The organism is Xanthomonas sp. 3058, assembly GCF_014199765.1.
Taxonomy (GTDB): Bacteria; Pseudomonadota; Gammaproteobacteria; order Xanthomonadales; family Xanthomonadaceae; genus Xanthomonas; species Xanthomonas campestris_B.
Genome location: NZ_JACHOF010000010.1, coordinates 1 through 57,671 on the forward strand (window position 1 = coordinate 1; position 57,671 = coordinate 57,671).

A 57,671-nucleotide genomic window follows, 5' to 3' on the forward strand; every position below is an offset into this window, starting at 1 on the left:
AATTGTCGAAGCCAAGACCCACCGTTTTGCCGGCGCTCGGCCCGCTCATCGGCCACGCAAGCCGAGCGCCGTCGATTGATAAGTGAACCTGACCCCGTTATTCGCATTCCGGAATAAGCTGTTATTCCGGAATAATGAGCCGATCTGATTCCATCACCCTGCTTCGCGCACCCTCATCAAGGCCAGCCTCCTCTAATTTCTTCGCAGTGAAAGATATTCGGAATGATGAAGTGATTCCAGATGGCATACGATCTCTAGGCTGAGAATGAATACCAGCACTCGCACGCCAGACGGACACATCTCTATATATACATCCTACCACCATACAGGCGAACGCAAAAACTTTGGGACCTAGTGGCATTAACATGCACCTAAACTCCCCCCTAACGGAATCCACAAGGGAGAGCAACTTAGCGAGCACGACATCGCCTTGCATTACCGGATAACCAATAATATTGGAATCAGAAACGCTGCTAATTAGAAGCCTGTTGGCCGACAGAACCTCATCGTCGTAACTTTTAATTGGTGATGAAGGAGAAAATAGCCACAGATCGTATGGATCGATATGTTCAATAATACCTAGCGCCATCATCTGTTCATAACCTAAACCCGACAGAAGAACGACGGCCTTTTCCGCATCTCCTGTCCAACCTGAGAGATACTCCGTGACTGGGCAAAGATACTCATTTTGTGGCTCTTCAATTGGCGGCTTAGAGAATGACGCAAGCGAGTAAAAAACTTCCAATTCGAAAGGACCTGACTCGAACAATGCTTCGACAGTCTGCGCAAGGCGCAACCGCGTGAAGCATGAGATATCAATTAAAACCTTTATAGCCTCCGCATTACTATTTCTAACAGATCTTACAAGAGATTCTATGTAAGTCTCATAGGCATAATCAGGGACTGACTCGAATGAAAAACCAGCAGCACAAAAGGCAGCCTGATTCTCCTCGAAGGCTGCCTCCTCCCCAGCCGCATACCCAACGGCGACTTTTCGTGAACTAACGTCTCTCCTAACATCAAGCATGTGCCTCGAGCGCGATTCATATCCGCAGACAGCAAGGATTAGATCGAAGCCCCCCCGCTTGCTCGGCTCAAAAAACGTCAGGTTCATTTCTGGAGTCTCAATGAAAGCTGAAGTTCAACATCCCGTGAATCACGTGGACGGAAATTCATGATGTTCGATAGGTTCGCAACCTTTCCTGCAACAAGTGGCAGCTTGAACATTGGCGCTAACCAGTTAGACAGCCTAAAGCGATGTCCACTTAACCCGCGAGTGAAAACATCGAATATATCACCATGCATTGGTATAACAGCCCCGATATATAGCGCCTGCTGCAGACACTCGATAGTGCCCTCATCCACCGCAGAATCAACTCTAAAGCTCAAATAAGGATCAGCACTGAACTCTTGACCAAGAACCTGCTCTTGAAAATAAATACCAAGTTTATCAATGAAATTTTTTGTGGATACACCCTGAGCCGGCAAAGCCTTAATACGCGCATCAATTCTATAAACAGAATTATCTATTTCCCTTCCCTGATCAGAAACTTTAATCTGACCATTAGGGGTTATGTTGGCAAGCATCGCGGCAAGCGTATACTTCAACCACCGTGGATGACCCTCTGAAACTGCGAACACTCGCTTTGCGCCGCAGTATGGTGCAGGTGCTTTGCGTGAGAGCCGCCTTACGGCACCATTAGGCTCGAATGCGAGATAGTAATTCCTTATCTCAGCTAATGGACGAACCTTCCTAATGACAGAATCCTTGACGGCCTGGCTACATTGATTTAGATCTGAAATTTCCACACCTTTCTTCTGAAGGTATTTCAAGAAGCTTCTATCCTTTGCGGCAAGCTCCCTAAATACTGCACCAAACCTCTCCTCCAAACTTGGCTTTCCTTCTGCAAACCGATCGCGCCGAGCTAGTCCTGTATCCGCATCAACAAGTATAGGATCGTCAAAGGTTTTAAATGGATTTAGAAAAAGATCTTCATTGCCTGGCGCCATTTCCCTAACAACACTGTGCCATAGCGCAATACAGAACGCCTCCCTTTCTCGCTCAGGCACCCCCTCCTCCCGGGTTGCATAACTGAGCGAAATAACTTCGTAGTCATTTGCAGGCAAGGGTTGATCGAGACCACTTCCGAAGGGTATCTGTTGCCGCGGTGTGATGGAGTATTTTAGTAGAAGTGGTTGCGGTGCTGCCCGAAGCGCGCCAAATAGTACTCGCTGAATCGCCAGAGGCGCAATCTCCAGCTCATCGCATAATAGTGCCCACTTTCGCCCATCCTCACCTACAAAAACATTGAAGACATCACATGTGATAGCAATTAGATCTAGAGGATTTGCATAGTTCTCAGCCATCTTTGATCTACTAGATTCATCCGATCTAGACCATCGCCGCGGAAATTGAGCGATCTCCATCGCTATCTTCACGCGAAGCTCGAGAAGACTTCTGGCTCGCACGTGATTAGGTAGCCAGGCTTCAGATAGAGCGCTCGCTAGGTCAATCTCTGTTTCCGGAACAATATCAACATAGAAATCGGTTCCGCGCCCCCCTTCGCTACTCCGCCAGCGCATGACATCCACGATTGCACGAGCGGCAGACAACGCGTAAACCGCGAGATAGGCACCGGAATCGCGTTCTTCGCATGTAGATTTAAGCGCGTTCGTGAGTGAGCTAATCCACGCAGCATCAATGGGAACGAAGACACCAATGTAGCTGCCGGTCGTAGATCTTTGATTCAGGGGCGCCCACTTGAGTAGCGCACGTGGGTCAAGCATTCGCAAGAGAGTGGTCTTGCCACTACCTCGAGGACCAACGAGGACGCAGTTACCAGCAGACAAAACGGGCTCAAACTGAGCCGGAGCAACAAAGGACTGCGCAATAGCCTCTGGAGTTAATCCTCGCGCATTGTAGTGATCATTTTGAAATTGAGATCCTTTCACGGCTGACTCCTCAGCAACTCATGCGGAAAGAGAGCTGCTCCATCTTTCACTCCGTCTAGATAATGATAAGATTTTAATCGAGCGAGAATTCTGCCGAGATCTCGTGGTGAGAGATAGGTAACCCAGGGGTGCATATCCACCACCTCCCGCCACTTGATATTTGCCCTTCCAGAGAAAGTTGAAGCTATATCGGATGCATCCCGGTTCACGTTGCACTTGTGGCCAAACCCAGTACCGTTAACAATTCGAGAACCAAACCGTGATTCGGGCGAGGCGGGCATCCACCCCTGACCTTCCCGCCAATCCCATGCATATACAACACCAGCAGCACCGTTTGCGGAAACATAGTCTAGATCAAGTTCGATTATGTAAAATTGATTAGATGCTCCAGGAAAATACTGAGGCGCCAGCACGGCACTGAAACTTCCTGCCGAGAAGATGGTGACTTCGTCGCTTGATGAACCCTCAGCATTGCTGAGTCTGGGGCTGTGTTTGTGTCCATGAACAACAACCCAAGGCTCGTCTCGCTCACCCAACATTGAAAGTAGCTTTAATCCCTGCTTCATCTCACTATAATCAGGGAAGAATTGATTCATATCCGGATGCTTAGAGGGGTGGTGATGACAAAGAAGTACGTTAATCAGTCCAGGGAGAGTGTCATTTAGCCGTTTTTCGATCTCAGCAATTGTATGATCGGTAACTCTTCCATTCGCCCACTCACTTACACCGCGCGCATGACAATTGCAGGAGTTTAGTACCACAAGCCTCAAGCCATCGAGTTCGACGATCATGAAGTGTTCTGACCAGTAGTGCAGCCGCTGCTCAGTGGTCGCCCCGGGAAATGGATACGTCGGACTCAGCTGCTTTAGATATTCCCAAATCTCCGGGCTGGAAGTGGAATCCCGCGAAGAAATGTCATGATTTCCTGTGGCAGCGATTAGGTGACTAGCACCCAATTTTGCAGTAACTTCATTAAGAGCGGCCCATGCCGACCGTAAGGCGCTTTGGTCCGCCTGATAGGTAATATCCCCAGGACATAAGACGATGTCAGCGGAAAGATTCTCTCGAGCGATCAAATCCAACACGTCTCCGTATGGATCCTGCTTTGGTATAGACTGACGACTCAAAATCACATGAGTGTCAGAGCTACCATCTTCGTCTGAAGCGAAATGAAGGTCACTTAAAACGGCTATCCTTACCTGAGTTGCCATCAGATCAGTCCGGTCTAATAATTTCTGGAAGTGTATTCATTTATGGCAGCGCGCTGCGCAGGATCCGCAGAGATCATGTGCCGTCCGCTCAAAATCTCATGCCTCCAGGCAGGAAATTCTTTTTCGAGGCAGGCGTTATACGACAAAAGTATTTTTACTCCTCTAGCGGACGCCTTACTCAAGGCGTTTATTAATTCTGCCATATCAGAGTCAACCATTGCCCCTGGCCCGTATTCTCCTCGATTTCTGGCGGAGCCCCGTCTGTACGGAGGATCGACATAGATGAAGTCTCCTTCTTCCGCAGAACCCACTACAGCCCGGTAGTCAGAACACAGTAGGCTAGCTTTCTTTAGGTGCTTTACGCACTCGAGAACTTGTTGGCGTGCGGGCATCTGCGGCAATTTCTTTCCGAAGGGAACATTAAAAATTCCGTCTCTATTGGTTCGATAGAGACCGTTGAAACACGTTCTATTCAGATACCAGAAATACAAGGCGCGAAGGTGAGGGTCAGTCTCTGCCACCAAGCTTCTACGAACTTCTTGGTAATTCTCCACGTCAACTTTCATTCTGATTAGCTGATCGTGCATCAGATCGGGAGATTTCTTCACAATCCTGTAGAAATTTATTAAATCTTTATTTATGTCAGAAAGAAGCGCTTTGCGGGGACGAATCTCGAAGAAGAGTGAGGCTGAGCCGGCAAATGGTTCGATATAGCGTTGATAGCTCGTGGGCAAGCGACAGCAAAGCTCCGGAATGAGCCTTTGTTTGCTTCCTGCCCAGCGCAGGAGCGGCCTTTTACGCAGTCCCTCGCGTAGGCCAGCCCTCGGCAGAGCTTTGCCCAGAAGATCCACCAAATTTTGTGTCAAGTTAGTGGCTCTCTCGAAACAAGGGCGGTCTCTCGACCGCCCCTCATCAATACCGTGAATTACCTAGGAGTCAAACCCCAACAGGATTCGCCTTCTCAGGATCAATCTTGTACTGCTTGATCGCCCGCGCCACATCCTTACCGGTCATCTTGCCATCCTTAGCCAACGCGGCAATCGCCGCATGCGCGATGTAGTACCTATCGACCTCAAAGAACCGACGCAGGTTCGCACGCGTGTCCGAACGACCGAACCCATCGGTGCCGAGCACGCTGTAGGTCATCGGGATGAAGGCGCGGATCTGGTCGGCAAACAGGCGCACGTAATCCGTGGCGGCAATCGCCGGGCCCTGGCGGCCTTCCAGCAGCTGGGTGACGTAGGGCTTGCGCTGTTCGGCTTCCGGGTGCAGGCGGTTCCAGCGTTCGGCGTCGAAGCCGTCGCGGCGCAGTTCGTTGAAGCTGGGGCAGGACCAGATGTCGGCGGTAACACCGAAGTCCTTGTCCAGCAGCTCGGCCGCGGCAATGGCCTCGCGCAGGATGGTGCCGCTGCCCAGCAGCTGCACGCGCAACTCGCCCTTCTTGGGCTTGCCGGCGTCCTTGAGCAGGTACATGCCCTTGATGATGCCTTCCTGCGCACCGTCCGGCATGCCGGGGTGTGCGTAGTTTTCGTTCATCAGGGTGATGTAGTAGTACTCATCGATCTGGTCTTCCATCATCGCCTTCATGCCGTGCTGCATGATGACGGTGACTTCGAAACCGAAGGTCGGGTCATAGCTACGCACATTCGGGATGGAGCCGGCGATGACCTGGCTGAAGCCGTCTTCGTGCTGCAGGCCTTCACCGTTCAAGGTGGTGCGGCCGGCGGTGCCGCCGAGCAGGAAGCCACGCGTACGCATGTCCGCTGCCTGCCAGGCGATGTCGCCCACGCGCTGGAAGCCGAACATGGAGTAGTAGATGTAGAACGGCAGCATCGGCACGTCGGAGACCGAGTAGCTGGTGCCGGCGGCCATCCACGATGCAATCGCGCCCGGCTCGCTGATGCCCTGCTGCAGCACTTGGCCGGTCTGGTCTTCGCGGTAGTACATCAGCTGGTCGGCATCGACCGGCTTGTACTTCTGGCCGAACGGGGCATAGATGCCGATCTGGCGGAACATGCCTTCCATCCCGAAGGTGCGCGCTTCATCGGCCACGATCGGCACGATGCGAGGGCCCAGTTCCTTGTCGCGCAGGGCGATGTTGAGGCTCTGCACGAACGACATGGTGGTGGAATAGCTGCGCTCGCCGCTGTCCTTGAGCAGGCGCTCGAACTTGTCGAGCGTGGGCGCCACAAACGATTTGCTGGCCTTGGGACGGCGCGAGGGCAGGAAGCCGCCCAGCACGTTGCGGCGCTCTTTGAGGTACTGCACTTCCGGGGAGTCTTCGCCGGGGTGGTAGAACGGCACCTTGCCGTCTTCCAGCTGGGCGTCGGTGACCGGAATGTTGAAGCGGTCGCGGAAGTGCTTGACCGCCGCGTCGTCCAGCTTCTTGGTCTGGTGGGTGGGGTTGAGCGCCTCACCGGCCGAGCCCATGCCGTAGCCCTTGACGGTCTTGGCCAGGATCACGGTGGGCATGCCGGTGGTGTTCACGGCCTGGTTGTAGGCGGCGTACACCTTGTGCGGGTCGTGGCCGCCACGGTTCAGCCGCCAGATGTCGTCGTCGGACAGGCCGGCGACCATGGCTGCGGTCTCCGGGTACTTGCCGAAGAAGTTGGCGCGCGTGTAGGCGCCGCCGAAGGCTTTGCAGTTCTGGTATTCGCCGTCGACGGTTTCCATCATCAGCTTGCGCAGAACGCCGTCGGTGTCCTTGGCCAGCAGGGCATCCCAGTAACCGCCCCACAGCAGCTTGATGACGTTCCAGCCGCCGCCACGGAACACGCCTTCCAGTTCCTGGATGATCTTGCCGTTGCCGCGCACCGGGCCGTCCAGGCGCTGCAGGTTGCAGTTGACCACGAAGATGAGGTTGTCCAGGCCTTCGCGGCCGGCCAGGGCGATGGCGCCGAGGGTTTCCGGCTCATCCGACTCGCCGTCGCCGATGAAGCACCACACCTTGCGGTCGGACTTCTCAATGAGGCCGCGGTTTTCCAGGTAGCGCATGAACTGCGCTTGGTAGATGGCGGCCAGCGGGCCCAGGCCCATCGACACGGTGGGGGTCTGCCAGAACTCGGGCATCAGCCACGGGTGCGGGTAGGACGAGATGCCCTGGCCGTCCACTTCCATGCGGAAGTTGTCCAGCTGGGCTTCGCTGATGCGGCCTTCGAGGAAGGCGCGGGCGTAGATGCCCGGGGCGCTGTGGCCCTGGATGAACAGCAGGTCGCCCGGGTGGTTGTCCGAGGGCGCGCGCCAGAAGTGGTTGAAGCCCACGTCGTAGAGCGTGGCGCTGGAGGCGAACGAGGCAATGTGGCCGCCCAGGTCGCCCGGCTTGCGGTTGGCCCGCACGACGGTGGCCATGGCGTTCCAGCGGATGATCGAGCGGATCTTCCACTCCAGCGCGGAGTCGCCGGGGTTCTTGGCCTCGTTGGCCGGTGCGATGGTGTTGACGTACTCGGTGGTGGGCGAGAACGGCAGGTAAGCGCCGGCGCGACGGGTCTGTTCGACCATGCCTTCCAGCAGCTGATGGGCGCGCTCAGGACCTTCTACATCGATGACGGCCTTGATCGATTCGAGCCACTCCTGCGTCTCAAGCGGGTTCGGATCGTTGTGCAGCACTTCGTTCAACCAGTTCATTAGCGCTCCCGGGGGGACACACCCCGCGGGTGTGTCGACATCGTGAATTCGTGAACCCCCAAGTGTACCGCACGCACCTGTTTCCATTCCTCGCTACGGGTGCGTATGGAACGGGACGGTGTCGTGCAGTGAGTGGGCTCTGGTGATTGCTGGAATGGGGGGCCGAGGATGGCGAATCCATCGTGTTGTCCAGATGCAACGGGGTGACAGGCAGGCGGCAGCGCTACGGCGTACAGGACGGGCTGAGGCTGGTGACGTTGACCGGGCGTGTCGACAGGAGCAACGCGTGTGCCGATGACCGCTACTGGCATACGACCAAAGGATGAGGCCGGCGCAGCTGAGCAGGGGGCCGCTGCACCATAGCGTTCTCCCGCTCGCGTCTCTTCCTCCCTGAGGAAAAGGGAGCCTGCAAGCGTGGATGAGGATGCAAGCAAAGCCACACGCAGTTGGAACGCCACAAGGGCTTCGCCCCGAACCCTCACCCCAAGCCCTTCTCTCGGGGAGAGAGGAGCTTGCCATGCCGAAGCTGTCAGCCAACGGTGGTGGCCGCTCCCTTCTCCCGCCTGCGGGAGAAGGTGCCCCGCAGGGGCGGATGAGGGCGCAAGCGAAGCCACATGCCGTTGGAACACCACGAGGGCTTCGCCCCGTACCCTTGCCCCAACCCCTCTCCCGAGAGAGAGAGAGGGGCTTGCGGTGCAGAAGCTGTCAGCCAACGGTGGCTGGCAGTTCCCTTCTACCGCCTGCGGGAGAAGGTGCCCCGCAGGGGCGGATGAGGGCGTATGAGGGCGCAAGCAAACCCGATCAGAACGCCTGCAACGCTTCGGTCAATTGGCCGTTGTTGTTGACCGCGCCCATGGTGTAGCCCTGCCAGCCGGGGTAGGCGTCGGGTTCCCAATAGAACACGCCGAGCACGCGCGCGCCGATGGCGTTGCTGCGGCTGAGCAGGTTGCTGAGCATGGCGCGGGTGGTGGCGGCCTGCTGCCAGTCCATGCCGACCTCGGCCACCACCACGTCGCTGCCGTAGCGGGAGATCATGTCGCGCATATTGGTATCCAGCCGGCTGTTGTAATCCTGCCAGCTGCCGACCGGTGGGTAGTGCGACATGCCGATGACGTCCCACTTGCCGCCGGCCGAGCGCAGGTTGTCGAAGAACCAGCGGAAGTTGGCGTTGTCGTCGCCGTTGGCCAGGTGCACGATGACCTTGGCGTTGGGGTACACGGCCTTGGTGGCGTTGTAGCCGCTGTTGATGAACTGGCCCAGGTTGGCGAAGTTGGGCGTCTTGCCCTCGTTCCACAACATGCCGCTGTTGATCTCGTTGCCCACCTGCACCCAGCTGACATTGATGCCGTTGTCCTTGAGGTACTTGAGGATGCCCTGGGTGTGGCTGTAGACATCGGTATTGAGCTGAGCGACGGAGTGGCCCGCCCAGGCGGCCGGCTTGGTCTGCTTGCCGGGGTCGGCCCAGCTATCGCTGTAGTGGAAGTCGATCATGATGCGCATGCCCTGCGCGGCGGCACGCTTGGCCTTGTCGAGCGTGTCGCGGCCATCGTTCCAGCCGCCGGACGGGTTGACCCACACGCGCAGGCGGACCGCATTACCGCCAACGTCCTTGAGCAATTTGATGAAATCGGTGGTGTTGCCCGATGCATCGCGAAACACCTGCGACGGATTCGCTGCAGCCTGCTGGTTGAGCCAGCTGACATCGGCCCCCTTGGCAATGCCTTGCGCGCCTGCGCCGGCACTGACGAGACATGCAAGCACTACCAGCAGCAGGCGACTGTAACCCGTACGAAAAACGCGCATGAAACCTCTCCCTTGATCGATGGATATCACGCCACACGACGCCTTGCCTGATCCCCTGCACTCGATGCATGGCGTGTGGCGATACGGTGCTCGCGATGGCGGCGACTGCAGCCAAGCGCTGGCGATTCAAGCACGGCGCCGCAAGCAGTCGCGCTCGCTATAGCTGCGGCGTCGTTGCGGCATAGCTCAGCCGCAGAAAGCGTTGAACTGGCGAACTGGCACTTTTTTGACCAGCGCAATGTTGTGCGGGTGCAGCAAGAAGCCGGCGGGGCATTGCGCGACAGCATAAAAAACGCCGGGCAAGCCGGCGTTTTGTGCAACGTGCGATGGACCTGGCTGCTTATTCAAGCCGCGCCGCGTCATGGCTGCCGGCAACGCGTGTGCACGCCCTACCCGCCCATGCATGCGCGCACTCAACCCATCGCGCGTGCGCCCTGCTGTTGTTGCTGGGTCTGCGCTTGCTGCTGCTCCATCGCCACCGATTGGCGTGCAGCATTTTCGGCAACGCGCTGGCTGCTCTGCTCCAACGGGGTGTTCATCGCGGTCATCGTCTCCACGCTGACGCGCAGCTGCGCGGGATCGTCCACGCGGCCCTGCACGGCGAAGGTGCGTGCGGCATCGGGACTCAGCATCACCGCGTCGATGCGCTGACCACCGGCGGCATGCATTTCCGACGCCAGCGAGCCGGACAACTGCGCACTGTGCTGGTCGGGTGTGCGCCCCGCACGCGCGTCCTGCGCATGCACGCCCCGCTGTGCATCCTGGAACAAGGTATTGCCTACGTGCCCTGGCTGATCGATCCGCAGCGAGGTGTGGTCGTTCCCGTGTTCGCGCGCATCGCGCTTGGCGGGTTCGCCCGGCGCGAGCGGACCACGGATGGCGTCGATGGCGTCCTGGCCCAGGCCACGTGCGCTACGCGTCAGGATGGTCGTGCCGGTGCGGAGCCCATCCACATCGCTGCGGTATTCGTCGATCATGCGCGCGTTCTTTTCCGCGAGCGGACGCGCATTGGGATCGGTGAGCGCCGAGTGCTCGCCCAGGAAGTTGCCCAGCTTGTGCGCGCCCAGCGAGCCACCGGCCGCCACCAGCGGGTAGTCGGGAATCAGGAAGTTGGCCTTGCTGTTGCTGTAGCCGGCGCCACTCAACGTGGCGATCTCGTTCGGCTTGGCGTAGATGCGCACCTGCCCGAAATGCGGCGAGGCCGCGCTGACCGGGTCGGACGCCATGACGTGGTTGACCACGCTGTTGCCGCCTTCCGGAATCCGGTAACTCAGGCTGGCTGCGCCATACGAATTGAAGGTCTCGCCCTTGAGGTCGTAATGGTGCGCGGAGACTTGCGCGAGCGCACCACCGAGGGAGTGACCGGTGACGGTGACTTCGGGGGTGTGACCGGTTCGCTTTCCAACATCCTTGGCAATGATCAGCGCGTCCTGGGTCAGCGCCAACGCATCGGCGGCTTGTGGATTGGTCCGCGAGGTAACCATGGACGCGTCGGTAAGAATGTCCTTGGCGGCTCCTTCCGTGCCACGATGCGCGACCACGATCTCGCCACTGCCTTCGCGCCGATAAATCGTGCCTTGATAGCCAGTGGCCTTGTTGTTGACGTGATCGAGAACCGCGTAACGCTGCCCCTCGACCACGACGATTTCCTCCTGACCCGGCGCACGTCGACCGACGGCGCGATCCTTGTAGGCATCTTCAGACAAGCCCGCATATTGCGGTGATGGGATACTCATGGCGCAACTTCCTTGGCAGCCAATGTGATGGTGAAGAGATTGTCGCGGATCTCAGGCTTGAACTTCTCGGGGCTCAGTTCACCGGTGTCCGGGAAGCTCTTGGACTCCGAGCGCGGATAACCTTCCTTCCAGTAATACTTCGTCTGCGGCTGCTGCGCCGTCACCGTCGTGCCTTCGATAAACGACAGGAAACGCGTTTCTTCTTCGGCACCGGTCGCCTTGAGCAGCACGCTGGCGCCGCTGAATTCCCAATGGCAGACGCCGCGACCGTAATAGTCTTCGTCCTGCATCAGATCCAGATAGACGGTGCCGCGATACTCGGTGTCGGAGATCTTCTTGAGCGCGAAATCTTCCTGGCTGGTGATGCGCCCGGCGGTGCCGGTTTCGGACTGGATCTTGCCGCATTCCTGCTCATTGGCCACGTCGTACTGCGCTGCGCCTTGCACCAGACCAAACGCGCCCGGCGCTTTGTCCAGCGTCAAGGTGACCTCGAAGGCCTTGCGCGGGCTGGGGTTCAACTTGGCAAGGCCGCGTCCGCCTGCCTCGACGTCGGCTTCTGCAACGGCCTCGGCGGCGGGGGATTGAGTCTGGGTCATGCTTGTCTCCGGGCCGCTACAGGCCGTCAGCAAAAGGGCCAGCAGGCTCGGTGTCAGAATCTGGCGCAAGGCCGGCCTCCATGGCGTTAGGGGGGATCAATCTAGTTGGCTGCTACACGTCGGGTCAATCTAGCGCGCCCCAGGATGAGGCCGCTGTGAGCAGTTTGTGAATGATCGCAAAGCTGCCATGATCGGATGCATCCGCCGCCATGGAGCGCGTGACATCGCCGCTCGCGCTCGACCACTCGCACAGCAGCTACCGGTCACCCCGCGCGTGCACTGGCGCAACAGCTTGCGCATGCGCGTGCTGCTGGCCGCCACGGCCGTGTTGGTGGCGTTGCTGACGGTGCTGGGAACGGTGTTTTACCTGGGCGCGCGTGCCGAGTTGGTGGAAGCGGCGCGGGTGGAGGTGGACGGCTTGACCGAGCAGACCGCGCGCAGCCTGGCGGCGATGCTGGATTCGGTGCAGGTAAGCGGCCGCACGCTGGCCGCCAGCAGCAGTGGCGTGGGACTGCAGCCATTCAATCTGCGTGCCTTGCTGCTGGCCACGCTCGTCGGCGACCCGGATATCGGTGCGGCGCGCCTGATCATCGAGCCACGCACGCAGAAAGCCGGCGACGCGGGGTTTGTCTGGTCGGTGTCTCGCAACGGCACGCGGACGGTCGAAAAATCGGCGCTGGAGCTGGGCTACGACTACCGTGCGATGCCGTGGTATCTGCGCACCCGGCAGCAAGGGCGTGCCTGGTGGTCCGAGCCGTCCCTCGATGCCGATGGCGGCAGCCTGCACACCAGCTACAACCTGCCGCTGCGGCGGCCCGGCGACGCGCTGGATGCGCCGCCGGTGGGCATGGTGGCGGTGGATCTGCCGCTGCAACACCTGCACGACATCATCGACCAGTTGCCGCGCGACATCAGCATCCGGCCGATGTTGTTGTCGCCCGAAGGCATGCTGGTCTTCAGCCCCGATCCTGCGCTCAATCTGCGTTACACGCTTGACGCCTACGTGGCGCGTTCGCGGCCGGACCTGGCGCCCTTGCAACATGCGTTGGCGGCAGGCCAGCCAATTTCGTTCTCGCATACCGCCCCCGATGGCGAGCGCTTTCTGACCCACAGCGCGGCGGTGGGGAGCAGCGGCTGGACCTTCGTGTTGTCCGCATCCGAAGGCTATGTCCTGGCCGGCCTGAACTGGCTGGCCGCCTGGGTGGCGCTGGCGGCGCTGCTGGGCGCGGTGGTGTGGTGGTGGCTGATGGGCCGCATCACGCGCAAGTTGACGCGGCCGTTCGAGGAACTGACCGATACCGCCGAACACTTCCGTCGTGGCGAATTCGAATACCCGCTGCAACACATCGAACGCAACGACGAAGTGGGGGTGATGGCGCGTGCGTTCGATAGCGCACGCGATGCGCTGCGCCGCCACATCGCCGAGATCAGCGAGATGACAGCGGCGCGCGAGCGCATGCAAAGCGAATTGCAGATTGCGCGTGAGATCCAGCAGGCGATGCTGCCTTCCGGGCGTACCTTCGACCGCGCCAGTTCGCATCTGGAAACCTGTGCGTGGCTGGAACCAGCCAAGGCGGTAGGCGGCGATTTTTACCACTTCGTGGAGACCGAACCGGGCGTGTTGTGGTTCGTGGTGGGCGATGTGTCCGACAAGGGCGTGCCGGCGGCCTTGTTCATGGCACGCGCGCTGAGCGTGCTGGAAATCGCCGCACGCCGGCATACGGGTCCGGACAGCATCCTGATTGCCGCCTCCACGCGGCTGGCGGAAAACAACGACACCTGCATGTTCGCCACCGTGCTGTGCGGGGTGATCAATGTGGTCAGCGGCGACTACTGGCTGGCCAGCGCCGGCCACGAGCCGCCGCTGTTGATCGATATCGATGGCAGCGCACGTGTGTTGCCGCTGGAAACCGGCCCACCGCTGGGGATCGAGCCGCAAGCGTCCTACCCGGTATTGCGCGGCCGCATGAGCGCCGGGCAGACCTTGCTGGGGTTCACCGACGGCGTGACCGAGGCAATGAATGAGCAGGGCGCCAGCTACGGCCTGGAGCGGCTGCTGGGCGCACTGCGCCCGCGCCGTAGTGCTGCAGCGCAATGCAAAGCGGTGATCGCCAACATCGCCCGCTTCACCGGCAAGGCCGATCCGTACGACGACATCACGCTGCTGGCGATCCGGCTACGTCAGGAGCATGCTGGACGGGACACCGACGCTGCCCGGGGCATTCCCGGCAAGGCAACCGACCGATGATGCTCGAACTGGCAATCGCCCCGTCGCTGGACGACCTGGCCTATGTCAACGACACGCTGCAAGATTCGCTCATGCGCGAAGGTCTGGGTGCCGAGCGCATCGACCAGGTCCGGCTGATCGTGGAAGAGCTCGGTTGCAACGCACTCATCCACGGCCGGCCCGTGGAGCGTCCGTTGCGGTTGCAACTGCAACTGGACCCGCAGGCGCTGGTCCTTGAGTTGCACGATCCAGGAATCGCCTTCGATCCGCGCGACATTGCTGTACCAGACCTGGCTGCAGAGCTCGATCAACGCCCGATCGGCGGACTGGGGTTGTTTTTAGTACATCAGTTCGCCGATCACATCGACTATCACCACGACGGTGCATACAACGTCGTACGCGTCACCCTGCTCCACCCGTACGCTCCTGTCCCTGAGGTACTGTCATGACTACGCTCGCGATCCAGATCGATCCGCCGCAAGGCACCCGTCAACGCGTCATCCTCACCGGACGCCTGGACACCCATACCTATCAGGATCTGGACGCGGCATTGTCGCCGCTGCTGGGCACCCTGATCACTACCCTGGTGCTGGATCTTTCCGCGCTGGAATACATTTCCAGCGCCGGCATCCGCTGCATCTTCAAGGCCCGCAAGGCGCTGGCAACGCGCAACGGCAAGGTGCTGGTTGCCAACCCGCAACCGCAGATCCGCAAGGTGTTCGACATGGTCAAGGCGGTGCCGCTGAGCGATGTGTTCGCCTCCACCGACGAGCTGGATGCGTATCTGGCCGCAATGCAGCGCAAGGTCATCGAACAGCACGCGCAGGGTGATACGCCGATCGTGCCGCACTTCGCCGAGGCGTAACGCACAGCACCTGTGCGCACACGCGCGGGCGTGCCTGCATGCGATGCGTGCGCGACAATGGCGGGGCGATGACGCCTGCCAGCCGTGTTGCGATGCCCAAGCTGATGATCTTCGACTTCGACGGCACCCTGGCCGATTCGTTCGGCTTCTTTCTAAGCGTGCAGCGTACCTTGGCCGAGCGGCACGGCTTTCGCGCAGTGCAAGCCGATGAAGTGGACGCCGCACGTCGCCTGAGCACGCGTGCACTGCTCAAGGCCTCGGGCCTGCGCAGCTGGCGCGTCCCGCTGGTCGCCGCCGACTTCATCGGCCTGATGCACGCAGCACCGCCGGTGGCGTTGTTTCCCGGGATTGCCGAGGTGTTGAAGACGCTGCACGCAGGCGGCACGCGCCTGGCTGTGGTGTCGTCCAACTCGGTCGAGAATGTGCAGCGCGCCTTGGGCCCGGAGTTGAGCGCGAGGTTTGCACGGATCGACGGTGGCGCGCATCTGCTGGGCAAGCAACGCGCCTTGCGTGGTGTGCTGCGTGGCACCGGGCACGCGGCATCGCACGCGGTGTATGTGGGCGACCAGGTTGCCGACTGGGAAGCAGCGCGCGTGGTGGGATTGCCATTTGCTGCGGTTCCTTGGGGCTATGCGCATCCGGAAGTATTTGCCGGGTTGACCGGGGCACAGCTGATCGAACACGTGGGCGGCCTGCTTGCGTTGGATGCGCACTAGCACTGCGGCGGCCCTCATCCGCCCTTCGGGCACCTTCTCCCACTAGCGGGAGAAGGGAAGCATGTCTGGGTGCAAGACTGTGCGCAGCGCCGCCAGCAGCGACGCACCACCTTCTACACGCCGCCCACCCGCGGCAACGGCGCCGGCACGTTCAACATGCCACCCGCCGCCACGTATGCCGCCAACGCCTGGCCCTGGCTCAACAGATGCGTGTGCATCGTCCGCTCCGCGCCTTCCGCATCGCCGCGCCGCACGCAATCCATCAATTCGCGGTGCTCGGCCAACGACTGCGCCATGCGTCCTGGCGTCAACAACTGACGGCCGCGATGCATCTTGAGAATGCGGTGCAGATCGTGAGTGACCCGGATCAACCACGGATTGCCCGCGTAATGCTGCACGGTCTCGTGGATCAGATAATTGTTGCGGTAGTACTCGGCCAGATCGCCAACCTCGGCTGCCGCTTCCATCGCCGCATGCAACGCTTCCAGGCGCTGCACACCGTCTGCATCGATGCGCTTGACCGCATCGTGGGCGCAGCGGCCTTCCAACATGGCCATCACCGGGAACAGCTGATTGAGATCTTCCAGCGTCAGCCGCGTGACCCGGCTGCCGCGGCCCGCATCCAGTTGCACCAGCCCCTCGGCCGCGAGCAGCTTGAGGCTCTCGCGTAACGGGGTGCGGCTGATGCCGAGCTCTTCGGCCAGGGCCGGCTCGTCGATCCACTCGCCGGGTGGCAGCGCGTAGTCGTAGATCTTCTGGCGCAGGCGCTCGGCCACTTCCTCGTACAGCGGTACGCGCTTCTTGGCAGCGCGCGAATCGGGAGCGAGGGTCATGGCGGAAGGATCGTGGACGTCGGCGCGGGGGCGCCTATTCTACGGGCACGCCCCCAACCCCTGCCGCGCGCGGGATGGTTCATAGCCAACCCGGCACCACAAATATCAGCCATGCCGTCAGCGGCCCCAACAGCACCACCAGCCCGCTGTAGATCAGGAAGCGACGGAACAGCGCGTCCCGTTCGTCCTTGGCGGCCGAGGCCACCACCAGGGCACCATTGGTGGAAAACGGGCTGACGTCGACGATGGTGGACGACACCGCAAGCGCACAGATCACCCCGGCCGCTCCCAACTGGCCCTGCATCAGGAACGGCACCGCCAGCGGGATGGTGGCGCCAAGCACCGCCGCCGACGAGGCGAACGCGGACACGATGCCGCCCACGTAGCACACCAGCAACGCGCCAAATAGCGGCATGCCGATATGCGAGACACCGGTGCCGATGTAGTCCACCGCGCCGGCCTTTTCCAGCACCGCCACGTACGTCACCACGCCGCTGATCAGCAGCACCGTGGACCAACTGATGCCATCCACCGCGCCCTTTTGCGCATTCGGCGAGATCAACGCCAGCGCAACGGCGACCGTGATCGAGACCAGGCCGACATTGAGGTTGTAGACCAGCGCTGCCACGCCCAACCCAAGCAGGCCCACCAGCGTGATCAAGCGATCGCGGGTGATGGCGACGGCCTCCAGTGCCAGCGGATTGGTCGACAGCGTCCCGCCACCGGCGGCCACCAACGAGCCATGCCCTTCGATCGCGAACGGGCGCTTGGACGCTTGATCTTCGGCCACCGGCACGTATTGCGCATCGGTCAGCGAGACTTCCTGCCGACGCATCAGCTTGAGCCCGCCGAACGCGCAGAAACAGATGATCGCCATCATCAGGTTGAACCCCAGGCTGGTCAGGAACACCGCCATCTCGGTGACGTCCAGCCCGGCCTTTTCGACCACCTTGTTGGTGATGCCGCCATACACGCTGATCGGCGAAAACCCACCGCCCTGCGCGCCATGGATCACCAGCAGGCCCATCATCAACGGGTTGATGCGGTACTGTTTGGCAAAGCGCAGCGCCACCGGGCCGATGATGGCCACTGCTGCCGGCCCGAGCGCACCGAATGCAGTGAGCAAGCCGGTGATGACGAACATCACCCACGGGATCGCCACGATGCGTCCGCGCACCGCGCGCACCGCCCAATGCACCAACAGATCGATGGTGCCGTTCTTCTGCGCAATGGCGAACAGATAGGTGATGCCGACCAGGGTCAGGAACAGGTCGCCCGGAAAGCCGGCCAGCACCTCCTTGCCGTCCAATCCCACCCACACGCCACCGACGATGAACGCCAGCGCGAAGGCCACCGCACCCATGTTGATGGGCAATGCGGTGGCAACGATGAACATGATCACCAAGCCAAGAATCGTTGCGATTTGCGGAGTCATGCGCCCTCCCAGACACCTGAGTCATCTACAGCACGGATGGCCACCCGCCATCCAAGGGTCACGCCATGTACGGCGCCGGCCTCACGGTCATGCCGCGCGCTCGCACGCAGCAGTGACCCACTCCACCACGCCTTGCATGCTGTGGAATTCATCCACCGAACGCGCCTCGCAGTCAGGGACCACGTCACGGGCCATGCGCGCCAATGCGCTGCCTGGCCCAAGTTCGAGAAATACGCGCGCACCGCGTTCGGCGGCCTGCACCAGCACAGCGTTCCAGCGCACGGTCTGCGCGATCTGCGCGGACAATGTCTGGATCACCGATGCCTGTGTAGTGACCGCACGCGCATCGATGCCGGCCAGCACACGCAACGTAGGGGCTTGCAGATCGGCGTCATTGAGTTCGACCGCGAATGCATCGGCGGCCGCACGCAACCACGGCGTATGTGCCGGCACGCTGACCGGCAACAGCGTGGTCCGTGCGCCCCGCGCCTGCACGTCAGCGGCAAGCACTTGCAGCGCATCATGCGGACCGCCGAGCACGGCGTGATCGTCGCCATTGAGGATGGCCAGCGCCGTCCCGTGGGTTCGACAAAGCGTTTCGAGCACGCGCAGCGGCAGACCGACCACGGCCATCAATCCGGCGTTTTCGGGACTGGCGGCATCCATCACGCGCGCGCGGGTGGCCGCCAGCTGCAAACACGTCTCGATGCCCATGCTGCCAGCCACTGCATGGGCGGCAAGCTCGCCAACGCTGTAACCGAGCACCAGCAGCGGCGTGGGCAGCTGGTCGTGCAGCACCTGCCAGTGCGCCAACGTACCGGCACACACCAGCGGTTGCGCGGTGGCGTTGGCGTAGCGGTGCGGGTCTTCGGCAAGTGTCTGTGGTGCGCTGCCGAGCACCTTGGCCGCGGCGGCCAGCACGTCGATGGCGGCGGGCGCGTCGGCAACATGCGCGAACATCCGCGCGTGCTGACCGCCTTGACCTGGACATAGCAGGGCCAGACTCATGGGCTGGCCTGCTTGCGTGCTGCCGAAGGCCTTGTGCGGGAGCTGCCCTCATCCCCCCTGCGGGCACCTTCTCCCGGAACCAGGAGAAGGATAACGGTGCCGCTGATGCGGGGCGGGTTTGCATGCGCCACAGTTGGCAACACCGGGCGAAGGAGAACGCAGCGGCGCACGCGCGATGAGGTGACGCGCCGCGTGACGCATTGCCTGAGCTGCTTGCTCATGCAGTCTCCTGGCAATGCAGAAACCATGCGCAGGCCAGCAGATCGGCGCTGCCGCCCGGGCTCAGACGGCGGGCGACGAAGTGCGTGCCGATCTCCGCAAGACGCCCACGCCATTGCGGCTGCGCGATGCCGCCATCGGCAAGGAACGCGCGTGCCTGTGCTTGCGCGTAGATCAGGCCTTGGTGGCCGCCGCGATGCAGCAGGTTGAGATCATCCACTTCGGCGACCAACTGCATCAGCGTCTGCGCCAATGCCGCTTCGCGTGTTGCGCCGCTATTCAATGCAGTACGCAGACACGGCAGCGCGGTCTCGCGCAGCAGTGGATAACCCGCTGCCGCCTGCTCGCGCACGCCTCCGATCCTGTACTGCGCGCGCACGCGCTGACCATTGCTGCGCGGATCCAGCGGCGCGGCCTCCAACGCGGCACGCCATTCCTGCACTCCGTGGCACACGGCTTCGGCCGAAGGGCGTTGTCTGCACCTCACGTGCAGACGCGCCGCCTGGGCAGTGAGCAGGCCCAGGCTGAAGATCGCACCGCGATGGGTGTTGACCCCGCCAGTGGCGCGCAACATCGCAGCTTCGGCATCGATGCCCAGCTGACGCAGTCGCGCAAAGGGTGCGTTGTCGATCGCGGCCTGGGCAATGGCGACAAAATAGCCACGCAATGCAAACAGGCTGCGCAGGAAGGTGGACGCCTCCATGTCGGTATGACTGCCGTTGTCGAACGGCGTTACCAGGCCGGGTTTGGGCGCGCAGGCCAGTTCTGCATGCAACGCGCCGACGGCCAGCCGCCCCAACCGGTACGCCAGCGGGCTGGCTGTGGCGCGCTCGGGATGCGATGCGCTGTGCAACGCGGCGTTCTGTTGCACGGAGCCATGCGCCCGTGCGTCAGTCGTTATCGCAGGCAGCTGGCGCGATTGGCCGGTTGCACTGCCGCCATGCAGCGCAGTGGACGACATTGAGCCAGGCGGTACCGATTGCGCCGGCGTCGATATGCCCGCTCCACATGCCGCGCGCCGCGCCGCGTCGACGGACATCGCGACCGCATGCAGGCCGGCGATACCGCCACGCGCACCTGCAGGCTCGACATCGGCGGCACGTTTCAGCAGCGCACTCATGCCGCGCTCCACACCGGAAACAGCGCTGCACGCGGCAACAGACGGCAGCCGTGATCGGACTTCACCAATACCTGTTGCGCGCTACCTGCGTATTCGCGCCAGTTCACTGCGCTGCCGTCCGGCAGCAACAATTCGCCGTCTGCACGCAGGCCGTGGCGGTGTTGCCAGCATTGCAACAGCACGACCACCGCATGCGCCTGTTCGGGCGTGGCGATGGACCACAGCAGATCCAGGTCCGACTGCGCGTGTACATACGCAAGCCCCGTCAGAGCCTGCCAGGCAAAGCTGCCGAACACACGCGGCTGCAATGCATGGGCACGGGTCTGGGTGAGCAGGGCCTGCAAGGCCGGCTGCATCGGGCCGGGTGCGTGCGCGGTCACCGCCTGCAGCTGCAGGGGCGCAGCGCGACGGACGATATCGGCCGCCTTGGCGGTCAATGACAGGCGTTGTTTGTCTTCACTGGGTGGCAACGGCACGCCAAGCCTTAGCGTACCGAGTGCTTCGCTGCCATCGCGGCGGGCCACCACTGCCGGCAACCCGGCAGCAAACCAGTGCTGCAGACGCCGCTGCGCGCCCGGCGTGAGCGCTTGCCATGGCGCGCTCGGGCGCAACCACACCAGTGCGTGGCGGCCGGTCATGTCAGGCCTCGCCCGCTGCCACCGCGGCGGCGACATCGCGCGCCAGGGTCCGCCCGCCGCGTTGCGCGCCGAGCGCACGACGTCGATCGCCCTCGCTGGGTGCGGCCAACGCATCGAGCAGCGCCTGCGCCAGGTCGCCATCCCACAACGATTCCACCGCGCCCATGCGCACGTAGTTTTCCACGCCTGGCGCGAACACCGGCGAGCGCTCGCTCAACGCCTGCAAGGTCTCCACCGATTGCTTGGTGACGCGCGCCATCGCACGCAGGTCCATCACGCGGATCTGCGCATCCGGCAGCGCGTGAATGTGGTCGGCCATCAAGCCGAACGACAGAAAGCCGCCGCTGACCGATTCGCCATAGACCAGCGTGGCCAGCCGTGCGCCGCGCTTGCGCGCAAGATCCAGCGACCGTGCCAGATGCGCGAAATAGCCATTGATGCCGAGCAGTTCGTCGCGCCGTGCGAGCCGCTGGCCGGCGGTGTCGGCCAGCATCACGATCGGTCGCTTCGGATGCGCGCGCGTACTCGCCAGCACCGTGGCGGCCAATGCCAGCGCGTGGTCCACACCGACTTCCAGCTTGTTGGCGGTACCGATGATGGTGACCTCGCCTGCAGCCGTGGTTGCGCTGCCGGTGAGGACGTCATCGTTGCGCGTGATGCGATGGCCGAGCGGGAACAGGCGATCCAGCAGCTGGCTCAGTTCCATGGGGTGCTCCGATCGGCGGTGGCGGCAAGAAAGTCGTCGGTATCCAGCAGCGGCAGGCGTGGCGCATCGACGATGCCCTGCCGCGCCCAGATGTCCAGGCCGTCGCGGCAGTCGCCGTACGCATCGATGCGCGCGGCCAAGTGCTGATGCGCGTGCTCCAGCGCCTGCAGGGCGTCGTCGCCTGCAGGCTCGGCCGACGTCGCAAGTGTGGTGACGGCGGCATCGGCGAACGCGGCGATGCGATCGGCGACCAAGGTCTGCGCCTCGCCAAGCAGATACCGATGCTTGCCGCCGGTGACGCGCCACACCAGTGCGCGGTCGCGGGCGTCGAACTCTTCCACCCCGCGCACGGTCTCGATCACGTCCGGGCCGGACAGCGACAGGCGTCCTTCTTCGGACATGATCACCGCGCTGCAGCAGCGCGCCACGATGCCCATGCCGCCGAACGCGCCATTGCCGCTGCCGATCAAGGCCAGCACCGGCACGCCGGCCGCGCGCGTGTCGAGCGTGGCGCGCATGATCTCGGAAATGGCGATCAACCCGGCATTGGCTTCGTGCAGGCGCACGCCACCGGTGTCGAGCAGCAACAGCACCGCCTCCGGCTGCGTGGCGGCGGCGCGTTCGAGCAGGCCGGTGAGCTTGGCGCCATGGACTTCGCCGACGCCGCCGCCCATGAAGGCGCCCTGCTGGGCGGCGATCAGGACGGTGCGCCCGCGCAACCTGCCTTCGCCCACCACGATGCCGTCATCGAAGGCGCCGGGCGTATCGAGCTGAGCGAGATGCGGACTGACCAGACGGCGACGCGGGCCGACGAACTCGTGAAAACTGCCGGCATCCAGCAGCCCCTCGATGCGCTCGCGTGCGTCGGCTTCGTAGTAGCTGCGCTCGGCCAGGGGGATGGTGGTGCTCATGCGTGGCTCCCGTTGGCCCATGCAGCAGCGCAGGCATGCGCAACCAACACGTTGTCCAGGACGCGCTTCGTACGCTGCAGCGTCTCTGTGGCGAGACCAGGCTGTGCGAAATGAAGATGGCTCATGCGGCGTCTCCTTGCAGCACGTCCATCGCCTGCTCCAGGCGCAAGCTCACGACCGCAGGCGTGGCGCCGACATCATTGATGCTGATGCGCACGTCACGCAGCGGATGGCGCGCGACGAAATCGTCCAGCACCGCCTGCCAGATCGTGCCGAAGCCGCGTGCGGCGGTCAGGATGTCGATCTCCATCGCGCCGTCGAGCGGCACGCGCTCGACCAGCACTTCCAGGTTGCCGGAGGCGACCACGCCCACCAGCGCATGTTCCAGACCGGCGCGTGCGCCGTGCTGACCATCGAAGCGATACCGCAGGGTTTCCATGCTGTGCCCCTACCAATTGCGAAAACGTTTCGGCGGGTCGTACAACCCACCGGACCAGCGCACCAGCTCCTTGACCGTGCGCGCGGCGAGCAGGTCGCGCGTGGCATCGCGCGGACGAATACCCAAGTCTTCCGGTCGCTTGATGACGCCGCGATCGCGCAGGTTTTCGACCATTCGCTTGTCGCGGCCCAGGCCAACGGCGGTATAGCCGGACACACCACGAATCGCCTGTTCGCGCTCTTCGGGACTGCGGCACAACAGCAGGTTGGCGATGCCTTCTTCGGTCAGCACATGGCTGACGTCGTCACCGTAGATCATCACCGGCGGCAACGGCATGTTGGCCCGCTCCGCCAGCTCCCAGGCATCGAGCTTGTCGACAAAGGCCGGCGCCATGTGCTCGCGGAAGGTTTCCACCATCTGCACCACCAACTTGCGCCCGCGCGGCATCTCGCCCGGTCGTGCAGCTTCGCGTCCGGCCTTGAGCCACGCGGCGCTGGCATGACGGCGGCCGCGCGCATCCGAGCCCATGTTGGGTGCGCCACCGAAGCCGGCAATGCGGTCGCGCGTGGCGGTGGAACTGTTGCCCTGCAGATCGATCTGCAAGGTGGAGCCGATGAACATGTCGCAGGCATACAGGCCGGCGGTCTGCGACAGCGCGCGATTGGAACGCATGCTGCCGTCGGCGCCGGTGAAGAACACATCCCCGCGCGCGGCGATGTACGTCTCCATGCCCAGTTCCGAACCGAACGAATGCACCGACTGCACAAAGCCCGACTCGATCGCAGGGATCAATGCAGGATGCGGATTGAGCGCCCAATGCCGGCAGATCTTGCCCTTCAACCCCAGCGATTCGGCGTAGGTGGGCAGCAACAATTCGATCGCTGCGGTATCGAAACCGATGCCGTGATTGAGCCGGTCCACACCGTATTCGGCGTAGATGCCCTTGATCGCCATCATCGCCATCAGCACCTGGATCTCGGAGATCTGCGCCGGGTCGCGGGTGAACAGCGGTTCGATGTAGTTGGGCTTGGGCGCCTGGGTGACGAAGTCCACCCAATCGGCCGGGATGTCCACGCGTGGCAGGGTGTCGAGGATCTCGTTGACCTGCGCGATGACGATGCCGCCCTTGAACGCGGTGGCCTCCACGATGACCGGGGTGTCTTCGGTGTTCGGGCCGGTGTAGAGATTGCCGTGACGATCGGCCGCCTGTGCAGTGACCAGCGCGATGCGCGGGGTCAGGTCGATGAAGTAGCGACCGAACAATTCCAGATAAGTGTGGATGGCGCCGATTTCGATGCGCCCCTCGCTGACCAGCCCGGCCAGGCGTGCGGCCTGCGGGCCGGAGAACGAAAAATCCAGGCGCTTGGCAATGCCGCGCTCGAACACGTCCAGATGCGACGCCAGCGACAGCACCGACTGCACCATGTGCAGGTCGTGCACGCGGGCCGGGTCCACCTCGGTGAGGCAGCGCGCCAGGAAATCGGCCTGCTTCTGGTTGTTGCCCTCCAGGCAGACGCGATCGCCGGGTTCGATCACCGCCTCCAGCAGCGCCACCACATCGTTGGCGGCCACCACGCGGCCTTGCGGCGCCAGCGCGGCGGCACGCTGCAGGCGCTTGCGCCGGCCTTCGGCCTGGGTGTCCCACTGTCGACTCATGCCTTGCCTCACCGGGACGCGCCCGTAATGTCGAAGTAATTACATCGTAATTATGGAGATGGGCCGCGTCTAGACGCGTTGCAGCATCGGCGGATGACGTGACGGCTGCGGGTCAGCGCTGCGACAGCCACATGCTTGCGGTCGCCTCAACTTCGATATATCTTTTTCGCATGCTTCGATATATCGAATGAAACCGAACACCCGCCACCATGAGGTCCTGGCCGACCTGGACGCAGCCGACGGCAACGTCTCCGGGCGCGGCAGTGCGCGCATCCGGCCGCTGGGCCATGGCGACCTGCGACTGCTGCTGCTGGCCCTGATCGAACAACACCCACGCCACGGCTATGAGCTGATGCGGCAGATCACGGCGCTGTTCAAAGGCCTTTACACGCCAAGCGCCGGCGCGATCTACCCGGCGCTGGCGCAGCTGGACGCCGACGGTTGGGTGCAAACCGATCTGGAGCAGGGCCGCAAGCAGTATCGAATCACCGACGCCGGCCGCAGCTACGCCGCCGATCAACGCGACGCCCTGGATGCCGCACTGGCGCGCACCCATCGCCGCGCCCGCGAGCTGATCAGGGCGCAGACGCCCGCCCCCATCCGCGAGGCGATCCACCGCATCAAGCACGGCCTGTTCGCACGCCACGGTCAATGGAGCGACGCAGAAACCGAACGGATTGCCGCACTGCTCAACGCCGCCGCCGACGGCATGGAGCAGGGCGAACGCTGAGTCGTGTCGAAGCATCGACGCCAGCCGATCGCCACCGGGTGCTGTGTCACAACACCACCGCATCCGCTCTCCCCACCAACGCCGCGCCTGTGCGCGCGACACCATCAGGAATCGCACCACCATGGCTGCACACACCAATACCCAAGTTCGCCGCGACGCGCGCCTGCGCTCCGTGTACGTGGTCCGTTGCGAATCGATCACGCCGCAGATGCGCCGCATCGTCTTTGGCGGAAGCGAGCTGGCCGGCTTTCAAAGCGAAGCGCCGGACGACCACGTCAAACTATTTTTCCCCAATGCCGATGGCGCCTTCGTGCTGCCGACCATGACCCCGGAAGGACCGCGTTACGCCGAGGGTGCACTGCCCTCGCCCGGCCGCGACTACACACCGCGCGCGTTCGACCCGCAAAACAACGAGCTGAGTATCGATTTCGTACTGCATGGCGACGGCGTGGCATCCAGCTGGGCCGCACAGGCGCAGCCCGGCGACGCGCTGAAGATCGGCGGACCGCGCGGCTCCTTTCTGGTGGCCGACGACTTCGACCATTACGTGTTGATCGGCGATGAAACCGCTCTGCCGGCGATCGGCCGCTGGCTGGAGTCGATGCCGGCCGACCTGCACGCGGAGGTCTTCATCGAAGTGGCCGATGCCCACGAGCGGCAGGAACTGATCAGCGCCGCCGATGTCGATGTGTACTGGCTGGAGCGCAATGGCTTCGATGCCGCCAGCAGCACCTTGCTGGAAGACAGCCTGCGCGATTACGAGCCGCACGACGGCGACACGTTCTACTGGATCGGTGCCGAATCGATGCGCACGCGGGCCATGCGCAAGTTTGTGGAAGAGCACATGGGCGTGGACAAGGAGTGGATCCGCGCAAAGGGGTATTGGAAGGAGGATCCGGATGGGGAATAAGGCCAAACGCTCCGGTCTCTGGTGATCCACCGAGAGTAGCCAACAAACGTCTGTCGCATCCGGCGATGCTTCCGGCGGCCGGAATCGGAAACCTCCATCCATAAAGCCACTGGACCGGCTGGCGAGATCCGCCTGTGCCGCCGCTTCTGTCGTACCAGCGCGTTCAAGGCGTGGTACGGCGCATGCACATCGATGATGACTAGAGAGGGTGCTGACCCGGATTTGCAACATGACCCCGACACGGATGCTGCGATTGTCCCCGCGCATCGTCGGTTAGAAGCGCGCGACTACGACGCGGTCAGCGCAAGCCGCGCTTGATCACCTGGCCAGCCCGATCGTCAAACGTGCGGAGCTGCGTTCGAATTACAGCGTCGATCAAGCGAACACAACAAGTGTTGACACTTAGAGCAGCTAACAAAACCTGGCGAGCGAGCACCTGTCAGTGAGTGCAGTGGTTTTGTCGGCCGTATCTTGGTGGATGCCGTCAGAAGTCCAGATCAAACACTGAGTGGGTCGAATGCGCGGTGCCCTCACCGCTGGCGGGACACGCCGCAAGTACGTCCATGTAGGCTCGGTGGCGGCATCCATGCCGCCACACGATCCCGCAAGCGGCGAGGACACCGCACCAGAGACTCCGCTGGTTGCTTGGTTTAAACCCATGCATGCCGACCATCTCGACTGGTCCTTGCCCGCCCAGCGTCGCGGGACCTTACGCCGCATGGATGCCGCGTAAGAGCTACATGGACGTCCTTGCAGCGTGTCCCGCGATGGTGGGCGGGAAAGGGCCCTGCAGCCAGGCCGCAGATAGCCGGCCTGCAGTAGGCTGACGCGAAGTCGTTTTGTTAGCCGCTCTTAATCAGTGCCGTTGCTGGAACGCAAACACGAGGATCCCGTAAATCTTTATCTGATCGGTGTGTTGCCACCTGATGGACCTACTCGATCGAGAGGCGTCCCATGAAAGATATGAAGGCAGATGAACGTCGCCGCTTTTTATCAGGAGCCGTTGCCATTGCGCTTTTGGCAGCATCGCCCATCGCTGCTTACTCGGCTGAGCAAGCAGACACCACCACTCTTCCTCGGGCAATACCGAAGAAACAGATAGTTAGAGGTGAAGGTTCGAGGTGATCTGGGCGGAAGAGACGTTGACCTTCAACTAAGCCCTGGCGAAATTTCGCCCGTCCTGGTTCTACCGGACAACAGAAAATACCGCGTAAGCGCATCCATTATCCGTACCGACGCACGATTTGGGGACATCTACGCACTTGTTCTGGCAGACGCAAAAGGGAAAACCCTTGCGGCAACGAATATTGCGGAAAACACGACCGCGACGTTCGGCGATCACGGCGTTCAGATCTATCTACTTCCAATCGAGCAAACCACCTGATCAGAAGCGACTCCATCAAGGGCTTAGACGCTTGAAACTTGCCCAAAAAATTAGGGCCCGCCAATGGCGGGCCCTAACGCGAGCAATTGCCTGATTACTTCGCAGCAGCGTCGCCGGCCTTGGCCTGCAGGGCTTCGGTGGTGATGCGGATCTTGACCTCGTCGCTGACGTTCGGGGCGTACTGGCCCACGCCGAAATCGCTGCGCTTGATCGTGGTGGTGGCGTCGAAACCGGCAGCCGGCACCTTCTTCATCGGGTGCTCGCCGCCACCGTTGATGGTGACGTCCAGCACGACCGGCTTGGTCTGATCCTTGATGGTCAGATCGCCGGTGACGGTCAGCTTGTTGGTACCGGCCGCTTCGACCTTGGTGCTCTTGAAGGTGGCAGACGGGAACTTGGCCGCGTCGAAGAACTCGCCACTCTTCAGGTGCTCGTCGAACTTGGCGGTGAAGCTGTTCAGGCCGGACAACGGCAGGGTGACCTGCACGGTCGACTTGGTCACGTCGGCGGCGTCGTACACCAGCGTGCCGTCAACGTTGCCGAAGTGCGCGGTCGGGTTGGAGAAGCCGAAGTGGCTCCACTGCACCAGCACGTCGGTGTGGCTCGGGTCCAGGGTGTAGGTGCCCGAGGCCACTTCCACTGCCGGTGCGGTCGAGGCAGCTGGCGCAGCGGCCGGAGTAGCGCTGGCATCGGCCGGCGCGGTGGCAGCCGGGGTTTCGGCAGCAGGCGCGGCAGCGTTGTCGGCCGGCTTGGAGCAGGCAGCAATGGCAAGGGTCAGGGCAAGCGGCAGCAGCAGTTTGTGGGTGGTCTTCATTGAAACTCCATGTGATGAGAGACGCGTTGGAACAACGCGGATGGAACAGACGCAGACGGACGAGGACTGCAGGAAAGCGTGTGGGCAGCCGCTTATTCGATGCGTGCGGCTTCGTCAAAACTCAGACGCGGCAGGCGCGGAAACAGTCCGGCCGAGTCACCGTAGCCGAGATTGACCAGGAAATTGGATTTGATCGACGTGCCGGCAAAGAACGCGGCGTCCACCTTGGCATTGTCGAAACCGGACATCGGGCCGGCATCCAGACCCAGCGCACGTGCGGCCAGGATCAGATACGCACCCTGCAGCGAGCTGTTGCGGAACGCCGATTCGACGCGCCCCTCGCGCGGGCCATCGAACCAGCTTTTTGCGTCGGCATGCGGGAACAGGTACGGCAGTTTTTCGTGGAAATCCTCATCCGACCCGATGATCACCGTGACCGGCGCGGCCAGCGTCTTGGCGGCATTGCCCTCGGACAGCGCCGGGGCGAGTTTCTGCTTGGCCTGCGGGGTGGTCACGAACACAAACCGCGCTGGCGAGCCGTTGGCCGCAGTGGGCCCCCATTTCACCAGGTCATAGAGCTGACGCAACTGTTCGTCGCTGACGGGCTTGTCGAGAAAGGCATTTTGCGTGCGGGCAGTGCGAAACAGCTGATCCAGCGCGGTGGCGTTGAGCAGGTCGGACATGAAGGCTCCGGGAGGCAAGGAATGGACGACAGTAAGATGCAGCAACGACGCCGGCGTGAAGACCGCAGTGTAAAGTGGCGCGATTGCTGCGGCACACGCTTAATCTGAAACAAACCTATGTCGGATCTGAAACGATGGTGCTGACCTGGGCGCTGAGCGACGGCCGCGCCGGCAATGCACGCCAGGCCGAAGCGCTTGCGCGTGCGCTGCAGCCTGAGTCGATGACGGCCATGCATCTGCACACGCGCGCTCCCTGGCGCTGGGCGGCGCCGCGTTGGTTGCCTGGGGCGCACGCGGCCTTCGGCGTGGCGTTTGCCCGGCACCTGCAGCAACCACCGGCAGTGGCCATTGGCTGCGGACGCCAGGCTGCGCTGGCCACCCGACTGCTGGGCGCACGCGGCAGCCGCGCGGTGCAGATCCTTGACCCGCGCATGGACCCGGCCCGGTGGGACCTGCTGATCGTGCCCGTGCACGACCGTCTGCGTGGCGAGAACGTGCTCACCTTGCATGGCAGCCTGCATCCGGTGGACGACGCCTGGCTGGCCGCCGGGCGCGCCGCCTTCGCCACGCTCGGCACGTTGCCCTGCCCGCGTGTGGCAGTGTTGATCGGCGGCCCCACTGCGCAGGTGCCGTGGTCGCCCCAGGCGCTGGCGGCGCTGTGTGCGCAATTGCGCGAGCAGGTGCGCGCGGACGGCGGCAGCCTGTTGGTCACCGCCTCCAGACGCACCCCGGCCGAGGCGATCGCCACGCTACGCGCGGTGTGCGCAGGCTTGCCCGGTGTGTTGTGGTGCGATGCGCGCGATGGGCGCAATCCATATGCCGGCTTGCTGGGCTGGGCCGATGCGATCGTGGCCAGCGCCGACTCGGTCAACCTGCTGTCCGAAGCCTGCGCCACGCGGGTTCCGGTGGTGGCCGCGTTTGCCGAACAGGCACAGGGACGGGTTGGGCAGTACCTTCGGTCGCTGCACGCGCAGAGTCGGTTATGCGATGCGGGCGACATGCTCGCTGCGCAGCCGAACCTCGCGCCGCTGCGCGAAACCCAACGTATCGCCGCATTGGTCCGCGCGCGCCTGCACGTATGATGGTGCGGCGTGAGTGACACGCAGACACAAGGACGTCGCATCTGCATGCGAACCGTATCCACCACGCGCACGCGGTGCGTCATCGCACTGGCGCTGGCAAGCCTGCTTGCCGCCTCGCCCGCAGCGGCCGCGCCGGTCTGCACGCCGCATTACCCAACACCGGCGACGCTGGCGGCGATGTTCGACATGGCACGCTCCACACGCCAGGCGCTGGATGCACTGGAGGGCGCGCAGGTGGTGCTACTGGCACGCGGCGGCCAGGACCTGAGCCGCTATGGGCTCAAACACAGCCATCTGGCATTCGCGCTGCGCGAGGACGACGGCAGCTGGCGCGTCAGGCACCTGCTCAATCAATGCAAGTCGGACACGTCAGAGCTATATCGCGAAGGCTTGAGCAACTTCATCGGCGAGAGCGCCCTCAACGCAGACCTGCGCGTCGGCGTGCCCACGCCTGCACTGCAACGGCAGCTGCGCACGCTGTTGCAGGACCCCGGCGTGCTGGCGCACACACTGCACCAGGCGCGCTACAGCATCATTGCCTACCCTTTCTCCACCGAGTATCAAAATTCCAATCAATGGGTGCTTGAAGTAGTGGCGGCTGCACTCGCGGCAACCGACGCAAGCGCCACGGCATCTGCAGCGGTGCATGATCGCCGTAGCGCGCAGGCCTGGCTCAAGACCAACGGCTACCAGCCCACCCGCCTGCATCTCGATCTGGGCAAACGCATCGGCGCGCGTTTCTTCGTTGCCAATGCGGCCGTGACCGACCATCCTGCGGGCGAGCGGATTTCCGGCAACTATTCGGTGATCACGGTCGAGTCGGTGTTCGATTTCCTGCAGCAAGCGCATGTGCTGCAGCAGGATTTTCCCATCCCACGCCGCATCTCTACACACGGAGCGTCCCCATGAACCTCACTCTTCGCTCTGCCGGACTTGGCCTGCTGCTGGCCGTTGCATGCGGCCAGCCCCTGCGAGCCAACGCCGGCCTGCCGACGATCACGCGTGGGGATGCGTCGGTGATGTCCGCGATCCTGGTGATCTCTGCGCCGTACTTCGTGTCGTTGGCGGTTGGCCACAGTGCGATCGCGGGCTCGGAAGCGATCAGCGATGCATCGAACAAGGTGTCCGCCGGGCCGTTGCCGCCGATGCGGGTCAAGTCAGTGGAAAAAACCACCGATGGCGGCTGCGAAGTGCAGTTGCAGGACCCGCAGCAAACCGAGAACACCGCACTGCTGCGCTGGCCGGCGCGCCAGGACGACCCAACCGCCGGCTTCCGCGTCGGCGACACCGTGACCTTCCAGCCCAGCCCTGCCGGCGCCGGGTGGACGGTGCAATCGCCACAGGGCCAGGCGCTGGCCTTTGTGCCGACCGCCGAATCGGCCGCGCAAAACACCACCCAGACCTGGTGATGCCGGCAGGCGCAGCGACAACACGCTAGCCCGCTTCGGGCACACGGAGCGGACGAACGTCACCTTCTGCAACGAAGGGTCGTGTCTGCCCGGTCGCCGCGCCAGCGGACTGCTGGTCGCTCTACGCGATGTGCAGGCGACCACGGCGCACATCGCCACACAGGCGCTGTGACGTTGCATGATCGTTCCACCCCCTTGATCGGACAGCGCATGGATCACACGCCGCGATCGCCCACCCGCCTGTTGCCGGCTGCGCTTTTCGCAGGTGCGGCGCTGTGGCTTGGGGTTGGCCTGCAACCGCCGTGGTGGTGGGTGTGGCTGGCGCCGGCACCAGTGCTGTGGCTGGCCTACACCATCGAGCGCAAGGCGCACGCACGCATCGCGGTGTTGCTGGCCACCACGGTGGCGGCCACGCACTATGTGCCTTACTTCGGTCTGGTGATGCCGCTGCCGGCGGTGGTGCTGGCCACCTGCGCAATCGCACTGCTGTGGTCTGCGGTGGTGATGGGTGCGCGTGGCGTGGTGCGACGTCTGCGCAATGGATGGAGCGTGTTGGCTTATCCGCTGCTGTGGGTATGCGCCGACCTGTTGATGGCGCGGCTGCTGCCGGACGGCAATTGGGGCAGCCCCGCGTACACGCAGGCCGATGTCCTACCGCTGCTGCAGCTGACCGCGTTGACCGGGGTGTCCGGGCTGCTGTTCGTGCTGTGCCTGGTGCCCTCGGCGCTGGCGCTGCTGGTGTGGCGTGGCCATGCGGTGCGCCGGCCGGTACTGGTCCTTGCTGCCGTCACGCTGACGCTGGCGGCAAGCGCCGGCTACGGCATGTGGCGTCTGCAGACGCCGGCCACAGGCAGCCCATTGCGCATCGGTCTGGCCGCCATCGACGACTCGATTGGTCCATCGGCCACGCCGGTGTACTGGCAACCGGTCCGCAATCGCTACGCCGCCCTGATCGCTACGTTGGCGGCGCAGGGCGCGCAGCTGGTGGTGTTGCCGGAGAAAATCGCGGTGTTGCCGCCGCAGCAACTGGCGCAGTGGCAACAGCACTACAGCGCGCTCGCCCGGAAGCACCGGTTGTGGGTATTGATCGGCATTGCCGAACACGGCGCACAGCCGCGCAACCTTGCGTGGCTGTTCGACCCGCAAGGCGTGCGCGTGGAGCGCTACGAAAAGCAGTTTCTGGCCCCGCCGGAACGCGCGCAGCAGTATGCGCATGGAACCGACTACGCCATCCATCGTGTCGATGACATGCGCTGGCGGCTGGCGATCTGCAAGGACATGCTGTTCGCGCAGCTGGCACGGGCCAACGGCCAGCGCAACGCGGCGCTGATGCTGGTGCCGGCCTGGGATTTCGCCTATCGCGATGCGTGGATGTCGGCGCAGATGACGGCGCTGCGTGGCGTGGAAAATGGCTATACCGTGGTGCGCAACGCGCGCGAAGGCTTCCTGAGCGTCACCGATGGCTACGGCCGCGTGCAGCTGCAAACCCGTAGCGCGCCGATGCCCGGAACCAGCGCGATCGTCGACGTACGGATCGGCCCGCACGTAACCACGCTCTATACCCGCATCGGCGATGTGTTCGGTGGCGTGTGCGCGCTTGCGTTGTTGGTGCTGGCACTGTTGACGCGCCGGCAGGCAACCAGCAACCAGCGCGGCGACACAGCCGATCGATGCACGCATCCGGCGATTGCGCAACCACCCTGAGGTGCACCAGCAAAGCTGGCGCCAGCACACCGTTTCACCCGATCGCATGCCGCGCCCGCGTCTGCGCCCGGCCCCGCGCACTGGCCCACACCCACCCAGACGCAGATAATCCGCGCTGACTTATGCGTGCCGCACCGCCATGCCCACCACTTCGCCCACCTTGTTTACCCCCCTCACGGCACGCGCGTTGGCGTGGTCGGTACTGGCCATGGGCGCGGTGGTGCTGTTGTCCAACATCCTGGTGCAGTACCCGATCAACGATTGGCTGACCTGGGGTGCGTTCTCGTATCCGTTGGCGTTTCTGGTCAGCAACCTGATCAACCGGCGCTTCGGGCCGCGTGCGGCGCGCAAGGTCGCTTGGTGCGGTTTTGCGCTGGCGGTGATGTTGTCGTTGTGGCTGGCCACGCCTCGCATCGCGGTGGCGTCGTGCACTGCCTTCATCGCTGCGCAGTTGCTGGATATCACCGTGTTCGATCGGCTGCGCCGTGGCAGCTGGTGGCGCGCGCCGATCGTGGCGACCACCTGCAGCGCCACGCTGGATACGGCGATCTTCTGGAGCATTGCCTTTGCCGGCATGGCGTTGCCATGGGTCAGCTGGGCGGCTGGCGATCTGGCGGTGAAGCTGGGGATGGGCGTGTTTTTGCTGGGGCCGTTCCGCGCCTTGCTATGGCGGACGACGCCACCACCGAGACCCTGAGCGCGCCAGGCTGGCGCGCACGTTACAAGCAGGGATTGCGTGCAGAGTCCGATACGACCAGCCATCCACCAGGCCGGTCTGCAGGCACGACTGATCGCAGCGCAACGCGCAGACGCATCGGCCGGCTACAACGGCGCGGCATCCTTGCCGGCCGGAAACTCCAGCCCCTGCATCCGCGCAGTGTTGAAAATCTGTTGCCGTGCCTGCTGGACCGGAGGCGTTGGCGCGATCAACCGTGGCCTGCGGTCCAGCGTGCAACTCAGGCCCGCCTCCACCAGCGTGGCGTGGGCCTGATGCAACGCTGCTGCGCTCTCCGGCGGGAGCCATTGCACCTGTACCAGCGCATCGATCAGCGTGGGTGTATCGCAGGCCAGCAGCAACTGCGGCTGCTGTGCGGCCTGGCCGAGCACGCCGGCCTGCAGCACGAATTCCAGATCGACCAGACCGCCGGCGCCTTGTTTGAGATCCAACCGCCCCGCATCGCTGCGATCCAGTTCGCTGCGCATGCGGGTGCGCATCTTGCGCACATCCTCATGCAGCAGTGCAGGGTCGCGCGCGCGTGCGAGCGTCTCGCTGCGCACCTGCGCGAAGGCATCGCACAGCGCGGCATCGCCTGCCACCGCACGCGCACGCACCAGCGCCTGATGCTCCCAGGTCCAGGCGCGCTCGCGTTGATACTCGCGGTAGCTGGCCAGCGACGACACCAGTGCACCGGTGCCGCCGTCCGGGCGTAGCCGCACATCGATTTCATACAGGCTGCCTGCGCCGGTTTCGGCAGCGAGCAATGCCATCACCTTCTGCGCAAGCCGGGCAAACCAGCGCCCGGCGTCCAGCGGCCGCGCACCATCGGAGGCCTCGCTGTCGCGCGGGTGATCGTAGAGAAACACCAGATCCAGATCCGACCCGAAGCCCAGTTCCAGCCCGCCCAGACTGCCGTAACCGATGATGGCGAAGTGGCCGCCTGGCACCTGCCCATGCGCTGCGATCAGTTCGCGGTGTGCCAGCTCCAGCACCGTCTGCACTACCGCCTCGGCAAGCCAGGCCAATTGCCGCGCGCTTTGCACTGCCGCCTGGCGACCGTCGAGCGTGGCCAATGCAATACGGAAACTCAGCGCAAGCCGGCGCTCGTTGAGTTCGCGCAACGCCGCCTCGGTGTCGTGGATCTGTAAGGTGTCGACACATGCAACGTGCAAGGCTTCACGATCGGGCAACGGCCCGCTGATGCGGGTGTCGAGCAATTCGTCCAGCAGCAACGGATGCGCGGCCAGGCGTTCGGCCAGCAAGGCACTGCGCGAGAGCACATCGACCAGCCGCGCGAGCGCGCTGGGCTGTTCGTCCAGCAGCGCCAGATAGCTGGTGCGGCGCAAGGTAGCCTGCAGCAGCCCGAGCATACGGCGTACCGCAGCATCGGGCTGGCTGGCGCGGGTGGCCGCGTGCAGCAGCGCCGGCATGACGCGGTCGAGCCGTGCACGCGCACTGTCGGAGAGCGCGCGCACGCCGGAGCCGTGGGCGAACTCGGCCAGCACCTGATGCGCGCCGCCTGGATCGTGCAGGCCGATGCCCGACAACGGCGCCGCATCGCCTTCCGGCAACGCACGCCAGTAATCGGCTAGCGCATCCGGGGCGGTGGTGCGCACGCGCGGCGCCAGCAGTTCAGCGAATTCGGCGGCCACGCGAGTGCGGTGCGGCGTCAGTGCCTGCAGCAACGCCGCCCACTCCGCATAGCCCAGGCCCAGCGCGATGCGTTCGCGGTCCAGCGGCGCCTGCGGCAAGGCATGCGTCTGCGCATCGCGCAGCATCTGCAGGCGATTTTCGAGCCGGCGCAAAAAGCGATACGCCTCGGTCAATGCGTGCCCGTTGTCGGCGTCGATCTGGCCTGCGTCCACCAGCGCCTGCAGCGCTGGCAGCAGGCGACGCTCGCGCAGGGCCGGCTCACGGCCACCGCGAATCAATTGCAACGACTGCGCCAGGAACTCGATCTCACGAATGCCGCCCGGCCCGCGTTTGATATCGTCCAGCCGATCGTGGCGTGCGACTTCGGCCGTGATCGCGGCCTTCATCTCACGCAGGCCGTCCAGCGCGGTGAAATCAAGATAGCGCCGGTAGACGAACGGCCGCAGCGTTTCCAGCCATGCTTCGCCGGCATCGATATCGCCGGCCACCGCGCGCGCCTTGAGCCAGGCGTAGCGCTCCCAATCGCGGCCTTCGCGCTGGAAATACTGGTCCATGCCGGTGAACGACAACGCCACCCGCCCGGCGGTGCCGAACGGGCGCAGACGCAGATCCACGCGGTGACTGAAACCATCGGCGGTGGTTTCATCCAGCAACTTGGCCAACTGCTGGCCCAGGCGTGCGAAATATTCCTCGGCCGCCAGCACACGCGCGCCGTCGGACTGGCCGCCTTGGGGATAGGCGTAGACCAGATCCACATCCGACGAGAAATTCAGTTCGCCACCGCCCAGCTTGCCCAGCCCGAACACCACCAGCCGCTGCACGCTGCCGTCCTCGGCAATGACCTGCCCATGGCGGCTCTCGAATTGCTGTTCGAGCGCCTGCAGCCCGCACTGCAGGCAGGTCTCGGCCAGCCGCGTGGCACCCGCCAGGGTGTCGTCCACACAGTCCAGGCCGAGCACGTCGCGCCACACCAGACGCGTGGATTCGGCACTGCGATACCGTCGCAGCTGCGCCGGCCAATCCTGCGGCTGGGCCGGATCGAGCACCGGCACTGGCAAGGGCGGTGGGTCGGGCTGCGCCAGGTGATGCAGCACCGCCGGCTGGCGCGCCAAGGTGTCGAGCGCACATTCGCTGGCGAGCGCCACCTGCTCCAGGTGCCGGTCGACATCGGCGCCCGGCCAGGGCTGATCGGCCGAAGCGGCCTGACGGACACGCGCGACAGCCCGCTCGATCAGAGCGGTGAGCGCAGGAGATGCGGATGAGGAGGGCAGCGACATGCGCGGATTCTGGCATTCCCGCGCGGCAGCGGCACGTGTGGGTGATCGATCACCGCAGTGGGATGGCGCTGCGCGCTGCAGGCAACACACCGCCGATGCGAACTCCCCAGATCAACGTGTCACCCCGTGCCTTGAAGCCCGGGCTCACCTGAGGACTCCTGCACCGCCTTGGCGACAAACGCACGCAGTGCGCCGCCGTCACTACAGGCGCTGCCGGCCGCTTGCCAGGCAAGCCATGCCTCCCAGGACCACCGCCAGGCATGCGCCGGGACGCAGCGCATAGGCCAGCCCGGGCGCACCCCCCAGCGCAGCCAGACTCAGCAACCCCGGCCACAACGCCGTTCCCACCGCAGCGCCCCAACCGCCAACGAACTTCATCCGGACTCGACCGGCCAGGTGACGGGCAATAAAAAAGCCCGCTTGCAGCGAACTGCCAGCGGGCTTTGCTCCCTCCCCCACGTCGGGATGCAGGAGCATAGTGCGCGCCCCAAACGCGACTTGCACGCTGCACTGCAAAACAACACCAGACAGTACAGAACTGGCGCTTATGCCCGCACGCACGTTGGCCCAATTCCGGGGTTATCGCAGCAAATCCGGCTGAGCCTGGTACCACTGCGCCGCACGCAGCACATGCCACTCCGGCGTGCCGTTGCGCAAGCCCACCGCCGCGCTCGCTACGCCCCAGCGCGCGAGCAGGCTGCCACTGCGCTGGCTGCCCTGCAGACGCAGACGCGCATCGACCTGAAAGCGCGCGTTGCGCGCCTGCAGGCGATCGACGATGACCGTCTCGCCCTGCCAATGCACCCGGCCGGTCACCTGCGCCTGGCCGGCATCCACCAGCCGCAGCATCCAGTCCGGGATCGAGCGGTCGCGCGTATACAGCGCCATCAGAAATGCCAGATCACGCATCTGGATCCGCACGCGTCCATCCACACCGACCGGCGGACGCCATTGCATGCGCGTGTCTTCCAGGACGATGCGCGCCCACCAGCCATCACGGCGTTGTCCATCCGGGCCGGTAAAGCCGACATTGCGCAGCTGGATGTTGCTGGCATCGAGGCTGAAGTTCTCTGCGCGTAGATCGCCGCGCCGCAAACGCAAATCCGCATCCACATCGCCACGCAATGCCAGGCCGGCAAACTGCAGCCGCGCCGCGCGGGCGCCGATGCGCAAGCCGCCCTTGCCGATACGCCCGCCGGGTTCGATCTGCAGATCGCCGCTGAGTACGCCGCTGCCGCCATCGAAGCGCAGTTGCTGCTGCGGCAGATAGCGGTTGTAGGCGCGCAGATCCGGCACGCGCGCATTGGAAAACAGCAGATGCGCACGCGTGGCATCGCGCAACGTGGCCAGGTTGCGTGCATCGGCGCGCGTCTGCAGATCCAGACGCAGATCGCGGCCCTGCACGAACGGGCGCGTGGGTGCGTCGCGATGGGCGATCGAGAACTGCTGCATCTGCAGGGCAAGTGACGGCAACAACTGTCCATCTGCATCGGCGTCCACGCGCAGATCGGCGCTGGCCTCTCCGTCGATCGCGTGTCCCATCACCCCGACATGCGCGCGTACGTGCGGCACCTGCAGGCGACTGCCGGCACCGAGCCGGCCACGATCGATACGCAGATCGGCATCCACCAGTCCATCGCCTTGCAACGTCAGCCAATCGACATCGGGAAACAGCGCAGGAATCCAGCTCAGCGAAGACAGCTGCCAATGCAGGCGCGCATGCCCGGAGGTGCGCGGCAGCAGGGTGCGCAGGGATTGCAACGGCAATTGCCGGCCTTGCACGCGCAGATCGGCGTCCAGCGTCAGACCGGCATCGGCCGGCTCGGGCATGCTCAGCTTCACGTGCATGTCCTGATCGACCTGCAACTGCGCGGCAATCTCGCCCAGCGCCGCAGCCGGCGTGCGCATGCTGTCGTACACCGGTGCGCGCCATTGCAGCTGGCTTCCGGGCTGCAGGGCGCCGCGCATCCAGCGCAATTGACCATCTGCGCGCCCATTGCCGGCACGTGTGGCAAGCGTCTGCCGACCCTGCGCATTGCGTGTCACGTGCAACGCTGCGGTGTCGCCGTGCAGCTCCACCAGCGCGTCGGTGAGCAGCAATACCGCCAGCCCGCGCGCCTGATCGGGCGCATGTCGCGCGATGCTGGCGTCGATGCGTAGCTGGCCGTTGCGCAACACGTCGCTGTCACCCCAGCGCATCCGTGCGTTGGCAAACGTGGCACGTGAGGGGAAGAGTTCCATGGGGCCGCCGCGCAGCTGCTTGAACACGCCGAGCTGCAGGTTGCCGTCTCCTTCGATATGCAGCTGGCGCAGCGTCAATGCCTGCACCTGCTCGGCAACGATGCGGTCGAATTGCAGGGTCCAGGCTGGAGCAGTCGAGGCAGTTGAACGGGGCGGCTGCGCGGACTGCGGCATGCGCGCGGATGCGCGAGCACTCTGCGGTGGCGGCGTGCTCGCCGAGACCTCGGCGTTTTTTATCGGTGTCGGTGTCGGTGTCGGTGTCGCATCCTGCACTGCGGCGACCGCATGCGTTGCGGATGCGCCATGCATCGGTGCGGCGGCAGCCTGGGCGTCTGGCATGCGGGCCGCTGATGGCGTCGCTGCGCCACCCGACGCCGCGACGGCGGCATGCAGTCCTGCACGCACACCGGAGACATGCAGCTGAGGCACCAGCAGTTGTCGATGCAGTAAGGGCAGTAGCCGCACCTGCCCGCTCATGCGCTGCGCACTGACGTTCCAGCTGCTGCGTGGCGAATGGCCTTGCATGTCCACATTCCACAGTGCCAGCCGCCCGGGCCACCAGGTCACGCCCGGACCCCATTGCATTGTGAATCTGTCCGGTTTGCGATTGAACGCCGCCGGTCCCAGCGGCGTATTGAGCAGCAGATTGCCGAGCAGCAAATAGCTCGCGTACAGCGTCATCAGCGCCACCACCGGCCAGCGCACTCCACGGGGCAATGCACGCCAGCGGGCACGAATGGGCGTTGTCATGGCGGCAGGCTCCTGAAGACTGCGCCTGCAGCGCGGCGCAATGGGTCAAGTGTGCCGTAAGTGCAGTACGCCGCGTCGCCCCATGAGGGGCAGCGCGTCGCGCGTGAGTCGCGCAGCAGCGTGGATGCAGCTGCGAAGGCAATGTGCGTGCGTGCGCAGCGAGCCCTCATCCCGGTTCGCGCAGGCACAAAACGCAAGACGAATCCCCGCTCGAAGCGGTGATAGGTCCGGCGCTGCACTAACCGCAGCGAGCGCCAACCACGCGCCACATGACCTCGAGCGCTGGACGCCTCACTTCGAGCTCGCCACTGCGGGCAGCAAACCCGGCTGCGCGTCGTACCACGCGCGTGCGCCGGCCAGATGCCACTGGCGTTGCGTGCCATCGAGCTCGATGCCGGCGCCGAGCACGCCCCAGCGCAGATACAGATCGCCACGCCGCTGCGCGTCGTTCAAGGCCAGCCGGGCCCGCAACGACAGGCGTGCGTTTTCTGCATGCAGGTCATCGATCACGACGTTCTGCTTGCGCCAGCGCACCCGGCCGGTGGCATCGAGCTCGCCGGAGTCCAGCAACCCCAAGACCCATCGCGGATAGTCGGCGCGCTGCGCAAATACCGACAGCAGCGGCGCGGCATCGCGCATGCGAATCGCCGCATCGGCATCCACCTGGAACGGTGCACTGGCCTGGATGGTGCCGGCGCCGACAGTCATCTCGCCCCACCATGCGCTGTCGTTGCGGTTATCGCCCACGCGCATGTTGCGCAATCGTACGCGCGTGCCACTGAGGTCGAAGAATTTGTTCTTGAAATCGGCACGCTGCAGCTGCGCCTGCAGCTCGGCATCGCCCTGCATCTGCACGCCTGCCATCGCCAGATGCGCGCCCTGTCCGCGCAGGTTGGCGTGGCCGCTACCGACCTCGCCGGAGGCATTGAGCGCCACGTCGCCGGTCAGGCTGCCACTGCCGCCGAGCAGGCGCAGGTTCTTGCCCGGCAGATAACGGTTGTAGACGGTGAGATCGGGCACGCGCGCATCGCTGAAACGCAGTTGCGCCTTGACCGTGTCGCGCAGGCGCGCCAGTTCCGCATCGCCCTGCATCGCCAGCTGCAGATCGCGGCCATCCAGCAGTGTCTGCTTGGGCGCATCGTGCGGCGTGGCCTTGAAGGTGGGAATGCGCACATCCAGGTGCGCTTGCGGCGTGGCGGCATCGTCGATGCGTCCATGCGCTTTGGCGATCCCGGCCAGACGCGTATCGAACACCTGCGCCACAGCGTCCACGCGCGGAATGTCCAGGCTGCTGCCGCTGGCGAGCCGGCCTTGCGCCAGATGCAGATCGGCCTCGACCAGACCACCACCTTGTAGCTGGAACCACGGTTTGCGCACGAACAGCTCGGCAATCCAGTTCAGGGATTCGAACTTCCAGCGTCCACGCACATGCCCGGATAAACGCGGCAGGATCTGCACCGGTTCCTGGAACGGAATGCTGCGCCCAGCCACGCGCAGATCGGCGTGCAGCTCGCTGCCGGTGGCTTCATCGCGCGGCAGCCGCGCCTGCACCCGGATATCGCGCGCCACATCCAGCTGCAGCGCCAGCATGCCGCGATCGGTCGCGCCAACGCCCGCCAGCAACGGCAAGCGCCAGACCGCATGGCTGCCCGGCTGCAGGGCGCCGCGATCCAGCGTGATGTCTGCCTCCACGCGCGCCGCCGAGGGTCCGCTACCGATGTCCACGTGCGGCGCGCCGGTGTCGATCTTCAACGCAACCGTGCTGGCCTTCAACTGCAGGCGAGCGTGGGTGATGGCGAGCTTGCGCAGGCCCGGTGCCTCATCGCGGTAATGGCGTGGAAACTGGAATTGCGTGTCCAGCTGCGCGCCATTGAACACCTGCACGCCGTCGTAGCTGACCACCGCATCGGTAAAACTCGCCTCGGAAGCAAACAGCTCCGACGGGCCGCCTTTGAGCTGCTTGAGAAAGCCGACCGTGGCCTGGCCTTGCCCGGCAATCAGCAACTTGCCCAGACGCGCACTGCGGATGCTGTTGCTGGTGATCGCATCGAAGCGCAGCGTCCAACCCTGATCGCCACGTGGCGGTGGCGGAATGGGTGTGTCGGAGGTTTCAACTTCCGCGCTCAGGCCGGTGGCGTGCAGCCAAGGCAAGCGCACTTCGCGCCGGAACAGCGGCAGCAAGGCGACGCGCGCGTTGGCGCGATCGGCATGCAACACGTACACGGTGCGGTTGGCCTGCCCGCGCATGCGCACGTTCCAGGCCATCACCTGGCCCGGAAACACAGTGAGCGCGGGGCCGGTCTGCATGGTGAATTTATGCGGCTGCCGATTGGTGACGGCATCGAAGAGCGGCGTATTGAGAAACAGGTTGCCGGCCAGCAGATACAGCGCATACAGCGCCACCAGCACGACCACTGCAATGCGCCACGGCCGGGGCCAGCGCTGGAAGCGATCGCGAAGTGTGGGCATGGGCGCAGGCAGTGATGAGTCTGCCGTCACTATCGCGGTTGCACTGGCGGCGAGGCGTGAACATGCGCATGGCCGGTGTCGCGCTCGCTCATTCCACCAAGGTCGCGCCCCGATCGAGGTGTGCAACGGCGATAATTGCGTTTCTCCCGTTTCCGCTGTGCTGCCCATGTCCGACGAACGCATCCTGCACGCGCCGCTGCGCGAACGCCTGGTTTCTGCCGAGGCCGCTGCCGCCTTGATCCAGCCCGGCGAGACCGTCGCGATGAGCGGCTTCACCGGCTCCGGCTACCCCAAGGCGGTGCCGATGGCGCTGGCGCAGCGCATCGAAGCGGCGCATCTGCAGGGCCAACCGTTCCAGATCAAGTTGATGACCGGCGCCTCCACCGCACCGGAACTCGATGGCGCGCTGGCCAAGGCCGAGGGCATCGCCATGCGCATGCCGTTCCAGTCCGACCCGGATGCACGCCAACGCATCAACGCCGGCACCCTGGACTACATCGACATCCATCTCAGCCACGTCGCCCAGCACGTGTGGTTCGGTTTCTACGGGCAGATCGATACCGCGGTGGTGGAAGTCTCGGCGATCCGCGCCGATGGCAGCCTGGTGCCGTCGACCTCGATCGGCAACAACAAGACCTGGCTGGACCTGGCCAAGAAAGTGATCATCGAGGTCAACGATTGGCAGCCGGCCGGCCTGGACGGCATGCACGACGTCTATTACGGCACCGCGCTGCCGCCGCATCGCAAGCCGATCCCGCTGCTGCATGGCGACGACCGCATCGGCGAGCCCAGCCTGCGCTGCGATCCGGACAAGATCGTGGCGGTGGTGCGCACGCATGGCCCGGACCGCAACAGCCCGTTTGCCGCTGCCGACGCAAGCAGCGAACGCATCGCCGAACACCTGATCGAGTTCCTGCGCCATGAAGTGAGCAAGGGCAGGCTGCCGGCCAGCCTGCTGCCGCTGCAATCGGGCGTGGGCAATATTCCCAATGCGGTGCTGGCGGGGCTGGCACGCAGCGGCTTCCGCGAGTTGGAAGCGTTCACCGAAGTGATCCAGGACGGCATGCTCGCGCTGCTACGCGATGGCGTGCTGCGCTACGCCTCGTGCACCGGTTTTGCGCTCAGCCCGGAAGGCAACGAGGAGTTCAAGCGCAATATCGATTTCTATCGGCAACGCATCGTCATGCGCACGCAGGAGATCTCCAACCATCCGGAACTGGTGCGCCGGCTCGGCTGCATCGGCATGAACGGCATGATCGAAGCCGACCTGTATGGCAACGTCAATTCCACCCATGTGATGGGCAGCCGCATCATGAACGGCATCGGTGGCTCCGGCGATTTTGCGCGCAATGGATTCCTGTCCATTTTTTTGAGCCCCAGCACCGCCAAGGCCGGCAGCATCTCGTCGATCGTGCCGATGGTCAGCCATGTCGATCACACCGAACACGACGTCTCGGTGATCGTCACCGAGCAGGGCTTGGCCGATCTGCGCGGACTCACGCCCAAACAACGCGCGCGCCAGTTGCTCGATCACTGCGTGCACCCGCGTTATCGCGATGCACTGGAAGATTATGTAGCGCGTGCCAATCGCGACAGCTACGGCAAGCACACCCCGCATCTGTTGACCGAAGCGCTGTCGTGGCATCAACGCTGGTTGGAGACAGGCGACATGCTGGGGTGATCGCGCGCGTTGCAGCTGCCCGATCATGCCGCGCTCTGTGCACCTGATCGTCGTGCCGGGCAGAGTGCGCAGCTTCTGTTGCCCTTGCGAGTGCGCCGCTTCGTTAGTAAGCATGCAATCTTAGATGGCTGTCTTCCGCCGTACCCTCACCCAAACCCCTCTCTCGTCAGGAGAGGGGCTCTCACCAATCACGCAGCTTCAGCAACCCGCCTTGCGCGACGCGTACGCACCGCTGTCGCCAGACGCTCCAACACCTGCACCGAAGTGTCCCAATCCAGGCAGCCGTCGGTGATGCTCTGGCCGTAGGTCAGCTCGCACCCTTGCACCAATTCCTGACGCCCGCCGACCAGGTGGCTCTCCACCATGACGCCGACGATGCGGGTCTCGCCACCTTCCAGCTGTCTGGCGATATCGTCGATGACCTTGGGCTGGTTCTCGGGATTCTTGCCGCTGTTGGCGTGGCTGGCATCGATCATCAACCGCGCCGGTAAACCGGATGTAGCGAGGATCTGGCTGGCCGATTCCACATTGGCCGCATCGAAGTTGGGCACCTTGCCGCCACGCAGAATCACGTGGCAATCCGGGTTGCCCGCCGTCGCCGCCACGGCAGTGTGGCCGTCCTTGGTCACCGCAAGGAAATGATGCGGGTGCGAGGCTGCGCCCACCGCGTCCACGGCAATCTTGACGTCGCCACCGGTGCCGTTCTTGAAGCCCACCGGGCACGACAACCCGGAGGCCATTTCGCGATGCACCTGGCTTTCGGTGGTACGTGCGCCGATCGCGCCCCAGGCCACCAGGTCGGCGATGTACTGCGGCGAGATGATGTCGAGAAATTCAACGCCCGCCGGCAGGCCAAGGTTGTTGATGTCGCGCAGCAGGCCGCGCGCCACCCGCAGGCCCTTGTTGATCTGGAAGCTGCCATCCAGGTCCGGGTCGTTGATCAGGCCCTTCCAGCCGATGGTGGTGCGTGGCTTTTCGAAGTACACCCGCATCACGATCTCCAGCGCGTCGCCGAACTGCTCGCGCAGCGGGCGCAGGCGGTGCGCGTAGTCCATCGCCGCGACCGGGTCGTGGATCGAGCAGGGCCCGATCACCACCGTCAGGCGGTCGTCGCGGCCATGCAGGATCTCGTGCAGCGCGGCACGCGCAGTGGTCACGGTTTCGGAGGCACGCTCGTCGCAGGGCAGCAGCGACAGCAGCTGCGAGGGCGGTGCAAGGGCTTCGATCTTGCGGATACGCAGGTCATCGGTCACAGGCGGCATAACAGTGTCTCGGTGGGCGGTGTTGCATCAGGGAGCCAGGCGAGGCGGCAACAAAAAAGCCGCCAGTGTGCGCTGGCGGCTTTTCGGGAATGCTGCTGAAGTTTCCTTCAGGGTGAGCGCAATCCGTCCTCCGCCAGCGGCATCGGAAAACCGTAGTACCAAAAATAAAACGGGCTGCGGGGTGCGTTCATTGGATGCATTGATAACACGCGCGTTTCGACGCTGCCACTGTTTCATCGGCAACGGAACGTTGCAGCGATGTCATCGGGCAGGAGCATGCCGGCTGCTGTTAGACCCGCGCTGACCGTTTCCGCGCAAATGTATCGCCCCCAAAAGGCTTCATGGACCTGATGACATTGCCGCGATTTGCATAGTCCTGAGATGCATGCGATCGGGTTCGACTCGAACGCTCAGCATGCCGAACAAGCGGCTGATTCGGCTGCGCTCGATGCAGCTGGACACGCTTTTCGCAAGCCTCGACTTCGATCTCGACCGGGCCAATCTGATGTCGAAGCATCACTGCGGACAGAGACGTTTAAACCAGCCCGGCCCTTGTATTTCCGCAAGCGCTCTCTATGCCGTGCACCCTGCGAGTATCGTTTCATGACTCAGCGCTCAGGCGCCCTGAAAATCGCTTAAATTTCATATAAATCAGCCACATGGGAATCATCCCTGGGCAAGAAATCGTTTTATATATTGTTTCAGCAAGCATGTCTGCATGTATCGCACCCACCTCCACACTGCACCACACGCCACGGCGACACCGCCGTGGCGTGTGGTGCATCACCGACGTTCAATCAGAACGTAAACACATACTCTGCCGCCACTTCGCGGCCGATCGGGTTGAACAAGGTGGTGTTGTAGAAGCCGTAGCCGTAGAAGCGCTCCTTGTTCTCGTAACCCACTTCGTTGAACACGTTGTTGACGTAGAAGTTGACCTTGGCGTGGTCGGTGATCTTGTAGCCGGTGCTGAGGTTCCAGTAGATCGCCGGGCCCACGCGGCCAAAGTAGCGCTTGCTGGTTTCGCCCAGATGCACGTTGGCGGTGTCGGTCACCAGGCATTGGTCCGACGCGCTGGGCTGGTAGCCATCGTCGAAGCGCGCGCAGGTGCCCCAGTTGACCGCGCGCATCGAGCCGAGCCGGCGGAAGTACACCGTCCAGTCCCAGGCGCCGCCGTTGTCCCAATGCACGCTGCCGCGTACGCGGCTGCGCACGCGCTCGTCGCGGCGGTTTTCGTCGCTGTCGGTGCGGTAGATCTGCTCGCGATAGGCGAGCAGGTTGTTGTAGTCCAGCGACAGCTGGAAGTTGCCCCAGCTGGCAGTGGCAAGGCGATATTTCAGCGATGCGTCGATGCCGGAGGTTTCCATCTGCGCCAGGTTGATCGGGCCGCGCTCGATGCTGGCGATGGTGCCGTCGGCATTGCGCAGCACCCGCGAGGTGATGGTGTCGCAATAGCCGGCGCCGCCGGGATTGTTCCAGGCGCCGCCGCTGACGGTGGTGCCGGTGCGGCAGCCGGCTTCGGCGGACAGGATCTCGTCGCGGTCCAGATCCTTGATCATTTCCTCCAGCTGGATGCGGTAGTAATCCACACTCAGCGACAGCCCTTGCGCGATGTCCCACACCACCCCGCCGGTGAACGAGCGGCCGGTTTCCGAGCGTAGATCCGGGGTGCCGCGCCGATTCACATCTACGGTGTAGTAGATGTTGTTGTTCTCGTCGTTGCAGCCGCCGGTGACGGACGCGCCGCTGGCAATGCAGCGGTACTGATCGATCACGGTCTGGTTGGTGGAGCTGGGTTCGCCGAGCACGTAATGCATGTCCGGCGCGCGGAAGCTGGTGGCCAGCGTGCTGCGCAACAACAGGCTCTCGACCGGGCGCCATTCCAGCCCGGCGCTCCAGGTGGTATCGCTTTGCGTGCCGACATCGGTGGCGATAGCGGCCGACGAGCGATAGTTGCCATAGCGGTCGTAGCGACCGGCCACATTCGCGCTCAACGTGGACAGCAACGGGATCTGGAATTCCAGGCCGGCCGAGCTGCGCACGCGTTCGCCGCCGCCGCTATCGACCACGTCCACCGGGTAGCACGCGTTGGCGCACGGGTCCGGCGACAGTTGATAGCCCTGCTTGGCCACTTCGGCCACGGTGGCGAAGCGGATCGGTCCGGCCCAGCCCTGCACCAGATCGCCACTGAGGCTGAAACTGGCCTGATTCACCCACGAATACGCGGCGTTGTGCGATTTGGCGACCAGGTCGTCGTATTGGTTCGACGACAGCGGCGCGTATAGGCGCGCTTCGTTGATCGCGTAGATCGGGTTGCCATCGGCGCCGGTGCCAAGCGGGCTGCCGAGGAAATAAGCGGTGGCACGCGCGGTATCCACGGTGCGGATGTATTCGTCCACGGTGTAGCGCGAGCGGCCCACGCTCAACTCCCAATCGAAGCGGTCGGCCCAGACCCCGCGCAAGCCGGCGCTCAAATCCCAGGACTGTTCCTTGTTGTAGTTGGCCAGCCGGTCCCAGCCGCCGGCTTCGCGCCGGGTGAGCTGACGGATCAGGTTCAACGAGCGCCCGGTGGCCGCGTCCTGGAACGGGCCCAGATACGCGTACGGCGGGTCGTAGGTCCAGCGCCCGATGCTGCGGTTGGCCGACAGCGTGGCCCAGGCTTCGGTGTGTTCGCCGAACTTCCAGGTGCCGTAGAGATAGGCCGAATAATCCTCGCTGCCGGTGACCAGGCCCCAGTCGCCGTAATCGCGCGCCACGCCGCAGTAATTGCCGGCATTGGTCAGCGCGCCGCTGTTCTGGTCGTAGCTGAGCCGCTGCGCATCGACGAACTCGCCGCCGAAGCGCGCGCAGGTGCCGGCCGGCGGCGCCAGGCGCTGGTTGGTGTTGGCATCGACCAGGCTCAAACCAGTGAACGGATTGAAGCCGTACAGCCGGTTCTGGCCGGTCCAGTTGGAATAGGACATGTCGTCGGAGTCGTCCATTTTGGGGCGGTCGCGCCCGCTCAACGGATCGCGCCGGGTGGCCTGCAGTGCGTAGGTCAGGCTCCAGTTCTCGCCGGTGCGCCCACCTGCCCACGACACGTCGAAGCTGTCGCGCCCACCTTCAGTGGCGGTGCCGCCACGCAGCCGCACCTGGTCGCCCTGATAGTCGCGCTTGAGGATCACGTTGACCACGCCGGCCACCGCGTCCGAGCCGTAGATCGCCGAGGCGCCGCCGGTGAGGATCTCGATGCGCTCCACCGCCGCGGACGGGATATTGCTGTAGTTGGAGAAGTTGCTTTCGCCGCCGTACGGCAGCGGGTAATCGGCCACGCGGTGGCCGTTGACCAGCAGCAGGGTACGGCCCGGCCCGAGGTCGCGCAGATTGATCGGCGAGGCGTTGGGTGTGTGCGAGCCCCATTGCGTATCGGCTTCCACCGAGCCCTGCTGATTCATGCTGTTGAGCACGTCGTAGACGGTGGCAAACCCTTCCTGCTGGATCTGCTGCGCGGAGATGGTGACCACCGGCTGCGCGCCTTCGACCTGTGCGCGCTTGATACGCGAGCCGGTGACGCTCACCGCATCCAGGGTGGAGGTGGCGCGTGGCGACTCCGGCTCGGTTTGCTGGGCAACGGCCGACGACGCCGCGGCGGCGGTCAGGACAAGGGACAAGGAAATCGACAAGGCAAGGCGATGGCTGCGGCAGTTCATAAGATCCCCGGGAGAAGCCGGCCATGGCCGGCGTGGCAATGCGCTGCAACGACGCCCGCCAGCGATGCACTGCATCGCTGCCCCTTGTCCGGCGGCCCCCTACCGCGCGGCGCAAGCGCCTGCCCTGCGACGCTATGACCGCCATGACATCGGTGTCAAGGGGCTGTCATGCAACTGTGCGCCGGATGACGGCCTTGCAGGCGCGACAGTGCCGACACGCTTGGGTCCGTCAGGTGCCCGAAGCCCGCGCGCCATTGCGGCAGGCCACGCGTCGCAGGCGTGTTCCGCCGCCCCGCGCACAAAAAAACCCCGCCTTTCGGCGGGGTCCTTTTTTGAGGCAACAACCGATGGGGCTGGATCAGAAATCCATGCCGCCCATGCCGCCCATGCCGCCACCGCCGCCGGGCATCGCCGGCTCGTCCTTCTTCGGCGCATCGGCCACCATGGCTTCGGTGGTGATCATCAGGCCGGCGATCGAGGCTGCGTTCTGCAGCGCCGAACGGGTGACCTTGGTCGGGTCCAGGATGCCGAACTCGACCATGTCGCCGAACTCGCCGTTGGCGGCGTTGTAGCCGTAGTTGCCGGTGCCTTCCTTGACCTTGTTCAGGATCACGGACGGCTCTTCGCCGGCGTTGGCCACGATCTCGCGCAGCGGGGCTTCCATGGCGCGCAAGGCGATCTGGATGCCGTGGGTCTGGTCTTCGTTGGCACCGGTCAGGTTACCGACGGCCACCAGCGCACGCACCAGGGCCACACCGCCGCCCGGGACCACGCCTTCTTCGACGGCTGCACGGGTGGCGTGCAGGGCGTCTTCGACGCGGGCCTTCTTTTCCTTCATTTCGATTTCGGTCGAAGCGCCGACCTTGATCACGGCAACGCCGCCGGCCAGCTTGGCCACGCGTTCCTGCAGCTTCTCGCGGTCGTAATCGGACGAGGTGTCCTCGATCTGGGTCTTGATCTGGCCAACGCGGGCTTCGATCGCGGCCGAGTCGCCGGCGCCGTCGATGATGGTGGTGTTCTCCTTGGAGACCTGCACCTTCTTCGCGCGGCCCAGGTCCTTGATCGTGGCCTTCTCCAGCGCCAGGCCCACTTCCTCGGAGATCACGGTGCCGCCGGTCAGCACGGCCATGTCTTCCAGCATCGCCTTGCGACGGTCGCCGAAGCCCGGTGCCTTGACGGCCACGACCTTGACGATGCCGCGGATGGTGTTGACCACCAGCGTCGCCAGCGCTTCGCCTTCGACTTCTTCAGCGACGATCAGCAGCGGCTTGCCGGCCTTGGCCACGCCTTCCAGCACGGGCAGCAGGTCGCGCACGTTGGAGATCTTCTTGTCGTGCAGCAGGATGAACGGGTCGTCCAGATCGGCCGACTGGCTCTGCTGGTTGTTGATGAAGTACGGGGAGAGGTAGCCGCGATCGAACTGCATGCCCTCGACCACGTCCAGCTCGTTTTCCAGGCCCGAGCCTTCTTCGACGGTGATCACGCCTTCCTTGCCGACCTTCTGCATCGCTTCGGCAATGATGTTGCCGATCGATTCGTCCGAGTTGGCCGAGATGGTGCCGACCTGGGCAATCGCCTTGTCGTCGGTGGTGGGCTTGGAGATGTTCTTCAGCTCGATGACGGCGGCCTTGACGGCCTGGTCGATACCGCGCTTGAGGTCCATCGGGTTCATGCCGGCGGCCACAGCCTTGGCGCCTTCGCGGATCAGGGCCTGGGCCAGCACGGTGGCGGTGGTGGTGCCGTCGCCGGCGTTGTCGTTGGTGCGCGACGCGACTTCCTTCACCATCTGCGCGCCCATGTTCTCGAACTTGTCAGCCAGTTCGATTTCCTTGGCGACGGAGACGCCGTCCTTGGTGATGGTCGGCGCGCCGAAGCTCTTCTCGAGCACGACGTTGCGGCCCTTCGGGCCCAGGGTTGCCTTGACGGCATTGGCGAGAACGTTGACGCCACGAACCATGCGGGTACGTGCGTCTTCACCGAAACGAATGTCTTTAGCAGCCATTTGTTGTAACTCCGGAATTTGGGATTGAGGATTAGGGATTGGCTAGAGCGGGGGTCGGGGGAGATCCGGGATCAGCTGCGCCAAGCGCAGTGACCAATCCCGAATCCCCACTCCCGACTCCCGCGGGCAACGGCTATCAGCCGATGACCGCCAGGATGTCGTCTTCGCGCAGCACCTTGTACTCGACGCCTTCGGACTTGTAGCTGCTGCCGGCGTACTGGCCGTAGATGACCTTGTCGCCAACCTTGACCACCGGCGCGCGCAGGCTGCCGTTGTCCAGGGGCTTGCCGGCGCCGATGGCGACGACTTCACCCTTGGTGGACTTTTCCTTGGCGGAGTCCGGGATCACGATGCCGCCGGCGGAAACTTCGTCGGCTTCGATCGGCTTGACTACAACGCGGTCGTGAAGCGGCTTGATGCTCATAGAGAAAGACCCTCTTAAGTGTTTGATTGGTCTGGAAATTATCGGCGATGTTAGCACTCGTATGTGACGACTGCCAGCACAGCGCGCGGAAAAAACCCGACAGAGCGGGTGCGGGCCAGAGATTGTGCTGCGTGGGCCGCTTTCAAGGGCTGGCGATAAAACTTTTTCGCCGGTCAGCCCGAGCCGGCAGCGACGGGCAGCGACACAATCCTGCGCAGCGCCCGTCGGCACAGGCGCGCATCGCGCGCTCCGAACCGACATGGCGGCGCGGTGCATTGCGCACCGGGCCAACAGCCGGCACGCGCCCGGCCGTGCGCGCAGCCGTGCGTGTCGGCTGACCTAAAAGTGGAACCAGGTTCCATCGATTGTCATGCACAGGCTCTAGAGTCGGGACCGCACTACCCCGATCACAAGGAGCTGTCGATGAGGTTGCTGGCCCACGTTCTTCCGCTGACCTGCGCCATCGCGCTGGTCGTCCCCACCGCCCACGCGGCGGTCTTCATCAACGAACTGCACTACGACGACGCGGGCGCCTCCGGCGACAGCGGCGAAGCGGTGGAAGTGGTGGCCACTGCCGGCGAATCGCTGAGCGGCTACCGCATTTATCTCTACAACGGCAGCACGCCGGGCGCGGCCACGGTCTATGCCAACACGGCAGTGCCGGCCGGCAGCCTGGTCAGCTGCGGCAGCCAGGCGCGCGTGGCCACGGTCAGCTACGCCAGCAACGGCGTGCAGAACGGGCCCAACGACGGTGTGGCGCTGGTGGACCCGAGCGGGCAGCTGGTGCAGTTCCTCAGCTACGAAGGCAGCATCACCGGCAGCGGCGGCCCGGCCGCCGGCGTCACCAGCCAGAACCTGCCGGTCAGCGAGAGCAACAACAGCGCGGTCGGCAGTTCGCTGCAATTGACCGGCACCGGCAGCAGCGCGGCCAACTTCAGCTGGGCCGGCTCGTCGGCGCAGACGTTTGGCGCCTGCAATCGCGGCCAGACCTTCAATGGCAGCGGCGGTGGCGGCGAAACCGGCGCGGCACCGTCGATCACCAGCACCACCCCGACCCAGGGCGCGACCGGCTTCCCGGCTGCGGGTGATCTGGCAGTGGACTTCAGCGAGGCGGTGACGCTGAGCAGTGGCGCCTTCGCGCTGAGTTGCGCCAGCTCCGGCAGCGTGCCGCTGAGCTATCCCACCAGCGGCACCCGCTTCAGCCTGTCCACCAACACCGCCCTGGTCGGTGGCGAGCGTTGCAGCCTGGCCATCACTGCCAGCGCCATCCGCGATGCCAGCGGGTTGAGCCCGGCCGCCAACCAGGCCATCGCCTTCACCGTGGCCACGGCCAGCGGCGGCGGCACCGGCTACTACTCGCGGGTCAATACCGCCAATGCCGGCCAGTTGCGCTGCTCGCTGCATACGGTCATCAAGGGCCACACCGTGTATCCGTACAGCGGCTCGGGCACCAGCACCTGGACCATCCTGGAGATGGCCGACGAGGATCCCAACAACAGCGGCCGGATCCTGGACGCCTACCGCAACCGCAGCTACGCCAAGGGCAGCGACCGGGCCGGCACCGGCAGCGGGCTCACCTACAACCGCGAGCACACCTGGCCCAATTCGCTGGGCTTCGGCAGCGCCAGCGGCGACAAGGGCCTGCCTTACGCGCCTTACACCGACACCCACATGCTGTATCTGACCGACACCGCCTTCAACGCCGACCGTGGCAACAAGCCCTACGCCACCTGCACCAGCGGCTGCGGCGAGCGCGCGACCGAGGTCAACGACGGCAGTGGCGGCGGCAGCGGGCGTTACCCGGGCAATTCCAACTGGGTGCTCACGCCCGACGGCAATGGCGGCACCTTCGAGGTGTGGGGCAAGCGCAAGGGCGACATGGCGCGCGCGGTGATGTACATGGCCATCCGCTATGAAGGCGGCGCCGATGCCGCGACCGGCCAATCCGAGCCAGACCTGGAGCTCACCGACGATCGCAGCAAGATCGTCAAGACCTCCGCCTCGCCGGCCTACATGGGCCTGCTGTCCACCCTGCTAGCCTGGCACCAGGCCGACCCGCCGGACGACGCCGAGCGCGCCCGCAACGAGGTGATCTTCAGCTTCCAGGGCAACCGCAACCCGTTCGTCGACCACCCCGAATGGGCCACCTCCGGGCTGTTCACCTCGGCCAAGCCGGCCAGCTGCCAGTTGGCCAACTGAGCTCACCCGGCCCGGCGCGTGCTGCGTCGGGCCGGAGAATGTGGCCGCCTGCCGCTGGCCTGAGCGACGATCACACCCGCGTCCTGGTCGCGCAACGCCCGCGGCCATTGCGCAACGTCTGCCCTCGCGCGCATGCAGCCTCGCGCCTGCAGCGTTGTCACCGTGCGCGCTTGCTCGCGCACCTTGCACGCCCGCGCGCAGGGCCGCCCGAGCATCGGCATCTGCGTTTCGCCCCTCCGACGTCGGTGTCCCAGCTGCAGCGACGGCGGGACGACCGCCGGGCGAAGTCAACGCCCTATTCCGGAATGCCGGCTCGATCCTGCGCGAGCAGGGGGATTACACTGCCGCGCTAAGATGAGTACCCCGCCCCTCCATGTGTTGTTCAGCACCTGTCCGGATGCCGACAGTGCCGATCGCATCGCGCACGCCCTGCTCGACGCGCGGCTGGCCGCCTGCGTCACCCAGCTGCCCGGCGCGCAGTCGCTGTACCGCTGGAACGGCGCGATCACGCGCAGCCAGGAAGTCCTGCTGCTGATCAAGACCTGGGAAGATCGCCTGCCCGACGCCATCGCGCGGCTGCAGGCCCTGCATCCGTATGAACTGCCGGAGGCCGTCGCTGTCCAAGCCAGCGCCGGGCTGCCGGCCTATCTCGATTGGGTCCGGGCCGAAACCCGCAAGGAATCCTGACGTCCATGAAGTCTCTGTCCCGCTGGATCGCCCGCTGCGCACTGCTGGCCGCACCGTTATTCGTCGCTGCGCCGACGCTGGTGGCACCGCTGCCGGCGCGCGCCGCAGTCACCGAAGCCGACCTGCTGCCGGTGGATCAGGCCTTTACGCTGAGCGCCACTGCCGCCAGCCGCGACAGCATCGCGCTGCGCTGGAAGATCGCGCCGGGCTATTACCTGTATCGCCACCGCATCAGCGTCAAATCCGGGCAGGGGTTTACCGCCGGCGAACTCACGTTGCCGGAAGGCGAGAGCAAGCGCGACGAGTTCTTCGGCCAGGTGCAGACCTACCGCCAGCAACTGCAGGCCACGCTGGCCGGCAAGGCCGAGCCGGGGGTGCAGACCGCCGTGCTGCAGGTGCAATACCAGGGCTGCGCCGATGCCGGCGTGTGCTACCCGCCGCAACGCCGCGAACTGCGCGTCACCCTGCCCACCGCCGCGTCCCCCTCAGCGCAACGCGAGAACCTGGGCGCGCTGGTGCCACGCGCACCGGCAGGCCCGCGCCTGTTCGGCAGCGCCGGCCAGGGCGCTGGCGTGGACGCGCTGCCGTTGCCCGCCGAGCAGGCATTCACCTTCGAAGCCATCGTCGGCGATGGCAACAGCCTGCTGCTGCGCTTCACTCCCGCCCCCGGTTATTACATCTACCGCGACCGCACCTCGCTGGCGCTGGAAGGCGCCAGCGGCGTACGCACCGGGCTGCCGCGCTGGCCGCAAGGCAAAGCGCACCGCGACGAACACTTCGGCGATGTGGTGGTGTATTTCGACCAGGCCGAAGTCACCTTGCCGCTGCTGCGCGAGCGCCCCGATCCGGCACGCGTCACGCTGGTGGCCACCTTCCAGGGCTGCCAGACCGACGGCATCTGCTACCCGCCGATGACCCGCCGCGTGGCACTGGAATTGCCGGCCGGCACGGTGTCGCCGCAGAACCAGGCGCAGGCCGCACCGCTGATGATCTCGCCGCTGGCGGCTGGACAGGCGCCGGTCGAACCCGCGCCTGCGCCAACGCCCGCCGCCGGCACCAGTCCCGCCGCAGACGCCTCGGCCGAGAACCCGCAACGCACCCAGCCACCGCAGACCGAACAGGGCCTGCTGGCGATGCTGGTGCTGGCGATGCTCGGCGGACTGGTGTTGAACCTGATGCCCTGCGTGTTGCCGATCCTGTCGCTGAAAGTGCTGGGCCTGGCGCACAGCGGCGAAAGCCGCAGCCACGCGCGCAGCCACGCGATCTGGTATTCGCTCGGCGTGCTGGTGTCGTTTGCGGCGGTCGGCGGGCTGGTGATCGGCTTGCGCGCCGCCGGCCAGGCCGCCGGCTGGGGGTTCCAGCTGCAGCAGCCGTGGTTCGTCGCCGCGCTGGCATATCTGATGTTCGCGGTGGGCCTGAGCCTGTCGGGTGTGTTTACGCTGGGCAGCAACCTGGGCGGCATCGGCCAGTCGCTGGCCGCGCGCAATGGTCCGCTGGGCGATTTCTTCACCGGCGTGCTGGCCTGCGTGGTGGCCAGCCCCTGCATCGCCCCGTTCATGGGCACCGCACTGGCGTATGCGTTCACTGCGCCTGCGCTGCTGGCCATGCTGGTGTTCCTGGCGCTGGGCCTGGGCCTGGCGCTGCCGTTCCTGCTGATCGGTTTCATTCCCTCGCTGGCGCGGCGCCTGCCCACGCCCGGCGCGTGGATGGAAACGCTCAAGCAGGTACTGGCGTTCCCGATGTATCTCACCGCGATCTGGCTGCTGTGGGTGCTGGGCAAGCAGCGCGGCGTGGATGCACTGGCCGTGATGCTGGTCGGCACCACCCTGCTCGCCTTGGGCCTGTGGTGCTTCGAGCGCAGCCGCTGGAACAGCCACCGCCTGGGCATGAGCCTGGCTGCGGTGATGCTGGTACTGGCCCTGGTGCCGGTGGTTGCGGTTACCCGCCTGCGCCTGCCGGCGGCTGTCGCCACCGAAGGCGCGGCCACGTTCTCGCCGCAACTGCTGGACCGCTTGCGCGCCGACAATCGCGTGGTGTTCGTCAACATGACCGCCGACTGGTGCGTGACCTGCAAGGCCAACGAACGCAACGTGCTTGGAGGCGCCGAGTTCCGCGACGCGCTGCGCCGCGTCGATGCGGTCTACATGAAAGGCGACTGGACCAATGTCGACCCGGCCATCAGCACCTTCCTCGACCAGCACCAGGCGGTCGGCGTGCCGCTCTATGTGGTCTACGGCCCAGGCGCACCGCCGGCGATCCTGCCCACGGTGCTGACCAATGCGATTACCGAGGATGCGTTGCTGCGGGCAGCGCGGTGAGCCGCGTTTCGAGATGCGGGCAAGGATGTGGTGCTCTACGACAGCATCGAGGGCGGCACACCAACCCGGGCAACGACACCCAGGCTACGCATGGCGCTGCCCTGATTTAGGTCGTTTCCATGGCGGCATTGCCGCTGCGGAGCGCAAGCTGATCCGGCGACCGACGGCGAGCATCCGCTTGCCGTTTGTGGTCCCGGCAGACACGCCAGCGGCGACCGGCGGCATCGCTGGCGGCGGGACTTGCGACACTCCACCTCGCCCACTGCCCCAGCATGCCACCCGGACGGTCGACCATCGCGCGAGGTGGCGCGATCAACGACGCGAACGACGAACTGCTGCCGGCGGCACAGAACCCTGACGCGTAGCAGTGGAGGATGCAGGCATCCGGACCGGCAACGCTGCCGGCCTGGCCGTGTCGCCCAGTGGCCGCGCCCCAGCGCATCGCGTCTGACTCCATGACGATGCGCAGCCGCGTCACGCACGGCAGGCGAAGGACCTTCGCAACCGGACCTGTTCTGCCCCGATGCCCACCAGCACTCGCACCGGTCGCAACCACCGGGCATTTTCAATCGCCCGTTTAAAACACGCATAACTTCGCCTATCTGGACAGCATCGGCCACATCGCGCAGACTTCTGGCCTTTCCGCTCTGCTGGATGTCATGGCCCACCTGCTGCTGCTGCATGGCCCCAACCTCAATCTGCTCGGTACCCGCGAGCCGGAGGTCTACGGGCGCACCACGCTGGCGCAGATCGATGCGGCCCTGGTCGACCGCGCGCAGGCGGCCGGGCATACGCTCGCCTGCCTGCAATCCAATGCCGAGCATGTGCTGGTGGAGCGCATCCATGCCGCACGCGAGGACGGTACGGTCTACATCCTGATCAACCCGGCC

General features: G+C 64.3%; 44 protein-coding genes and 1 pseudogene (1 of these 45 running past the window's edge). 17 read left to right on the forward strand and 28 right to left on the reverse strand.

What is annotated here, in order from left to right:
• Nucleotides 1-121: 121 nt before the first annotated feature.
• From GGR61_RS13380 to GGR61_RS13415, 8 genes are all read right to left on the reverse strand, one after another.
• Nucleotides 122-1,114 carry a hypothetical protein gene (locus tag GGR61_RS13380; protein WP_184621934.1) on the reverse strand — a complete coding sequence of 331 codons (993 nt, stop codon included), beginning with the start codon at nucleotides 1,112-1,114 and terminating at the stop codon, nucleotides 122-124.
• Nucleotides 1,111-2,952 (reverse strand): ATP-binding protein, encoded by a 1,842-nt coding sequence (locus GGR61_RS13385; RefSeq protein WP_184621936.1) that lies wholly within the window; start codon nucleotides 2,950-2,952, stop codon nucleotides 1,111-1,113. The genes GGR61_RS13380 and GGR61_RS13385 overlap by 4 nt, the downstream gene beginning before the upstream one ends.
• Entirely contained in the window at nucleotides 2,949-4,163 is a 1,215-nt protein-coding gene (locus GGR61_RS13390; RefSeq protein ID WP_184621938.1) for a metallophosphoesterase, read from the reverse strand. Before GGR61_RS13390 ends, GGR61_RS13385 begins: the two co-directional genes overlap by 4 nt.
• A 14-nt stretch (nucleotides 4,164-4,177) precedes the next feature.
• On the reverse strand, nucleotides 4,178-5,029 hold the full coding sequence (locus GGR61_RS13395; protein ID WP_184621940.1) for a Dam family site-specific DNA-(adenine-N6)-methyltransferase: 852 nt from the start codon (nucleotides 5,027-5,029) through the stop codon (nucleotides 4,178-4,180).
• 70 nt (nucleotides 5,030-5,099) lie between these two features.
• The gene (aceE, locus tag GGR61_RS13400) at nucleotides 5,100-7,787 is read right to left on the reverse strand and encodes a pyruvate dehydrogenase (acetyl-transferring), homodimeric type (RefSeq protein ID WP_184621942.1); all 2,688 of its coding nucleotides are present in this window, start codon (nucleotides 7,785-7,787) and stop codon (nucleotides 5,100-5,102) included.
• 801 nt (nucleotides 7,788-8,588) lie between these two features.
• Entirely contained in the window at nucleotides 8,589-9,590 is a 1,002-nt protein-coding gene (locus GGR61_RS13405) for an arabinogalactan endo-1,4-beta-galactosidase (RefSeq protein WP_184621944.1), read from the reverse strand.
• 413 nt (nucleotides 9,591-10,003) lie between these two features.
• A complete protein-coding gene (locus tag GGR61_RS13410) occupies nucleotides 10,004-11,326 on the reverse strand; it encodes an XVIPCD domain-containing protein (protein ID WP_184621946.1) in 1,323 nt (440 codons plus the stop codon).
• Nucleotides 11,323-11,922, reverse strand: a complete 600-nt coding sequence (locus GGR61_RS13415; RefSeq protein WP_184407773.1) for a hypothetical protein — start codon at nucleotides 11,920-11,922, stop codon at nucleotides 11,323-11,325. Before GGR61_RS13415 ends, GGR61_RS13410 begins: the two co-directional genes overlap by 4 nt.
• Before the next feature lie 298 nt (nucleotides 11,923-12,220).
• On the opposite strand from GGR61_RS13415, the gene GGR61_RS13420 reads away from it, so the two are divergent.
• The 4 genes from GGR61_RS13420 to GGR61_RS13435 all read left to right on the forward strand — a co-directional run bounded on the left by GGR61_RS13420 (nucleotide 12,221) and on the right by GGR61_RS13435 (nucleotide 15,730).
• Nucleotides 12,221-14,170: a SpoIIE family protein phosphatase gene (locus GGR61_RS13420; RefSeq protein WP_221237394.1), complete on the forward strand. Its 1,950-nt coding sequence runs from the start codon at nucleotides 12,221-12,223 to the stop codon at nucleotides 14,168-14,170.
• Complete coding sequence (locus GGR61_RS13425; RefSeq protein ID WP_184407775.1) at nucleotides 14,167-14,598, forward strand: ATP-binding protein; 432 nt, start codon at nucleotides 14,167-14,169, stop codon at nucleotides 14,596-14,598. The genes GGR61_RS13420 and GGR61_RS13425 overlap by 4 nt, the downstream gene beginning before the upstream one ends.
• Nucleotides 14,595-15,014, forward strand: a complete 420-nt coding sequence (locus GGR61_RS13430) for an STAS domain-containing protein (RefSeq protein WP_184407776.1) — start codon at nucleotides 14,595-14,597, stop codon at nucleotides 15,012-15,014. Before GGR61_RS13425 ends, GGR61_RS13430 begins: the two co-directional genes overlap by 4 nt.
• A 92-nt stretch (nucleotides 15,015-15,106) precedes the next feature.
• Nucleotides 15,107-15,730 (forward strand): HAD hydrolase-like protein, encoded by a 624-nt coding sequence (locus GGR61_RS13435; RefSeq protein WP_184622068.1) that lies wholly within the window; start codon nucleotides 15,107-15,109, stop codon nucleotides 15,728-15,730.
• Between the two features lie 113 nt (nucleotides 15,731-15,843).
• On the opposite strand, the gene GGR61_RS13440 is transcribed toward GGR61_RS13435, so the two are convergent.
• The 9 genes from GGR61_RS13440 to mdcA form a co-directional block, all read right to left on the reverse strand.
• Nucleotides 15,844-16,563, reverse strand: coding sequence for a GntR family transcriptional regulator (locus tag GGR61_RS13440; protein ID WP_184621950.1), 720 nt, complete (start codon nucleotides 16,561-16,563; stop codon nucleotides 15,844-15,846).
• A 79-nt stretch (nucleotides 16,564-16,642) separates the two neighbouring features.
• Nucleotides 16,643-17,998, reverse strand: a complete 1,356-nt coding sequence (locus tag GGR61_RS13445) for an SLC13 family permease (RefSeq protein WP_184621952.1) — start codon at nucleotides 17,996-17,998, stop codon at nucleotides 16,643-16,645.
• Nucleotides 17,999-18,085: 87 nt separating this feature from the next.
• Nucleotides 18,086-19,006, reverse strand: coding sequence for a malonate decarboxylase subunit epsilon (gene mdcH, locus GGR61_RS13450; RefSeq protein ID WP_184621954.1), 921 nt, complete (start codon nucleotides 19,004-19,006; stop codon nucleotides 18,086-18,088).
• A 217-nt stretch (nucleotides 19,007-19,223) separates the two neighbouring features.
• Entirely contained in the window at nucleotides 19,224-20,186 is a 963-nt protein-coding gene (mdcB, locus tag GGR61_RS13455) for a triphosphoribosyl-dephospho-CoA synthase MdcB (protein ID WP_184622070.1), read from the reverse strand.
• 155 nt (nucleotides 20,187-20,341) lie between these two features.
• The gene (gene mdcG / locus GGR61_RS13460) at nucleotides 20,342-20,983 is read right to left on the reverse strand and encodes a malonate decarboxylase holo-[acyl-carrier-protein] synthase (RefSeq protein WP_184621956.1); all 642 of its coding nucleotides are present in this window, start codon (nucleotides 20,981-20,983) and stop codon (nucleotides 20,342-20,344) included.
• A 1-nt stretch (nucleotide 20,984) separates the two neighbouring features.
• On the reverse strand, nucleotides 20,985-21,689 hold the full coding sequence (mdcE, locus tag GGR61_RS13465) for a biotin-independent malonate decarboxylase subunit gamma (RefSeq protein ID WP_184621958.1): 705 nt from the start codon (nucleotides 21,687-21,689) through the stop codon (nucleotides 20,985-20,987).
• Nucleotides 21,680-22,600: a biotin-independent malonate decarboxylase subunit beta gene (locus GGR61_RS13470; RefSeq protein ID WP_184621960.1), complete on the reverse strand. Its 921-nt coding sequence runs from the start codon at nucleotides 22,598-22,600 to the stop codon at nucleotides 21,680-21,682. Before GGR61_RS13470 ends, mdcE begins: the two co-directional genes overlap by 10 nt.
• Before the next feature lie 121 nt (nucleotides 22,601-22,721).
• Nucleotides 22,722-23,039 (reverse strand): malonate decarboxylase acyl carrier protein, encoded by a 318-nt coding sequence (mdcC, locus tag GGR61_RS13475; protein ID WP_184621962.1) that lies wholly within the window; start codon nucleotides 23,037-23,039, stop codon nucleotides 22,722-22,724.
• Between the two features lie 9 nt (nucleotides 23,040-23,048).
• The gene (gene mdcA / locus GGR61_RS13480) at nucleotides 23,049-24,695 is read right to left on the reverse strand and encodes a malonate decarboxylase subunit alpha (protein ID WP_184621964.1); all 1,647 of its coding nucleotides are present in this window, start codon (nucleotides 24,693-24,695) and stop codon (nucleotides 23,049-23,051) included.
• A 187-nt stretch (nucleotides 24,696-24,882) separates the two neighbouring features.
• Here mdcA and GGR61_RS13485 point away from each other — a divergent pair, with 187 nt between their 5' ends.
• From GGR61_RS13485 to GGR61_RS13495, 3 genes and pseudogenes are all read left to right on the forward strand, one after another.
• Complete coding sequence (locus GGR61_RS13485; protein ID WP_184621966.1) at nucleotides 24,883-25,425, forward strand: PadR family transcriptional regulator; 543 nt, start codon at nucleotides 24,883-24,885, stop codon at nucleotides 25,423-25,425.
• Nucleotides 25,426-25,546: 121 nt separating this feature from the next.
• The gene (locus tag GGR61_RS13490) at nucleotides 25,547-26,335 is read left to right on the forward strand and encodes a siderophore-interacting protein (RefSeq protein ID WP_184621968.1); all 789 of its coding nucleotides are present in this window, start codon (nucleotides 25,547-25,549) and stop codon (nucleotides 26,333-26,335) included.
• A gap of 1,083 nt (nucleotides 26,336-27,418) precedes the next feature.
• A pseudogene (locus GGR61_RS13495) lies at nucleotides 27,419-27,719 on the forward strand (hypothetical protein).
• A gap of 94 nt (nucleotides 27,720-27,813) precedes the next feature.
• Here the strand turns inward: GGR61_RS13495 and GGR61_RS13500 are convergent.
• Together GGR61_RS13500 and GGR61_RS13505 are read right to left on the reverse strand one after the other, a co-directional pair.
• On the reverse strand, nucleotides 27,814-28,533 hold the full coding sequence (locus tag GGR61_RS13500; RefSeq protein WP_184621970.1) for a YceI family protein: 720 nt from the start codon (nucleotides 28,531-28,533) through the stop codon (nucleotides 27,814-27,816).
• 92 nt (nucleotides 28,534-28,625) lie between these two features.
• Nucleotides 28,626-29,216, reverse strand: coding sequence for a malonic semialdehyde reductase (locus GGR61_RS13505; protein ID WP_184407788.1), 591 nt, complete (start codon nucleotides 29,214-29,216; stop codon nucleotides 28,626-28,628).
• A gap of 134 nt (nucleotides 29,217-29,350) precedes the next feature.
• Between GGR61_RS13505 and GGR61_RS13510 the strand changes: the two genes are divergently transcribed.
• From GGR61_RS13510 to GGR61_RS13530, 5 genes are all read left to right on the forward strand, one after another.
• Entirely contained in the window at nucleotides 29,351-30,298 is a 948-nt protein-coding gene (locus GGR61_RS13510) for an ELM1/GtrOC1 family putative glycosyltransferase (RefSeq protein WP_184621972.1), read from the forward strand.
• Nucleotides 30,299-30,343: 45 nt separating this feature from the next.
• Nucleotides 30,344-31,207, forward strand: coding sequence for a DUF2145 domain-containing protein (locus GGR61_RS13515; RefSeq protein ID WP_184621973.1), 864 nt, complete (start codon nucleotides 30,344-30,346; stop codon nucleotides 31,205-31,207).
• Nucleotides 31,204-31,707, forward strand: a complete 504-nt coding sequence (locus GGR61_RS13520) for a hypothetical protein (RefSeq protein WP_184407791.1) — start codon at nucleotides 31,204-31,206, stop codon at nucleotides 31,705-31,707. Before GGR61_RS13515 ends, GGR61_RS13520 begins: the two co-directional genes overlap by 4 nt.
• Before the next feature lie 210 nt (nucleotides 31,708-31,917).
• Nucleotides 31,918-33,411 carry a nitrilase-related carbon-nitrogen hydrolase gene (locus GGR61_RS13525; protein ID WP_184621974.1) on the forward strand — a complete coding sequence of 498 codons (1,494 nt, stop codon included), beginning with the start codon at nucleotides 31,918-31,920 and terminating at the stop codon, nucleotides 33,409-33,411.
• Between the two features lie 139 nt (nucleotides 33,412-33,550).
• The gene (locus tag GGR61_RS13530) at nucleotides 33,551-34,108 is read left to right on the forward strand and encodes a queuosine precursor transporter (RefSeq protein ID WP_184621975.1); all 558 of its coding nucleotides are present in this window, start codon (nucleotides 33,551-33,553) and stop codon (nucleotides 34,106-34,108) included.
• A 125-nt stretch (nucleotides 34,109-34,233) separates the two neighbouring features.
• Here GGR61_RS13530 and glnE read toward each other — a convergent pair whose 3' ends face one another.
• The 4 genes from glnE to GGR61_RS13550 form a co-directional block, all read right to left on the reverse strand.
• Nucleotides 34,234-37,059 carry a bifunctional [glutamate--ammonia ligase]-adenylyl-L-tyrosine phosphorylase/[glutamate--ammonia-ligase] adenylyltransferase gene (gene glnE / locus GGR61_RS13535; protein ID WP_184621977.1) on the reverse strand — a complete coding sequence of 942 codons (2,826 nt, stop codon included), beginning with the start codon at nucleotides 37,057-37,059 and terminating at the stop codon, nucleotides 34,234-34,236.
• 201 nt (nucleotides 37,060-37,260) lie between these two features.
• Nucleotides 37,261-37,437, reverse strand: coding sequence for a hypothetical protein (locus tag GGR61_RS13540; RefSeq protein ID WP_184621979.1), 177 nt, complete (start codon nucleotides 37,435-37,437; stop codon nucleotides 37,261-37,263).
• 201 nt (nucleotides 37,438-37,638) lie between these two features.
• Entirely contained in the window at nucleotides 37,639-40,050 is a 2,412-nt protein-coding gene (locus tag GGR61_RS13545) for a hypothetical protein (protein ID WP_184621981.1), read from the reverse strand.
• 291 nt (nucleotides 40,051-40,341) lie between these two features.
• Nucleotides 40,342-42,519, reverse strand: a complete 2,178-nt coding sequence (locus GGR61_RS13550) for a hypothetical protein (protein ID WP_184621983.1) — start codon at nucleotides 42,517-42,519, stop codon at nucleotides 40,342-40,344.
• A 166-nt stretch (nucleotides 42,520-42,685) separates the two neighbouring features.
• Here GGR61_RS13550 and GGR61_RS13555 point away from each other — a divergent pair, with 166 nt between their 5' ends.
• Nucleotides 42,686-44,200, forward strand: coding sequence for an acetyl-CoA hydrolase/transferase family protein (locus GGR61_RS13555; protein WP_184621985.1), 1,515 nt, complete (start codon nucleotides 42,686-42,688; stop codon nucleotides 44,198-44,200).
• A gap of 188 nt (nucleotides 44,201-44,388) precedes the next feature.
• On the opposite strand, the gene GGR61_RS13560 is transcribed toward GGR61_RS13555, so the two are convergent.
• The 5 genes from GGR61_RS13560 to GGR61_RS13580 form a co-directional block, all read right to left on the reverse strand.
• A complete protein-coding gene (locus tag GGR61_RS13560; RefSeq protein ID WP_184621986.1) occupies nucleotides 44,389-45,462 on the reverse strand; it encodes a 3-deoxy-7-phosphoheptulonate synthase in 1,074 nt (357 codons plus the stop codon).
• Between the two features lie 27 nt (nucleotides 45,463-45,489).
• A complete protein-coding gene (locus GGR61_RS13565) occupies nucleotides 45,490-45,699 on the reverse strand; it encodes a hypothetical protein (protein ID WP_184621988.1) in 210 nt (69 codons plus the stop codon).
• 560 nt (nucleotides 45,700-46,259) lie between these two features.
• Entirely contained in the window at nucleotides 46,260-49,151 is a 2,892-nt protein-coding gene (locus GGR61_RS13570; RefSeq protein WP_260287840.1) for a TonB-dependent receptor, read from the reverse strand.
• 358 nt (nucleotides 49,152-49,509) lie between these two features.
• Nucleotides 49,510-51,153, reverse strand: a complete 1,644-nt coding sequence (gene groL / locus GGR61_RS13575; RefSeq protein ID WP_184407798.1) for a chaperonin GroEL — start codon at nucleotides 51,151-51,153, stop codon at nucleotides 49,510-49,512.
• Between the two features lie 136 nt (nucleotides 51,154-51,289).
• Nucleotides 51,290-51,577: a co-chaperone GroES gene (locus tag GGR61_RS13580; protein WP_003483210.1), complete on the reverse strand. Its 288-nt coding sequence runs from the start codon at nucleotides 51,575-51,577 to the stop codon at nucleotides 51,290-51,292.
• Between the two features lie 423 nt (nucleotides 51,578-52,000).
• On the opposite strand from GGR61_RS13580, the gene GGR61_RS13585 reads away from it, so the two are divergent.
• The 4 genes from GGR61_RS13585 to aroQ all read left to right on the forward strand — a co-directional run.
• Nucleotides 52,001-53,776 (forward strand): endonuclease, encoded by a 1,776-nt coding sequence (locus GGR61_RS13585; protein ID WP_184621990.1) that lies wholly within the window; start codon nucleotides 52,001-52,003, stop codon nucleotides 53,774-53,776.
• A 354-nt stretch (nucleotides 53,777-54,130) separates the two neighbouring features.
• Nucleotides 54,131-54,463, forward strand: coding sequence for a divalent-cation tolerance protein CutA (gene cutA / locus GGR61_RS13590; RefSeq protein ID WP_184407800.1), 333 nt, complete (start codon nucleotides 54,131-54,133; stop codon nucleotides 54,461-54,463).
• A 5-nt stretch (nucleotides 54,464-54,468) separates the two neighbouring features.
• On the forward strand, nucleotides 54,469-56,781 hold the full coding sequence (locus GGR61_RS13595) for a protein-disulfide reductase DsbD (RefSeq protein WP_184621992.1): 2,313 nt from the start codon (nucleotides 54,469-54,471) through the stop codon (nucleotides 56,779-56,781).
• A gap of 659 nt (nucleotides 56,782-57,440) precedes the next feature.
• Nucleotides 57,441-57,671, forward strand: the 5' portion of a protein-coding gene (gene aroQ, locus GGR61_RS13600; RefSeq protein ID WP_184407802.1) for a type II 3-dehydroquinate dehydratase. 216 nt of this gene lie beyond the right edge of the window; 231 of the gene's 447 nt are visible here — the first part of the coding sequence; it begins with the start codon at nucleotides 57,441-57,443; its stop codon lies off the right edge, out of view.

What these genes read in the sequence shown, in the direction of transcription:
- GGR61_RS13515 (WP_184621973.1), top strand. Translation starts at nt 30,344, where the DNA reads ATGCGAACCGTATCCACCACGCGCACGCGGTGCGTCATCGCACTGGCG.
- GGR61_RS13520 (WP_184407791.1), top strand. Translation starts at nt 31,204, where the DNA reads ATGAACCTCACTCTTCGCTCTGCCGGACTTGGCCTGCTGCTGGCCGTT.
- GGR61_RS13430 (WP_184407776.1), top strand. Translation starts at nt 14,595, where the DNA reads ATGACTACGCTCGCGATCCAGATCGATCCGCCGCAAGGCACCCGTCAA.
- GGR61_RS13560 (WP_184621986.1), bottom strand. Translation starts at nt 45,462, where the DNA reads ATGCCGCCTGTGACCGATGACCTGCGTATCCGCAAGATCGAAGCCCTT.
- GGR61_RS13485 (WP_184621966.1), top strand. Translation starts at nt 24,883, where the DNA reads ATGAAACCGAACACCCGCCACCATGAGGTCCTGGCCGACCTGGACGCA.
- GGR61_RS13490 (WP_184621968.1), top strand. Translation starts at nt 25,547, where the DNA reads ATGGCTGCACACACCAATACCCAAGTTCGCCGCGACGCGCGCCTGCGC.
- GGR61_RS13585 (WP_184621990.1), top strand. Translation starts at nt 52,001, where the DNA reads ATGAGGTTGCTGGCCCACGTTCTTCCGCTGACCTGCGCCATCGCGCTG.
- GGR61_RS13470 (WP_184621960.1), bottom strand. Translation starts at nt 22,600, where the DNA reads ATGAGCACCACCATCCCCCTGGCCGAGCGCAGCTACTACGAAGCCGAC.
- mdcA (WP_184621964.1), bottom strand. Translation starts at nt 24,695, where the DNA reads ATGAGTCGACAGTGGGACACCCAGGCCGAAGGCCGGCGCAAGCGCCTG.
- GGR61_RS13425 (WP_184407775.1), top strand. Translation starts at nt 14,167, where the DNA reads ATGATGCTCGAACTGGCAATCGCCCCGTCGCTGGACGACCTGGCCTAT.
- mdcC (WP_184621962.1), bottom strand. Translation starts at nt 23,039, where the DNA reads ATGGAAACCCTGCGGTATCGCTTCGATGGTCAGCACGGCGCACGCGCC.
- GGR61_RS13595 (WP_184621992.1), top strand. Translation starts at nt 54,469, where the DNA reads ATGAAGTCTCTGTCCCGCTGGATCGCCCGCTGCGCACTGCTGGCCGCA.
- GGR61_RS13545 (WP_184621981.1), bottom strand. Translation starts at nt 40,050, where the DNA reads ATGACAACGCCCATTCGTGCCCGCTGGCGTGCATTGCCCCGTGGAGTG.
- mdcG (WP_184621956.1), bottom strand. Translation starts at nt 20,983, where the DNA reads ATGACCGGCCGCCACGCACTGGTGTGGTTGCGCCCGAGCGCGCCATGG.
- GGR61_RS13445 (WP_184621952.1), bottom strand. Translation starts at nt 17,998, where the DNA reads ATGACTCCGCAAATCGCAACGATTCTTGGCTTGGTGATCATGTTCATC.
- mdcB (WP_184622070.1), bottom strand. Translation starts at nt 20,186, where the DNA reads ATGTCGTCCACTGCGCTGCATGGCGGCAGTGCAACCGGCCAATCGCGC.
- GGR61_RS13530 (WP_184621975.1), top strand. Translation starts at nt 33,551, where the DNA reads ATGCCCACCACTTCGCCCACCTTGTTTACCCCCCTCACGGCACGCGCG.
- mdcH (WP_184621954.1), bottom strand. Translation starts at nt 19,006, where the DNA reads ATGAGTCTGGCCCTGCTATGTCCAGGTCAAGGCGGTCAGCACGCGCGG.
- GGR61_RS13550 (WP_184621983.1), bottom strand. Translation starts at nt 42,519, where the DNA reads ATGCCCACACTTCGCGATCGCTTCCAGCGCTGGCCCCGGCCGTGGCGC.
- GGR61_RS13525 (WP_184621974.1), top strand. Translation starts at nt 31,918, where the DNA reads ATGGATCACACGCCGCGATCGCCCACCCGCCTGTTGCCGGCTGCGCTT.
- GGR61_RS13440 (WP_184621950.1), bottom strand. Translation starts at nt 16,563, where the DNA reads ATGACCCTCGCTCCCGATTCGCGCGCTGCCAAGAAGCGCGTACCGCTG.
- GGR61_RS13435 (WP_184622068.1), top strand. Translation starts at nt 15,107, where the DNA reads ATGCCCAAGCTGATGATCTTCGACTTCGACGGCACCCTGGCCGATTCG.
- GGR61_RS13415 (WP_184407773.1), bottom strand. Translation starts at nt 11,922, where the DNA reads ATGACCCAGACTCAATCCCCCGCCGCCGAGGCCGTTGCAGAAGCCGAC.
- GGR61_RS13505 (WP_184407788.1), bottom strand. Translation starts at nt 29,216, where the DNA reads ATGTCCGACCTGCTCAACGCCACCGCGCTGGATCAGCTGTTTCGCACT.
- GGR61_RS13500 (WP_184621970.1), bottom strand. Translation starts at nt 28,533, where the DNA reads ATGAAGACCACCCACAAACTGCTGCTGCCGCTTGCCCTGACCCTTGCC.
- GGR61_RS13510 (WP_184621972.1), top strand. Translation starts at nt 29,351, where the DNA reads ATGGTGCTGACCTGGGCGCTGAGCGACGGCCGCGCCGGCAATGCACGC.
- GGR61_RS13410 (WP_184621946.1), bottom strand. Translation starts at nt 11,326, where the DNA reads ATGAGTATCCCATCACCGCAATATGCGGGCTTGTCTGAAGATGCCTAC.
- GGR61_RS13390 (WP_184621938.1), bottom strand. Translation starts at nt 4,163, where the DNA reads ATGGCAACTCAGGTAAGGATAGCCGTTTTAAGTGACCTTCATTTCGCT.
- groL (WP_184407798.1), bottom strand. Translation starts at nt 51,153, where the DNA reads ATGGCTGCTAAAGACATTCGTTTCGGTGAAGACGCACGTACCCGCATG.
- GGR61_RS13540 (WP_184621979.1), bottom strand. Translation starts at nt 37,437, where the DNA reads ATGAAGTTCGTTGGCGGTTGGGGCGCTGCGGTGGGAACGGCGTTGTGG.
- GGR61_RS13555 (WP_184621985.1), top strand. Translation starts at nt 42,686, where the DNA reads ATGTCCGACGAACGCATCCTGCACGCGCCGCTGCGCGAACGCCTGGTT.
- GGR61_RS13580 (WP_003483210.1), bottom strand. Translation starts at nt 51,577, where the DNA reads ATGAGCATCAAGCCGCTTCACGACCGCGTTGTAGTCAAGCCGATCGAA.
- GGR61_RS13565 (WP_184621988.1), bottom strand. Translation starts at nt 45,699, where the DNA reads ATGAAACAGTGGCAGCGTCGAAACGCGCGTGTTATCAATGCATCCAAT.
- GGR61_RS13420 (WP_221237394.1), top strand. Translation starts at nt 12,221, where the DNA reads ATGCGCGTGCTGCTGGCCGCCACGGCCGTGTTGGTGGCGTTGCTGACG.
- GGR61_RS13405 (WP_184621944.1), bottom strand. Translation starts at nt 9,590, where the DNA reads ATGCGCGTTTTTCGTACGGGTTACAGTCGCCTGCTGCTGGTAGTGCTT.
- aceE (WP_184621942.1), bottom strand. Translation starts at nt 7,787, where the DNA reads ATGAACTGGTTGAACGAAGTGCTGCACAACGATCCGAACCCGCTTGAG.
- cutA (WP_184407800.1), top strand. Translation starts at nt 54,131, where the DNA reads ATGAGTACCCCGCCCCTCCATGTGTTGTTCAGCACCTGTCCGGATGCC.
- glnE (WP_184621977.1), bottom strand. Translation starts at nt 37,059, where the DNA reads ATGTCGCTGCCCTCCTCATCCGCATCTCCTGCGCTCACCGCTCTGATC.
- mdcE (WP_184621958.1), bottom strand. Translation starts at nt 21,689, where the DNA reads ATGGAACTGAGCCAGCTGCTGGATCGCCTGTTCCCGCTCGGCCATCGC.
- GGR61_RS13570 (WP_260287840.1), bottom strand. Translation starts at nt 49,151, where the DNA reads ATGAACTGCCGCAGCCATCGCCTTGCCTTGTCGATTTCCTTGTCCCTT.
- GGR61_RS13380 (WP_184621934.1), bottom strand. Translation starts at nt 1,114, where the DNA reads ATGAACCTGACGTTTTTTGAGCCGAGCAAGCGGGGGGGCTTCGATCTA.